Here is a 57,671-nt window from a genome sequence, read left to right as displayed (position 1 = left end):
CGTCCAGATTCGGCTTACTCCAATCTTTAAATTTGTAAACGTATCCAAAAAAATCGTCGGCGTCATAGGTACCGCTTGATCCGTACAGACGGTCCGAGTGCTGGGTGGGATAGTATATCAATAAGTCACGGATGAACATGTTCGTGGATTTATACGTTTTCAATTCCTTGACGGTTCGGTTCAGCGCATATCCATTCTCTTCAATCATAAACGGGGTCAGCACGGGATCGGATGATATCTGCAGGGCCATCCGGTTCATTTCGCTGATCTTGGTATCCATCGTATCTTTAATTCCTGTCAGATTCGCAATGGTATGATCCTGCACTTCAGCACTTAACGTGGTAAAAAAGCCTTTGTATACGATACCGCCGACGATAAGAAGAAGAACGACAATCACAGCAACATAGGATAGAAAATACTTGTAGAAACGGAGCCGCATGGTTCCGCCCAGCCATTTTGCACGCATCGTCTTCCCGCCTTTGCCTTAATAGTCATCGCCATCTCCTTAAGACAGCCAATGCCAAAGAGAAAACGCTCGAAGCGTTTCGTCTTTGGCAGACTGGTAAGGTTGATGTCGGTGTAAAGTTACTTCGTATAACGATTGTAGCCGGCTTTATAAATCTCCATATATTCGTCCAGCCCCATTTTTTTCAGCGTATTCACGTAGGAATCCCATTCATTAAAGGAGGCGCCTCCCGTAATGAACTTGGTGGTCATTTCCTTAACATAGGTCTCTATATCCGCCCGGAGTACCGTCATCCGTTCCGTTTCATCCTTGGTGTATGTGAATGGCGGCCAGATCTCTTTAATGAGATACGGTTCCACTTTCTTCGCGGCATCAACCGAGGCTGGCATCCCTTCGGAACCTTTAAAGTACTGCTGCTTTAGAATGCCCGGATAGCCTACGCCTGGCCAGACCAAATATTGCGATACCGCCTGGTCTTGGGTCAAGCCATTCGGGTTATGCTTAATTTCATCGGTGTAATCCATCTCTCCGCCCGCTTTTTCGGTGAACGTCTTATCTTTCACGCCCATGAAGAAGAGCTTGCTGCCTTCATCGCTGTACAGATAATCAACCCAGCGTACCGTTGCTTCCGGATTCTTGTTTTTGTTCGTAATGACGAATTGGCCCGGATTGCCCACGGAAGAACCGATATACGAATACATTTGATCCCCGTGCGGTCCTTTCAAGGCAGATGCTCCGGCATACCCCTTCAGATTCGAGTAGACGGATTCCGGATTGTAATCGGCAATAACAGCATACACACCTTGGGAACCTTTAGCAATAATCTGATCTGCGTTCGCGGTGAAGAAATCCCTGTCAATTAAGCCCTCGGCATACAGCTTATTCGTGTATTGAAGCAGCTCTTTATAGTTCGGATCGATCGGGAAGAACCGGAGCTCATTTGTCGCTGGATCGATATCCACATACGGGTGCGTGACCCCGCGGTTGCCAAGCCCCCAGGCACCCTGCAGGAAATTGCCGAGGTATGCCCAGCCAGGGCCTCCGCCAAGGGGGATCGTTTTTGGATCTTTCGCTTTGACCGCTTTTAAAAATTCATAGAACTCATCCGTTGTTTTCGGCTCGGATAGGCCCGTTTTTGCGAACCATTCGGGGTTATACCACATAAAGGCGCCGGTCAGCATCGATTTGAAATTGGGATCGGTGATGGTCGGGAACGAATAGATATTACCGTCCGGCATCGTAATCGCTTTTTTGACCTCCGGGTATTCCTCAAGCAGTTTTTTGAAATTAGGCGCATATTTGTCGATATAATCGTTCAGCTTGAGGAAGACGCCCTGTTCGCCGTACATCATCAGATCGGAAGCCGACAGGCCGTTTCCGTACAGCGCATCGGGATAGTCGCCGCCAGCGAGCAGGATATTCCGCTTCTCTACCAGATTATCCCGATCCACCGTGTTCCATTTTACATGGATGTTGGTCATTTTCTCATATTCCTGCCAGATGAGGATGTTGTTCCAGTCGGATGCCGCGAAACGTTTGGGTGCGAAGAACTCCAAGTTGATCGGGTTTTGAACGATAGGCATCCCTTCCATGCTAACCTCGTTTGATGCGGAAGTTTGACCGTCGCCCTGCGGGGCTGAAGTTTCACTTGTGCGGCTGCATGCGGCAAGCAGGGTACTCGCAGCCAGCATAAGGGAAACCAACAACAGCAAAGATTTTTGGCGGTGTTTCATCATTTAAGATCCTCCTCGAAAACGATATTTTTTATCCTTTGATTGCCCCGATGGTCATTCCTTGCACGAAATAACGCTGAAGGAAAGGATAGAGCAGGAACACCGGCAAGTTGGCTACGACAACCACGGCATATTTAATGGCTTGCCCGTACATGATTTGTTCCGAAAGCGAAGTGGCGCCCCCTGACATTTTATCCATCTGGTTCTGAATCAGGATTTCCCGCAGAATGAGCTGCAGCGGGAACTTTGCCCGGTCCGTTAAATAGATCAATGCAGAGAAATAGGAGTTCCAGTGATCGACGCAGTAGAAGAGCGTCATGACCGCGAGAATCGGCATCGACAGAGGCAGCATCACTCGCATAAGAATTCCGGTGTGAGAACATCCGTCGATCATCGCCGCTTCCTGAACCTCGGCCGGCACGCTTTCCTGAAAGAATGTCCGCATAATGATGATGTTCCATACGGCTACCGCATTCGGAATGACGAGCGACCACATCGTGTTCAGCATCCCCAGCTTCTTGATGATAAGGTAGGTGGGAATCATGCCGCCAGAGAAGAACATGGTGAAGACCATGATGAACATGATGATGTTTTTGCCTGCGAACTTCCTGCGGGATAACGGATAGGCCGCCAGTACGGTCATCACAAGATTAATGGATGTACCTACGATGGCGTACAGAAATGTATTACCATATCCAACGAGAATGTCATGGTTCTGGAATACCTTTTGGTAGCCGACCAAGGTAAATTCTTTGGGGAATAACCACATCTTGCCGCTGGAGACGGCCAACTGGTTGGAGATCGAAGCCGAAACAACGAAAATCAACGGATACATAACAATGGCTAAAATAATCAAAAGTACGATGGTATTAACGATGCCGAATAATTTATCGCCGCGTGTATCACCCATAGGGATGCGGCCTCCTTTCTACCAGAGACTGGTCGAGCCGACCCGCTTCGCGATGAAGTTTACGGCTACGATAATGATGAAGTTGACAATGTTCGAGAAAAATCCGACAGCCGCGGAGAAGCTGTACTGAGCCCCTAGAAGTCCGCTACGGTATACATAAGTGGCAAACACGTCCGAGCTCTCGAGGTTCATGTCGTTCTGCATCAGGAATACCTTCTCGAACCCGACACTCAGGATAGAGCCCGTATTAAGAATGAGCAAAATGACGATGGTCGGCAATATGCAAGGAAGATTAATATGCCAAATCCGCTGCATCCGGGAAGCGCCATCCACTCGTGCGGCTTCATGAAGCTGGGGATCGACGCCGGAAAGAGCTGCTAAATAAATAATCGAGCTCCATCCCATCTGCTGCCACACGCCGGAAAATACATAGAGCGATTTGAACCATGATGGTTCCGTCATGAACGAGATCGATTGGCCCCCAAACGCTTTGACGATCTGGTTCATGATCCCTGTATCAGGCGTGAGGAAAATAACCAGAATGCCAACGAGGACCACCGTAGAGAGAAAGTGAGGGGCGTAAGTAACCGTCTGGACGATCTTCTTGAACTTTTTGACGCGAACCTCGTTGATCATGAGCGCGAGCAGAATGGGGACAGGAAATCCGACGACCAGTTGAAACACGCCGATACCCAGCGTATTTTTAATGAGTCGCCAGAAATAATAGCTGTGATAGAACCGCTCGAAGTGTTTGAGCCCTACCCAAGGCGATCCGAGAATTCCTTTGGTCGCGATGAAATCCTTGAAGGCAATTTGGACACCGTACATCGGGATGTAATGGAATATAATGAAATAGGCCACAACGGGCAGAATCAGAGCATAGAGCTCCCAGTTGGATCGAAGCCATTTGATTGACATTGGACAGCCCCCTTGATGGAACGTTATTGAAGGATGCAGCACAGCTTTCCATTCCCATAGATATGGATGAATAAAATGTAAGCGTTTTACAAAGTGAACGGCCGTGAACACAATTTCATTCTAGAGGAGCCGCCCGAAGAGTGTCCATCGGCAGATTTTTCGTGATCGGCTTTTCTGTTCTTGAGGGAGAAAAGGGCTTACATGGCGGGGGGAATTCAAGATCACACATAGGCTAACTCCGGCCGGGGATGATAACAGTGTTGATTATAGTACCCGATGGGATACGATTAAAATGATCCTAAAAAACGCATAGAAGCCGCCATCCCGTTGTGGATGGCGGCTTCCGCATGCTGCCCGCGAAGTTACTTGGCATGCTTCGGCTTCTTCGCCGGCTTCCGCGCTCTGCGCAGGAAGAAGGACAGAAGCAAGGCAATGATGGCAATCCAGGTTGCCACAATGAAGGCATCGTTGATCCCCTCGATGGTGCCTTTTTCGGAGACGATTCCGAATACGCTTTGTAATACCAAGCTGTAGCCTGTTTCTACAGGTACACCCGCCGTCGTGGATATACTCTGGCTCAGTGCTGCCAAATCCTCGCTTATGAAGGGATTATCCGCAGTGTAGTGATTGGCGGCATCAGCGATATGAGTGGTCGAACGGGTCGACATCACGGTAATGAGCAGCGCGGTTCCGATGGACCCGGCCACCTGCCGCATCGTATTGGACATGGCCGTACCGTGGGCGCCGAGGCGCGGCGGCAGCGAATTCAGACCCTCGGTCTGTACGGACATCATGATGAGCGACATGCCAAAACTCCGTATGGTATAGATGATCATCAGATGCGAGAAGGAGGTATCTGAGGTCAGCTTACTGAACTCAAACGTCATCACGGCGGTGATGAACAGTCCGACAATTGCCAGCGGTCTTGCCCCGATCTTATCGAAGATCGCGCCGGAGATCGGCGACATCACACCCATCAGTAAAGCGCCTGGCAGGAGGAGAAGGCCGGACTGAAGGGGTGTGAAGCCACGAATGTTCTGCAGATAGATCGGCAGCAGCAGCATCGCACCGAACATGACCATGTTAACAAGCCCGCCGACAATGGTAGAGACCGTAAAGATATCATATTTGAACACCCTGAACTCCAGCATTGGAACTTCTATTTTTAGTTCACGCAGGACGAACAGCATAATGAAGACAATTCCGACAAACAAGGAACCGAGTACGGTAAAGCTCTCCCAGCCCTTGTCTCCGGCGGAGCTGAAGCCGTATAACAGCATTCCGAAGCCAAGCGTAGAGAAAACCACACCCCAGAAATCGAACTTCGGCTTGGTGAGCTTGTTGACGTTGGTCAGCCATCTGAAGGCAAAAAGGATATCCAGCAGCGCCAGCGGAATGACCATGAGAAACAGGATCCGCCAGGTGTAATGTTCAACAATCCAGCCGGACAGCGTCGGCCCGAGGGCAGGTGCGAACATCATGGCAATCCCCATTGTGCCCATCGCGGTGCCTCTTTTTTCAGGTGGAAAGACCGTTAGGAATACGTTCATTACCACAGGCATAATAATCCCTGCGCCGCTGGCCTGAATAATCCGTCCAACGAGCATGAGCACGAAGGAATTACTAAGCGAGCACAGCACGGCACCGGCGGTAAACAGTCCCATGGCGGACATGAAGAGAGCCCTTGTTCCGTAAGAGTTAATCAAAAACGCCGTAACCGGCACCAGTACGCCGTTCACCAGCATATAGGCCGTGGACAGCCACTGGACGGTCGTAGCCGATACATTGAATTCATTCATCAAATGGGGGATGGCTACGTTCAGCAGCGTCTGGTTCAGAATGGAGATGAACGCTCCAAGCAGCAGCACGGTGAGCGTGCGTCCCATATGAAATTCTTTTTCCATGGCAGGACCTGCCCCCTCGCTAAATGTGAATTCGGACGGTAGCGTTCATGCCAGGGACAATTCCGAGACCTTTGTAGCCCTCAATCGTGATGATAATGGGCACGACCTGCGTCACTTTGGTGTAGTTGGCGTTGGAGTTTGTACTTGGAAACATAGAGAACGTCGAAGCAGTGGCCAGGCCGATCTGATCGATTTTGCCGGTGAGCGTTGTATCCGGAAAAGCATCTACATAGACATCAACCGTTTGACCAACCTTGATTTTATCCAGCTTGGTTTCTTCTATATTGGCTGAAATCCACAGATTATTCAGATTGAAGCCTCTGGCCAGCGAAGTCCCCGGTGCTACATAGGAATGAGGGATTGCCGTTTGTTGAACGATTGTAGAACTGAGCGGAACGGTAATATCAACCCGGGTGCCCTGAGCAGTTATACTCCCAACCACATCACCGGTTTTAAAATATTGACCGACCTGGGCATTCCAGGTGTCGAGCTTTCCAGCAGCTGGAGCAGCGATCGAAACGGCTTGTCCGGTAACCTGGGCATTGTCCGTTTTGACGTAGCTGGATGTCTGATTGTAATAGTAAATCGCCGCTCCGCCCAGTCCGAGCACAATAATGACGACGAGTACATTGACAAGAAGTGCGCGTGAGTTCATAACGTGTTGTCTCCTCCTAAATGGTTGCTATCTTTAGCCAATTACAGAGAGCATCCCCTAAACGGAGAATTCATATTCAGCTTCGTTTCTTTTTCGGATTCGCTAACTAGAGTACTGGATAAACGGAGATCTTCTGGGGATAAATAAGAAATCAAAGCATGGAAAAGGGGACATTCCGCATGAAAATATATGTGATTTATGATAGTGAGAATGGACATACCGAGGCGCTCGCGCGCTCTGTGATGGAGGGTGTAACCGCCGTAGACGGAGCCGAGGCCGAAATTTCCCACGTGAATGATGCTGATATCTACAAGCTGGAGGATATGGATGCGATTATTTGGGGCTGCCCGGGTCATTTCGGTACGATCAGCGCCGGGCTCAAAACCTGGATTGACCGTTTGGGATACCTGTGGGCACAGGGCAAGCTGGTTGGAAAGGTCGGGGGCGTATTTTGCACAACAGCTACCGTTCACGGTGGACTGGAGTCGACCCTGATCAACCTGATTACGCCGATGCTTCATAACGGCATGATTATTGTCGGACTGCCCGGGAATATTCCGGAAAATGCGTTATACGGATCATACTACGGTGTTGGCGTAACCTGCCCTGTAGAGCTGTCGGAGAATGATCCGAAGAACCTGCCAAGTGAAAATGATCTGATCCTCGGTCGTGCGTTAGGCAGACGGGTAGCTGAGGTAACCAAGCAGCTGGTTGCTTCAACTACGACAAGGTAGGGTGGATGCTATATGGTCATTGCTTTTGTTGTACTCGCCATTGTGGCGCTTATTTTTCTTTTTGTATATAACTCCCGTTTAACGAAGAGGTCAGGGAAACGTCCAGATGTCAGGGAGGAACCTGCAGCTTCCTCTGCTCCGCCCGCTGCGCCCTCAACCCCGGCACCTCCGGCTGATATAACTCCTGCTCCTCCAGTCGAGGCCCATGTAACGGTCGAACAAGAACAAAGAGTGATCGCACCGGAAGCTCCGGACAGAATCGCGCTGGAGGAGGCCGAGTCTGAAGCGCATCGGTCGGCCAGCGACGGTGATCGTGCCTATCGTGAAGCTCTTCGGAAGTTCGCAGGTCATACACCAGTGGAAGAAGAGAGCAGTCCGCCGCCTGTGAAGAAGCCTGATCCAAGCTCTGATGATGCCTATCGCGAGGCACTGCGCGCCATGATGAGGGATCAGGGAAAATAGGGAGGGGCTGGCAGGAATCATGAGTAGAGATAAAGCAGCCGTACCGGTCATCAGTCCGGAGGCTGTTTTTTCTTTGGCATTATTGAACATTTCATTGTCACTGGGCTGTAGCGGGTGTTATTTTAAGAGATAAGAAATTCTATATATATGATGCACGCCTCGGCGTGATTCAGCAGGCAGTGGGAGGAAATCATGACGGTAGTAACAACGGTCATCATTTGTCTTATTTTGATTGTGCTCGTGCTTTTAGGAGCCAGTATGTACTTCTATAATGTCGGGATCCGGCGCAGCAAAAAGGATTTTCTGGAGGAGGATCCCTCTCTTATTAAAGTGGATAACCCATGGGAGCATGAAGAGGAATGGTTGAAGAGCCAGCCGCTTGAAACGCTCCATATGCAGGCCGAGGACGGGCTTTCATTAACGGGCTATTACATTCCGTCCGCCGAGCCGTCGGATCGTACGGTAGTCCTGGTTCATGGATATTATAGTCAGGGTAGGGAAATGGGCGCTTTCGCCAAGCTCTATCATGAGATGGGCTTTCATGTGCTTATGCCCGATAATCGGGGCCATGGACAAAGCGGTGGAAGCTACATCGGTTTCGGCTGGCCGGATCGCCGGGACATTATCAAGTGGATCGGTTATGTTGTGAAGCGGAGTGGACCGCAGACGCAGATACTGCTGCATGGGGTCTCGATGGGCGGTGCCACGGTGCTCATGACCAGCGGGGAGAAGCTGCCGGAACAGGTCAAATGCATCGTATCGGACTGCGCCTATACATCGGTTCAAGATATCCTGACGTATCAGCTGAAGCAGATGTACAAGCTGCCGCCGTTTCCGCTGCTCCCCATTACGAGTCTGATGTGCAAGCTCCGTGCGGGCTACTTTTTTGGTGAAGGCTCGGCGCTTAGACAGGTGGCGAAGACAAAACTGCCCATTCTGTTCATTCACGGGGACAAGGATACATTTGTTCCGTTTGAAATGGTGAACCGCCTTGCGGCTGCTGCGGGAGGAGAGAAGGAGCTCTATGTGGTGTCCGGTGCGGTTCATGCGAATGCATATTTTATGGATAAAACGAGCTACCGTGAACGGATCGGCCGCTTTGCGGACCGTTATTTGGGCCTAGCTCGGGGCCAGCTGGATGACCGAGCGGTACCTGGCTATGGTGAGAGTGGAGCTAAGCTTGACGGATTCGGTACTGGAATCATATGAGCGATCGAAAATTAAAAAACCGGCATGCTGCTGTAATAATAAATGAACTAAAGAAAAACAAACTTTAGTTCAATTTATATAGCAGTGCCGGTTTTTTTTGTAGTCTTCAGAAAGGGTCAGATGGCCCGCTGGAACTGGCTGGAGTAAAGCTCATAATAATAACCCTTGGCCTCCAGCAGCTCATGATGGCTGCCCTGCTCGGCAATGCAGCCGTCACGGATAAAGAGAATGCGGTCTGCATCCTGAATCGTGCTCAGGCGGTGGGCAATCACGAAGCTGGTCCGGCCCTTCATCAGCGTCTTCATCGCATCCTGTACATGCATTTCCGTACGGGTATCCACGCTGCTGGTCGCTTCATCCAGAATAAGGATCGCCGGATCGGCCAGGATCGCGCGGGCAATGGTCAGGAGCTGCCGCTGACCGTGGCTGATATTGCTGCCTTCCGCAGCCAAGACGGTATCATAACCCTCTGGAAGACGGGTAATGAATCGGTCCGCATTCGCAAGCCTGGCAGCCGTTTCCACCTCTTGATCGGTTGCATCGAGCCTTCCGAAGCGGATGTTCTCCCGGATGCTGCCGGAGAATACATATGCATCCTGAAGCACAATCCCTACTTTGGAACGCAGGCTATTCTTATCCGTTTCTTTGATGCTCTGTCCATCGATGCAGATATCCCCTTCATCAATCTCGTAAAAGCGGGTCAGCAGATTGACGATGGTCGTCTTGCCCGCACCGGTCGGACCAACGAGCGCGATCATATCACCTGGTGCGGCCTCGAATGATACTTGCTTAAGTATTGGAGTTTCCGGATTGTAGCCGAAGGATACCTGTTGGAATTCAACATGCCCCTGTACGGTGTCGAGCTTCGCAGCATGGGAGCTCTGATCCTCGTATTCGGTTTTCAGATCAAACACCTCAAACACGCGCTCGGCCCCTGCGATTGCTGACTGCATCAGGTTAAACTGGTTGGCCAGCTCCGTAATCGGCCGTCCAAATTGCTTGGAGTAGTTAAGAAAGCTGACGATAATACCCACGCTGGTATGTCCGTTGAACGCCATCCAGCCACCAATGGCGGCAATGAGGGCAAAGCTTAAATTATTCACCATGTTCATAACGGGGCCGACCAAGCCGGAAACAATCTGCGCTTTGATGCCGACACGGTTCAGATTGCGGTTGATGCTTTGGAATTGCTGGATTACAACAGGTTCACGGCGGAAAAGCTTGACGATCTTCTGTCCGCTGATCGTTTCCTCGATATAGCCGTTCAGCTCGCCCAAATGCTGCTGCTGCGATTTGAAATACTTGCGGGTCACACGGGTGATCCGCTTTGTTGCCAGCAGGACGAGGGGAATGCTGATCATGCTCACCAGAGTAAGGGAAAGATTCAGCTTCAGCATAATGACCAGAGAACCAGCCAGCATAATCAGGCTGTTCAGCAGCTGCGTGACGCTTTGGTTGAGGGAATTGGATACATTCTCAATATCATTGGTCGTCCGGCTCATCAGTTCACCTGTATGATGGGTGTCGAAGAACCGCAGCGGCAGCTGCTGATATTTATCGAACAAATCATGCCTGAGCTCTAATACCGTTCGCTGCGAGACGCCTGTCATGACGTACACCTGAACCCAGGAGACAAGGCTTCCCAGCACATAGATGCCGATCATCAGCAGACACAGAGACAGGAAACCCTCATGTTTATTCGGCATAATAAATTGATCAATTGCTTTCCCGATGAGAAAGGGACCGATCAATGCAATGACAGAGCTCAGAATGGTGGAGATATATACCGTAATCAGCCCCCAGCGCTGCCGGTTCAAATAGGACCATAACCGCTTCAGCGTAGCAGATGCCTGCTTGGGCTTTGCTTTATTCATGACTATGGGGCCGGGGCCACCCGGTCCCCTACCCATCATGGGAGGCACACCGCCCCCGGAGGGGCTGGGAATCCCGGATTTAGTTGGCTGTGGCATGTGGATGATCCTCCTTCCGCTGAGACCGGTAAATATCCTGATAAATTTCACTGCTCTGCAGCAGTTCATCATGCGTCCCTTGCGCGGCAATGGATCCGTTCTCCAGTACAAGGATCTGATCGGCTTCCATGACGGAGGAGATCCGCTGGGCAATGATAATGTTCGTACTATCCTTCATCAGGGTTTTAAACGCAAGCTGGATGCGTGATTCTGTCCCTACATCTACAGCACTTGTACTATCGTCAAGTATTAAGATCCGCGGCTTGACCAGCAGCGCGCGGGCGATGGATAAGCGCTGCTTTTGACCGCCGGACAGATTTACGCCCTTCTGTCCCATAATGGTGTCGTATCCATCCGGCGTTTGCATAATAAATTCATGTGCCTGAGCTGCTTTAGCCACTTGAACCACTTCGTCAAACGAGGCATCGGGACGGCCATAGCGGATGTTATCGATGATTTTGCCGCTGAACAGAACCGATTGCTGCAGCGTCATGCCAATCATCCCGCGCAGCTCATCCAGCGGGATATCGCGGACGTCGCAGCCGTCAATCCGGACATGGCCGCCTGTCGCCTCATAGAGACGCGGAATCAGATGGACCAGGGAGGACTTGCCTGAACCGGTTTCACCCAGAATGGCGGTTGTTTGGCCGGGATTCGCCTTGAAACTGATGTGTTTCAGAATAAGCTCCCTTGGATTCTGCTCATGCTGCATCCCATAGCCAAAGGAAACATCATAGAATTCAACCTCTCCGGTCCATGATGTCCGCTGCTCTCGAATGACTTCCGGATCATGAATATCCGGCTCGGTATCGAAGATTTCCTGAATCCGGTCGGCCGATACTTTAGCACGCGAGATGAAAGTCAGCATGTTGGTGATCATCAGCATGGCGAACAGCAGCTGAGTCACATAATTGATAAATGCGATCAACTCTCCCGAGGATAGCGAACCTCCTAAAGTGAGCCTGCCCCCAAACCATAATACAGCGACGATACTCAGGTTAAGGATCAACGTCATCACCGGCATATTCAATGCCAACAGCCGGGTTGCCCTGATGGCGATCCCCGTGTAGGCTTGGTTGGCTTCGGCGAAACGCCCGCGCTCATAATCGGAACGCACAAAGGCTTTCACGACACGAATGCCGGACAGATTTTCCTGAAGCACATTGTTCACGCCATCGAGCATGGCCTGCACCTTCGTAAACAAAGGGAAAGACCGCCGGATGAGCACCAGCAAAAATACAAATAACAGCGGTATCGATATGAGCAGAATCAGCGTCAAACGCGGGCTCATCACGAGGGCCATGATAAAGCTGCCGATAAATAGCAGCGGTGATCGGATGCTGCGCAGCATCATTTGAACAAAAGTCTGCACCTGAACAACGTCATTGGTCAGCCTGGTAATCAGCGAGCCGCTCTTCAGCTCATCGATATGGCGAAAAGAAAAGGTTTGTATCTTGTTAAACAAGCTGTTTCTCAAGTCCATGCTGACATTTTGAGAGGCGTAGCTTGAAAAGACCGTGCAGCCCACACCACCGAGCAGACCGATCAGGGCAACACCAAGCATGAGCAGCCCCGTATGCTGGATATAGGCGAGGTCGCCCGCAATAATTCCTTTATTCACAATGCTTGCCATCAGGGCCGGAAGCAATAAATCCATAGATACCTCCAGCAGCATGAACAGCGGTGCCAAGATTACGGAGGTTTTGTAAGGACGCAGGTATGCTCTCAGTTTCCACATGTTCTCACCTCACTCCGTATCTTGATGATGGGGAGCAGACGGGGCAGAAGTGGACGGGTCTTTTGCAGAAGGATTTTCAATTTCACGAAGTTCAAAGGTATGGATGTATTCCTGCATCATTTGGTCAACAGCCTTCAGTTCACCGGTTATAATGGGGACAATGGATTGGAATTCCGGCTTGCCGAGCTGCTGCATTAACGTATCCCGCTGCACCTGCAGACGTTCCAGAAACATGAGCACACGTCCACGACGGAAGGTCTGGGCACTGTGGAAATTGCGTGCATGTTCGTCCTCAACACCATCCTCTCTTCGTCCCCGCCGGTCATGGTCATGTCTTCCGTGTCCGCCGCGGCGTCCTCCACGTCCACCATGATCTTTAACCTCGTCTGTTCCTTGTCTTGCCTCTGTATGATCTTCCCTCATAATTGTCACTCCTTCAAAGTGTATACAAATGCATACGCTTTTTAACTTGTATACAAATGTATACGCCGATGACTTGTTTTGTCAATGCGGAAGATGAGTAATTTTTCCGGAAAATAAAATAGGCATAACTTGTATAATACCTGTTTTGAATTTGTTATAATGACACCAACAAATTAGTCTAACAAATTCACATCCGAATCACCATAATTTGAGTCGCAAGGAGAGCCTTGGAGATGAAGGAGAACCGGCGTCTGAACCCGCGCTGGCGGCTGAGTGACATGAGTATGGAACGGCGGCTGCTGCTGGTTTTTATTATCATCATTATTCTTCCGTTGTCTGTGATCAGCCTGATTTCTTATAATAGTTATTCACGCTCAATTCAGGAAAATACGGTTCTCTACTCACGGAATATGATCGGCCAGATGATGGAGAGGGTGGATGATTATATCGAGGATATGAAGCGGATTTCGTCCATTCCCGCCTACATTGACGATATCAAGCTCAATCTGGTGCGTTCCAATGAATATCATGAGCAGAGGCAGCAGGTTGTAGGCAAGGACGGCAGTAATACGTACCCGAATGATTTTGATCTGCAGCTGTCCATCCAGCGGGGGATCGAGGGAAATATCGCGTTTATCAACAATATTAAAAGAGGAGCAAATTCGGTCTATATCTTCGATCAATACGGTAACGGATATTATTCCAGCAAGGACGGCGCTGTAAGGCTGGATATAGCAGACAGCTACAAGCTCTGGATGGACAAAGTGGCCGCCACGCATGGTGAAGCGCTTCTGTTCAGCACTCAGGAATACCGGAGTAATCTGAAGAGTACTCGTTATGCTTTTACGGTTGTCCGCAAAATCCTTGACCGTTCCTTGAATCCCATCGGACTGATAGCGGTAGACGCGAATATCAGCGTGATCGTGGATCAAGTGGTGGAGCTCGATAAGGTAACCCGGGGAACCTCGCTGATTATTGATGAACAGGGGGATGTGATATATGACAGCGGCCGTAAAATGCTGGCGATCAACGCATCCGGTAACCCGGTGGTGCTTAAGGCAAAAGGAACCAGCGGCAGCTTCTATGATACAGTGGATGGCAAACGCCAGCTGTACATATACTCCACATCTCCGCTGACGAAGTGGAAGGTGATTATTCAGATTCCGGTCAAGGAGCTCACGAAGGAGGCGGATGTGACCCGCAATGTGACGCTTCTGGCCACACTGTTTATCATAGGTGTTGCACTGCTCGCCTCTATCATTCTGTCCTTTGCATTTACTAAGCCGATGAAGAAAATGATCGGGCTGATGCGGAGAGTGCAGGCAGGGGATTTAAGCGTCAAGTTTAAGGTCAAACACCGTGATGAGATCGGGCAGCTGGGCAACCAGTTCAATCGCATGCTCAGCCGGATTCAGCAATTAATCCACGATATCTACCAAATCGAGAGCCAGAAGAAGGAAGCAGAGATGCAGGCGCTGCAGAGCCAGATCAACCCCCATTTTGTCTACAACACGCTGGAGACGATCCGGATGACGGCTGAGCTGAATGATGACACGGATGCAGCCGACATGATCTCTATTTTGGGCAAAATGCTGCGTTACAGCATCGGTGGCAAAATTCAAGACGAGGTTCCTCTGCGAGAGGAGATCGATCATGTCATTCATTATGTACAGCTGCTGAATTATCGGTATCCGAACCGGTTTGAGCTTCATCTGGATATACCTGAGCCACTCATGAGATACGCAATTATCCGCCTGCTGTTCCAGCCGATCGTGGAAAACGCGGTTTATCATGGATTGGATGATCTCAAGCTTAAGATGAATATATGGATAGAGGCGGAAATGACGCCGCGACTGACGCGTATGACAATCCGTGATGATGGCTGCGGTATGGATGAAGGATCGCTCGAGGCGCTAAATCAGTCGCTGCAGGCTACGGCGGCTCCGCGAAGGGAAGGCAATGGTGGCATTGGCCTGCGGAATGTTCATGAACGAATCCGTCTGCAGTATGGCAGTGCGTACGGGATGAGAGTATTCAGCCGCCTGGGAGCGGGCACTGAGGTTGTGATTGAGCTGCCGCCGCTGGGTACAAAGCCGGTATTGCTCGAAAGCAGCCCGGATGATCACGGGGGGAATGGTCATTGATAAAAAAATGGAACCGCTGGCTGCTCATAGGCGTTCTGCTGTTGTGTCTGCCTGCCGCAGCCGGCTGCAGGGAAACGTCGCAGGCAAACCCGAAGGCTGAACCGGCCAAGGGTATTCCGCATGCGGGCGGACAGATGAGCGGAACGATCCATGTCATGACAAACAGGGTAGATTTGATCGAAAGCGGCGTTCTGGAGAAGTACGCTGAACATTTCGAGCAAAAGTATCCCGGTGCCAAGGTAGAGTTTGAAGGCATTACGGATTACACCAATGATGTCATGGTACGGCTGTCAACGAGGGATATTGGGGATGTGCTTCTGCTTCCGGTCAGTATTGCCAATAAGGACCTGCCCAGCTATTTTGAACCGTTGAACGAATCGATGTTCGAGCATGTACGCTTTCCGGATTTCAAATCCTATAATGGAGTGAGATACGGAATCGCCACGGGAAGCAGCACGATCGGAATTGTGTATAATAAGAAATCCTTTGCCAAGGCTGGTATCCATGAGGTGCCTGGGACCTTGGACGCTTTTTATGAAGCATGCGCCAAGCTGAAAGCGGCTGGGATGATTCCGCTGTATATGAATTATGGTGCCAAATGGCCTCTCCAGCAATGGGGGGAGAACATGGTGAACTACATGACCGGTTCGTCAGACGCGCTGAATAATATGGTGAATGAAGATGAGCCTTTTCAGCTGGATAATCCATGGGGACAGGCGGTGGGCATCGCCAAAACGCTGATTAACCGGGGGTATGTGGAGGATCATTTGTTTTCAAACAGCTGGGAAATCTCCAAGAGCAAAATCGCCTCCGGCGATTCGGCCATGTATTTTCTGGGGAACTGGGCGATCCAGCAGGTTATTGATGCCGGAGCGAATCCGGAGGACATTGGATTTTTTCCGTTTCCCTATGATAATAACAAGCAGCATTACGCGCCTCTGACGCCCGACTGGTTCATTGGCGTAAGCAAATTCAGCACCAATAAAGAGCTGGCCCGCGCTTGGATCGAATTTTATGTCAAAGAATCAGGGTATGTGAATGACTCCGGTTTTTTACCTGTAGATACAACACAAAAAACGACGATGCCGCAGTTTCAGGAGTTTCTGTCCTATAAGCCCGAGCTTGTGGAGAATAAGCAGCAGACGGATGAGTTCATTGAACTGGCGAACAAAGCAGGGATCTCCTTTTGGTCAGGCGACTATATTCAGGAACTGATTGCTTCCCCCGATCTGGGTAAGGCCTTCGAGGATTTGAACCGAAGATGGGAGCAGGCAAGAAGGAATTCAAAAATATAAACAACGGGGCATGGAGAGAAACAAATGGATGTCATCGTGAGGTAAAAACTATTTGAATCCATGCCACTTGAGGTGAGGAAAAAATGGCTAAGAAGATAACTATGCAGCAAATTGCCGACCATCTGGGCGTGTCTAAATTCGTCGTATCCAAAGCGTTGTCCGGCAAAGGCGGTGTCAACGAGATGACGAAGGAGAGGGTGATTCAGGCCGCATCCCAGCTTGGATATTTTTCGCAAAAAAATGCCTATATGAGAACCGTAAAAACGGAGCGGCCTTCACCGAAAACAGGCGGGAAGCAATCCGTCATCGTACTGATGCCTAATATCCGCTTTCAGACGAAGGATTCTCTTTATTGGGGCAAGATTCTAGAGGGGATTTCCAGCAGTCTTGAAGACCTGGGCCTTGGAATGGTAATTATTTCGGAGCAGAGCGTCGATAACTTCGTGAACATCCTGAATCCGGACGGGATCATGGGGCTGATTGGAGTAGGCCAAATTTCAACGCCGTTATTGCTGGAGGTGCACCGGATGGGATTGCCGATTGTTCTGGTAGACATGGAGGATCCGCTTATCCCTTCGGATACGATCTTTGTGAATAACATGGATGCGATGGCGAGACTGACCAATCATCTGATTGGAATCGGGCACAACCGGCTGCAGTTCATTGGCAATGACCGCTTTTCCCGGAGCTTCCGCGACCGTCATATCGGATTTAAGATCACGCTGGACGAGCATGGACTGAGTCCGGCAGTTCAGGAGGGATTCGTGCTGCAGCTGCAGGAGCTGGAGAAGGGCGACGTTGAAAGTGAGATCAGAAGCTGGGTTTCACGAAAGCTCAAGACCAAATCGATGCCTACAGCTCTAGTTTGCGCCAATGACTCTATTGCTGTTACGGCATTAAGGGTGCTTAACGAGCTTGGTGTGAAGGTGCCTGCTGAAGTATCCGTTACCGGCTTTGACAACATTGAGGATTCACCGCAGGGTGGATCGCGTCTCACAACGGTTCATGTCCCCAAGGAAGCATTGGGCCGTCGTGCAGTACAGAAGCTGCTGGAGCGGATTGAGCGTTTTCATGAGCCGATGGAGAAGATTCTGCTCGCAGGGGATATTGTTTACCGTGATTCAACCGCAGCAGCCCCGGGTAGCCAGGCTTCGGCAGAATAGAGGCAGGGCTCGTGGATACCTTGAAGTCTATGATCGTAAAGAAAAGCACCCCTGATTGGCAGGGGTGCTTTTTATTTTAGACAAGGGAATCAATTTCATAATACCTTAAGTCGCTTCAATCAAGGCTATATATAGATCCAAACGGTTTTATTGGTCTATATATAGTTTCAATATTATCGTTTTAGTGAGTTGTGAAATGGATTAAAGTGGAGGTCGTTTGCTTATTTCGTTTCGATGATCAACGGGACAAGCTGCTGCTTGTCTACATCCACCAGACCCAGGTCAGTGATCTTCGCCTGCGGAATGACCGGAAGCGTGACGACGATCATGCGGTGAATCGGATTTTTGCCAGGCATGATTTCGGCCTGAATGATATCGATGAATTCCTTGATCTTCGGAGCAAAGGTTTCGCCTTCCTCCAGGCTCATGATGCCTGCGAGCGGGAGCGGCAGGAATGCGATCACTTCGCCGTCCTTGACGGCAATCATACCGCCGTGACGCTTGCGGAGCTCATTGGCTGCAATAACCATATCTTCCGTGTTCACGCCGAGCACGGTCAGATGATGGCTGTCATGGGCTACGGTTGTTGCCACGGCTCCGGCGATGATTCCGAAGCCTGCGAGAAGCCCGAGTGCCTTGTTGTCGTTCAGTCCATGACGATGCCATACGGCTACGCGATTCAGCGGCCCTTTATGGCCATCATAGCTTTCAGGAACGAGCTGTCCGTCTTTTACAGGCAGCACGGTTTCGATGAATCCGGTTGGAAGACCCGGTGCAAAGTCATATTCGATCACGCGTACACGGGCTTCCGAAGCGTGGGGATCCTCGACATGAAGATGCAGATCCTCTTCATGGATCTCAGGCAAATGCACGGTTTGCAAATATTCCTGAGGAGGCTCCAGATGCTGTTGGCGCTCGGTCAATTTGCCTTCCTTGACGATCGTCTTGCCTCCGATGAATACATCGGATACGTTCATGGACTCAAGTGCATCCACGAGTACGATATCAGCGAGACGTCCAGGAGCGATGGCTCCAATATCCTTGCGGTTCAACCGGTTTGCAGCGTTCAGTGTGGCATAACGGATCGCATCGACTGCCGGAATTCCTTCCTCGATGGCACGTACCACCACATGGTTGATATGACCGCGCTCGATCAGGTCGGATGCCAGCACATCATCCGTACATAGCGTTACGTTAGGCAGATAACCTTTGCCGACAATCGCTTTGGCTACCTCCGCCATATTCAGGGAGAAGGAGCTTTCGCGGATATCGACGATCATGCCGGCGCGAAGCTTCGCAATGGCTTCTTCCATGGTGCGGCATTCATGATCCGAGTCGGGACCAGCCACCAGGTAGGCGGATAAGTCACGCCCAACGACGGTTGGCGCATGACCCTGAGGGATTTTGCCGGCGCGCTTGTTCGCTTCGAGAATGCCCATCATGCGGGGATCCTCGTGGATGACCCCATGATAGTTCATGACCTCGGCTACGCCATCAATTCCATCCCAGGTCAGCATGCGCTCAATCACTTCAGGTGTGAACTCAGCGCCAGCGGTTTCAACTGCAGGTGCTGATGGAACACAGGAAGGTGCAAGCGTCATGACACGCAGATCCAGCACCTTGCTGGCTTCCACCATGTAGCGGACGCCTTCTTCACCAAGGATGTTTCCAATTTCATGCGGATCCGTGACAATTAATGTGGTTCCATGTGGAAGTACCGTTTCGGCATAATGAGCTGGTGTCAGCATGCTGCTCTCAATGTGCAAATGCGTGTCAATGAGACCCGGCACGGCGAATTTGCCTTGTCCATCGATTGACGCTGCAGCTTCAAGCTCGGTTTCACCCGGTGCGGTGACATGGACAATCGTACCGTCCACAATGCCAATGGCTGCCGGATAAATTTCGCCGGTGAATACGTTGACCAACTGGATGTTGTTAATAGCCAGATCTAGTGGATGATCGCCGCGTGCTGCGGCAATAAGTTTGTTGTTCATGATGATCGATCTCCTTTTTCCAGATTATTTTAACCAGAGGTAGTAGACGAGCGGAACACAGAGTATCCATAATCCGATATGGATATCGCGGAATTTACCCAGAAATACTTTGATCACGACATAAGACAAAATACCGAATACAATTCCGTTAGCCAAGCTGAATGTAAGCCCGGCAGCAATAACGGTAAGCAGCGCCGGAAGGGATTCTTCCCATTCATCCATATTAATATTCTTAAGCGTTGCGAGCATGGACAATCCGATGACAATAAGCGCCGGCGCTGTAGCAGCACTTGGAATTAACAGAATGATCGGCGTAATGAAAAGAGCGAGCAGGAATACAATACCGGTGGTTACAGCCGTAAGGCCCGTACGCCCGCCGGCTTCAACGCCGCTGGCCGATTCGATATAGGTGGTAATGGTGGTTTGTCCCATCAGCGCACCACCCACTGTGGCTACCCCGTCAACGATAAACGGTTTTTTGATATCGGGCAGGTTGCCGTCTTTATCCAGCAGATTCGCTTTCGCGCCTACACCCAGGACTGTACCCATCGTAGAGAAGAATTCTCCCGTAAAGAAGGTGAACAATAGCGGGAAGAATGCTAGTTTAAGGGCACCCGGGATGTCCGCCTGAAACATGATGGATGAAGGGTTAGGCGGCAGAGAGAATAAATCTCCGAAAGAATGCGGAAGCTTGGTGATACCCATTGGAATACCGATGATTGAAGTAATCAGGATACCAATGAATACAGCAGCTTTCAATTTGCGGGCCATGAGCCCGATGATGATGACCAGGCCGATGACGGACAGCAGCACCGTTGGTGAATGCAGGCTGCCAAGCGTTAACGTGCCGGTTTTATTTTGAACAATGAGTTTGGCATTGGAGAAGCCGGTACCGATGATGAACAAACCGACGGCAGCCCCGATGGCATGCTTGATATTCTTCGGAATAATGTGGGATATCGTTTCGCGTAATCCCAGGAACGTAAGCAGTAAGAAAAGCACCCCTGAGATGAAAATCATTCCGAGGCCCTGCTGCCAGGTTGCTAGCCCTGCGGCTACGATACTATAGGCAAAAAACGCGTTTCCTCCCATACCTGGCGCTACCGCAAAAGGGCGTTTGGCATAAAGTCCCATGATGATGCTGAAGAGGCCGGATGCAATCAGTACGGTAACCATAACGGCACCTTGATCCATGCCCGCGGCTTTCATGAGGTCAGGTTGAACCACGATGATGTATGCCATCGTAACAAAGGTGGTAAGACCTGCGATAATCTCAGTCTTAACATTCGTATTGTACTGGCTGAGCTTAAAAAACCGATCTAACCAAGATGAATTCGTGTTGTTCATGATTGCTAGAGGACTCCTTTTCATGTTGTGTTTGCGTTCTTGCGCCATGTAACTATAACAGGACTTTTCGGAACCGTCAAAGCAAAAGGCGAACTTTGTGCAAATAAACAAACATAAATGTTCGTATTTACAGATATGACAAATATTGAGGAGGATGAGCGGATGACCCCGGATTATCCATAGAAATTTGTTGGCGGCAGTGATATGGTGTATAGAAGCGAGGATGGTTACATAGGGAATCTGGCACGCCAGAAAAAGATTGGAGCTAAGCGGATATGCAGATGACAGAAGAACTTATAGAGTGGTTGGGCAGGATTGGCTCGGACTCGGATGGCGGGGTAACCCGTCTTTTATATACGCCTTCCTGGAAGGGGGCGCAGGAAGCCTTGGCTGCTAAAATGGAATTACTTGGCCTGCAGGCTTATTTTGACGATGCAGGTAATCTGTGTGGACGGCTGCAGGGGTCAGACGACGATTGTTCGTGTATTTTAACGGGCTCCCATGTCGATACGGTGAAGCGTGGGGGTAAATACGACGGGGCTTATGGCATTGTAGCCGGAATCACGGCTTTGTCGCGTCTTCGCGAGCGTTACGGCACGCCGAAGAAAACCATTGAGGTGGTGGCCTTCTGTGAGGAGGAGGGCAGCCGGTTCCCTTATAATTATTGGGGTTCGACCTTCATGACAGGAGCTGCGTCTTACAAAGATATCGAACAGGCGCGGGATCAGCAGGGAGTTTCCTTCATGACTGCGATGGAGGCGGCCGGGTTCGGTCCGGGAACGAAGGGGAAGGGACCCAGGTCGGATGTCGATACCTTTATCGAGCTTCATGTGGAGCAGGGAGCCATTCTCGAGCAGGAGCAGAAGTCGATCGGCATTGTAGAGCAGATTGTAGGTTTGCAGCGTTATACCGTTCATGTCAAAGGGGAAGCCAATCACGCAGGTACGACGCCGATGGCTTACCGGAAGGATGCCGTCCGGGCTGCAAGCGAGATGGTGGTTGCCATCATGGATAAAACGGAGCAGCTCGGTGCACCGCTGGTTGCGACGGTCGGGCAAATGGAGCTTGTTCCCAACACGCCGAACGTTATCCCGGGACAGGTAAACTTTACGATTGATGTCCGTCATCCGGATGAAAAGGTACTGGATGAGGCGTGTCAGCGTTTGGTAGAGACAATTCGCTCCGCTGCGGCGCAGCGGAACGTGGAAATCGATATTGAGCGCTGGATGAATGTCGCACCGATTGCTATGGATCCGGCTTTGACGGATGCGATCGAGGATATTTGCCTTAAGCAGGAGCTGCCCTACCGCCGGATGCCCAGCGGAGCCGGGCATGACGCGCAGATATTTGCTTCGTACTGCAGAACGGCTATATTGTTCGTACCCAGTCGTAATGGCATCAGCCATTCACCTTTGGAATATACGGAGCCGCAGCAGCTGGAAGATGGCGTTCGTGTACTCACCGATTTGTTGCATCAGCTTGCTTATTAGCCTGAAAAAAGGCAGACCTAATGGGGAAACCCATAGGCCTGCCTTTTTTGTTGCGGTGGTTATTCGGCATGCTGCAGATTGCGTTCAACCAGCTCAAGACGCTGCTGAACACATGCATAGGAACGCAGCGGATCTTCCGGAGTATTCATCACATAATCAAGCAGCTGCTCCACGGTTGTTGTCGCAACATGAACTCTTGTATCCGAAGAGGCGTAGTAAATATAGACTTCGCCATTGTCCCGGGCAATGATCCCGTTACAGAAAACCACATTGGACACGTCGCCGACCCGTTCCTCGCCCTCCGGTGCGATGAAATGTCCGCCTGGTGCATGTGTTACCTTGTAAGGCTCTTGCAGATCAGACAGAAAAGCATACAGCACGTAACGAAGACCTGCTGCGGTGTTGCGTACGCCATGGGCGATATGCAGCCACCCCTTATCAGTCTTGATCGGAGCAGGTCCCTGTCCGTTCTTCACTTCCTTGATCGTATGATAATACCGCTCATCGATAATGATCTCATGCTCGATCACTGCCTGCTCGATCGAATCGGATAGTCCCCAGCCGATTCCGCCGCCGGAGCCTGTATCAATGAAACCATCCTGTGGACGGGTATAGAACGCGTATTTGCCATCCACAAATTCCGGATGCAGCACGACGTTACGCTGCTGCGCCGAACCGGTTTTCAAATCAGCCAGCCGCTCCCAGCTGATCAAATCCTTCGTACGGGCAATACCGCACTGAGCAACCGCGCTGGAGAGGTCGCCACGCGGGGCGTCCGGATCCTTGCGTTCGGTGCAAAAGAGCCCATAGATGAACCCATCTTCATGCTGAATGAGACGCATATCGTAGACGTTAATGTCCGGATTCTCCGTTTCGGGCATCACGACGGGGTGATCCCAGAAGCGGAATCCGTCCACGCCGTTGTCACTCTCCGCCACCGCAAAAAAGGATTTGCGGTCAACTCCTTCTACACGGGCCATCAGGTAGAACTTGCCGCCGAGCTCGATGGCGCCGGGATTGAATACACCGTTGATACCCATCCGCTCCATAAAATAGGGATTATTCTGTTCTGAAAAGTCATATTTCCAAATCAGCGGGGCATGCTCGGCGGTTAGAACCGGATACTCATAACGGTCGTAGATGCCGTTTCCATAAGGTACTTTTGGGTTGGGACGTTTAATAAGGGCCTCGTAACGTTCTGTCAGATGCTTCTTGCGCTCTTCAAAACATGTATTCATGATTCATCTTCCTCTCCGATTAGGATATTCTTCAACCAAGACGTTCAATCATTTCCATACAGGCCCGGCCATTATGATAAGGGCATTTCCAGGCACTGACCTTTGGCTGCTCCCGGTTTGGCCGGCCTTCACGGTCAGCGTTCCAGAACCATTCCCCATGTTCGGGGTCAATGATGCTCCGCTTAATGAACTGCCAGGAGCAGAGGGAGGCATCATAAAATTTACTGACGCCTGTTAACTGATAAGCATTATAAAAACCAACCATTGCTTCTGCTTGCGGCCACCAGTCCTTGCGGGTGTCGATATATCCGCTGGAATCGGCCTCGTTCACCATGCCTCCATCCGGATCAACGCCTTCTGATAGCGCATGATCTGCCATGGCCACAGCCGTTAGCTTTACGCGGTTCAGCAATTCAGCTTCACCAATCACTTCCGCAGCCTCGACCATCAGCCAGCTGCCTTCAATGTCATGTCCATAGGATATATGATTCGATTTCGCCTGCCATGCCTCTTCAAAGAACAGAAGGAAGTGAGTCTGATCCGGATGCACAATATGATCCAGAGTCACCCCGATCAGTTCGGCAAGCTGATGATGGAGTTTCCCGTCCGGCCATACGCGGTATAGATTCGTATAAGCCTCGAGCACATGCAGGTGGGTGTTCATCGATTTCTTTTCGTTCAAATCCTTATCACTCAGGCTAAAATCAGCGGTCTGCTTCCAATCGCGGGACAAGGCTTCGACATACCCTTTATGCACCGGATCATAGCTGTGCTCCTCCAGAATACGGAAGAGATGAACGGCCAGATCAAGAGCTTCCTCCTGCTGTACCGCACGGTAATATTCAGATAAAGCATAGATGGCGAAGGCCTGACCGTATACCTGCTTCTTGTCATTCGATACCGAGCCGTCTGCATGAAGCATCCAGTAGAGGCCGCCGAATTCCTGATCAACGAAATGGCGGAGAATGTATTGATAGGCGCGATCCGCCATTTGGCGGTAAGCCTCATCTCCGTACAGCCGGTAAGCGGCTGCGAATGTCCACAGAATCCGGGTGTTCAGCACCAGGCTCTTATCAGCATCCTGGATCACCTTTAAATCCGGGGTGATCTCCCCCAGAAATCCGCCATGCATCTCATCCGGGGTATGCTTCATCCAAAAGCCAAGGATATGCTCCTGAAGCTCTTGCTTCAATTCAGATTTCCACGTATCGATTTGCTCCTCTGGAAAGTTCATTATGCTTGACCCCCTTCCAGAAGCTGTGTTTTTGCATCGTAATACCCGCGAATCACTTGCGCTGCCTTTTTGGCATAAGGGCAATAATCGTCATTCACTGCTGCGGTCTCCGGTTTATAGAGAACAGCAGGCCAGTCCCACAGCATAAAACCGGATACCCAGTCCTGCCGACCGCAGCTTTGGAACATCTGGTTATAGTACTCGACCTGTTCATCTTCGCTGGGTGTGCCTGGAAGCCCCCAATTGTTCGGGATTTGGCTGGAACCCGTCCGGCTTGGACAGCCTGCCTCCATGAGGAAGAAGGGTTTGCCGTGCTTTTGCACGACAGGTTCGATTCGGCTCAGCTGTTCTTCCCATGTTCCGACAGGGTAGTAGCCGCTCGAAGAGATGATATCTACGGCATCCCACCATTTGATCTGATTTTCCTGATATTTATCGCAGTTATACGTGATTAGACCGGAATAGACCTTGCGTACCTCCTGAATGAGCTGGCGCCACTCCTGCTCCCTGCGGTCCGTCTGTACCATTTCACAACCGATGCACAGCATTTCGCAGCCGGTTTCCTCCGCGATGACAGCATAGTGAAGCATAAACCGGGTATAGGAAGCAAACCAATCGGACCATTTGGGCTCACACGGAACGTCCATATCAAAAAAGTTAATATGCGCTCGCCATGTGCCATCCGCACAGTTCACCACCGGTTTAAGACAGACATGCAGACCCAGTGATTTGGCTTCATGAATGGCCCATCTCACTTCCGCATCCGTAACGGTGGGTTCTTCCTCGAAATGAATTTCCGTAGATTGAGCCGTATCCTGGAGAGCGCCCAGCGCAATAGCCGTCCAGTTTACACCTAGCGAGTTCTTCATCTCCTTCATGGAATGTACTGCCTCTGGCGTGTTCCAGGTTCCGCGAATTCCAGTCCAGCCCCAAGTCATTCCGGCGACATATCCGGGAAGCTTCTTTGCTTGCATAGCATGCACCTCTTTCTTTGTTTGTTATTATAAAACATCAATTTGTTATCATAACTGGATACCTTTTTTATAATATGGATTCATAAATATAGCAACCCTTTAATTTAAATTACATATAAAGCGGTGTATTCCTTGTTTTTTACATCAAGATATCAACTAATTAATACCAAAAAAAATCGGTATTTGAGTATAGAAAACGCTTTATAAAATAAAGTTAGTGTTTTGTTATAAATGACAATTGAAGACTTTAAATAAAAATACAGACCATTTTTTAACTGATTTACTTGATCTATAATCAAATTTGTAAACGCTACCAATTATGAGAAGAGGGGAAAAAGATGAATAAGATACTATCGTTATCATTAATAGTTTGTTTGATGATAACAACCTTAGCGGCGTGCGGCGGAAAAGATAATAGCAGTTCAGGTTCGGGTACGGACACCGGCAGCACTGGCCAAACGGCTGAGACGAAGGATGCAGGGAAAACGGATGCCGGTAAGGATGATGGGCCAAGCGGAAAGCTTGTCTTTCTGACAAACCGTACCGATATGATCGGCAAACAGTACGATGATTACAAAAAGCGTTTTGAAGAAAAGTATCCGAATGTGGATCTGCAGTTCGAAGCGATCACGGACTACGACAAAAACGTGAAAATCCGCATTTCTTCCGGCGAGTATCCGGATGTCGTGTTTATCCCTACGATCCCCAACGCGGATCTTCCGAAATATTTTGAACCGATGGATGACATTCAGTTCTCGGGCGATCTCTACTTTAAGGATGCGAAGGTTTAGGACGGCAAGATGTACGGCATATCCTCCGGGGCTTCTACGGTAGGGATTGTATATAACAAGAAGGCTTTTGAGAAAGCGGGCATTACAGAGATGCCTAAAACTTACGACGAGTTTCTGGCGATTTGCGAAAAGCTGAAGAGTGCAGGCATCGTACATGCTCAGCCATCTTTCGTTTCGCAAGCAGAAGACCATTATCATGATCCTGTTTACGGTCGTGCCCCTCTGCTTTTACTTACTTTTGCCTATTATCCGGCGGTTGAGCTCATCCGCCTAAGCTTCACTAACTGGGATGGATTGAGTCCTGACAAGCAATGGATCGGATGGGAGAACTATAGAGAGGTCTTTTCTAATCCGGAGATTTTCGGCGTATTCAAGCATAACCTCGCCTATTTTGTAGTGGGGATCATCCAGAACATTCTGGCGATCTACTTTGCCGTCCTGCTGAACAGCAAGCTCAGGGGCAAATTGTTTTTCAGGCTTCTGCTGTTTTTGCCATACATTCTGAATGGGGTAGCCGTAGCCTATCTTTTCGGATATGTATTTGATACGACTCAAGGCTCTTTGAATAGGGTTCTTGGGGTGTTTGGCCTCCCGTCAGAGACCAGCTGGCTCGGCAGCGAATCCTTTGTGAACTATACGCTTGCATCGATAGGGCTATGGCGCTTCATGGGCTTCAACATGGTGGTTTACCTGGCTGCATTGCAGTCGATTCCAAAAGACATTTATGAAGCGGCGTCGATTGACGGTGCGAACGGCTGGCAGTCTTTTATCCGGATTACGCTTCCGAATATATATCAGATCATCGAGCTCAATTTGTTCCTGACCGTAACCGGGGCGCTTGAAGTATTCGATATTCCTTTCGTTCTGACCCATGGCGGACCTGCGGGCGCGAGCGAGACCTTTGTCATGAAAATTCTCGAGACGGCATTTCAATTTAACAACTATGGGCTGGCTTCGGCCATGAGTGTTGTCTTGTTGGTTCTTGTCGTTATCGTGTTAGGTGTCCAGCGTTATTTCTTGAACAAGGGGAGGGGTTAGGCTATGGTTACTCAAAAGAACGGCGCCCATGCTGCAATCCAGACGCTGAAGTACATCTCTTTGCTCTTAGCGGTTTTGGTTATCCTGTTTCCTCCGTACATCATTGTGGTCAACTCCTTTAAAACCAAGGAGGAATTCCTGAACAATCCGACATTGTCCCTGCCGGACAACTTCCTGAACTTCAGCAACTTTATGAATGCATTCAAACAAGCGGATATGGGTCTTGCTTTTGGCAATACTCTCATCATTATTGCGCTGACGCTTATTTTGAACATATTCCTGGGCTCTGCGTTCTGTTATGCGGTGGGGCGGTTCGATTTTCGCGGTAAAGGCTTGATTGTGGGGTTATTTCTGTTTGCGACCATTATTCCGCAGATTACCACGCAGGTTGTGAACTTCAAAACCATCCAGGGGATCGGTCTGACGAATAATCTTTTGGGACCCGTGCTGCTCTATATCGGAGCTGATATCATGCAGATCTATATTTATCTTCAATTTATCCGCAACATTCCGAATGAACTCGACGAGAGCGCGATGCTTGAAGGAGCCTCCCTCTTCCGGATCTACCGCTCGATTATATTTCCGCTGCTGGCACCAGCCACGGCGACAATCGTTATTCTGAAAACGATCGCCATTTACAATGATATGTTCACACCGTATCTGTACCTCCCAAGGCAAGAGCATGTGGTTGTTTCCACCTCGCTGATGCGTTTCTTTGGCGTGAACAGCGGTGATTGGCAAATGGTATCCTCAGCGATTATGATTATCATGATCCCGACGGCAATCTTATATCTGTTCCTGCAGCGGTATATATTTGCGGGGTGACGAGCGGCGCTGTGAAGTAGCCCTCAGATTCCCTTGACCCGTTAGGCCTATGCCTTCAGGACTTACACGCAGCATCCAGTGTATGCTACTCTCATGCGCGTAAGGGCATAACAGCGAAAGGGCGTGATAATCCATGAATATCATGATTGTGGACGATGAAGAAGTGATCCGGCTTGGATTGGAGAAGATCATATCCAGAATGGATCTCGACGTAAAAGTCATAGGATCATATGGCAACGGGATGGATGCGCTGAATCAACTGTCTAAAACCGATCCGGGTGAGGTGGACTGTCTCATCACGGATATTAAAATGCCAATGATGGACGGACTCCGTCTTATTGAGCATGTTAGAGACAAAATGGATCGGCTTGCGATCATTGTGCTAAGCGGTTTCAGCGAGTTTGAGTATGCGCGCCAAGCGCTCCGTTTCGGCGTGATGGATTATCTGTTGAAGCCGATCGATAAAATGCAGCTCTATGAGCTGCTTAAGAACTTGAAGAATAAGAATGTAGGCGGTAACGATACCCGGGCTGCAGAAGCAGTAGAGGGTTCCGGAGATCTGTCTGATCATGAGGCCGGCGAGCATTATGTTGTGGATCAGATCAAAGGTTTCCTGGATAAAGAATATGATAAAAATTTTGAACTGGAGCGTCTCGTTGAGACGACCGGCATGAGTCCGAGCTACATTAGCCGCCTGTTCAAGACCAAAACAGGTCATACGATCACGGATTATTTGATTGAGGTACGGATTGAAAAGGCCAAGCAGTTCCTGATTGATCATCCTGATTTGAAAAACTACCAGATCTCGCAGCTTGTCGGTTACAGCGATCCTGTGTATTTCAACAAGCTGTTCAAGCGGATGGTGCAAATGACCCCGAAGGATTACAAGAAACGGAATGCCAAATGAAAACAGGATATGTGCAAAAAAAAGAAGTCTCACCCGGCTCGGGCGAGACTTCTTTAGGTTTGGGAGGGGATACACTCAGCCTCCCATGTAACAGCTACCGTTTTATTTCTTCGGCTGCTGGTTCACATAGCTGTCGGACAGGTTCAGCAGCTTCAGGGCGCGATTGTATTCATCCTCGGTCGTACCTTTACCGACGGAATCTTTACCGCTCAGCGGAAACTGTGATCCGTCCTCATAGCCGCTGCCCGACATGAACATGGCGTTATCGTTCAGGAAGGAGCCGGTCGGGAGGTAATACCGCTCAGGAATCAGGTTATAGGTCTGGTTGAGCAGGTCTTGACCGAAATGGATATGATCCTTCATGGAAATACCCAGAAGATTGGCAACGGTCGGCATAATGTCTGACTGGCCGCCAATCTCATCACGGATCTGCTCGTGCTGAGCGCCGCTGCCGGCAATGATGAGCGGGATGTTGAGCATGTCGGTATACGAGTATTCATGCCCGTAGATTTCCTTCATAAGCTCCTTGTCATCATGATCCAGCGAATAAATCGGGAGCCCCATGTGATCGCCGTACAGGACGATCAGACTGTCGTCCCAGAGTCCCTTTTGCTTGAGATCATCAATCATCTGGCCTAGCGCGTAATCGGCATAGTTTTGGGCGCGGATGTAATCTCCGACAAAAGTACCTTGATACCGTTCAGGAAGATCCATCTTGTATTTACTTTCCGGTATGGTGAATGGATGATGCGCCGACATGGAAATGATCTGGGCATAAAAAGGCTTATCTTCCTGATCCATTTCCTGCAGCTTATCGGTAGACTTCGCGTACAGCACCTCATCAGAAGGCCCGAAGAACACCATGTCATCCTTGCCGAAGAAAGACTGATCATAGTAATGCTGGAAGCCAAGAGACGAGTATAGCTCCTCGCGGTTCCAGAACTGCACGTCATTGGTATGCAAAGTTGCGGTGTTGTAGCCGTTCTGTTCCATCAGCCGGGGCAGACTCGGCAGCTTCTTGTCGACGAACTTCTGAGTTGCCGCGCCATCAGGCGGGACATAAAAGGACGTATTGACCACAAACTCGGCATCCGATGTATTTCCTTGGCCTACCTGTTGGTTAAAATTTGAAAAGTACAGGTTCTCGTTGGCGAGCTTGTTCATATTCGGCGTAATTTCCTTGCCGTCAATTTTCAGGTTAATCAGGAAGTTCTGAAAGGATTCGAGCTGGATGATGATCAGGTTCTTTCCCTTTGCATTGCCATAATACTGGGGATTCTTTGGTGCTGTGATTCCCTTCAGCTTGTCGATGGATGCCTGATTGATGTTCTTCAGCGGAACGAGCTCTTCCTTCTTAAGCGAAAGAATTGTATACGCTTCGTAATTCAAAATTCCCATCTGCTGAGCTTTTTTGATTTCGTTCATGCTGGCACGATTCGGCAGGATGTTGAACAAACAGATCATCAGACAAAGAATGAATACGACGGACACGGTGCTCTTGCTGGGTTTGCGTTTGATGCCGAGTCTCCAAGCTTTAACCTTGCGGCTTTTGAGCAGCAGTACGAACAGCACGATGATGTCAGCAAATACAAGCAGGTAGTAAGGATCCATCAGCGAAAATACGCTGCTCTTCACCTCTGTCACCTGATTGACCTGAGCCAGGGCATGGTAGGTGACGATAACGCCGTAGTATTTGAAATACATAATGACCGCAAAAAAGACCGCGGTGAGAATTAAATTCACGATGGTGTAGTTCATTAATTTCCGTTTGGACGAGAACCATTCAATCAAGCAGAACAACAGCCAGATAAACGGTAGCTCTGTAATCAATACCTTCCATGGCAGCCAGTCGCCGAAGGTTACGGCCCATGCTAAATATCCTTTTAGCAGCAAAATGATCGTAAAAAGAATGAATGGCTTTTTGAAAAAATGAATAATAGATTCACGTGACACGACACAACTTCCCTCCGTTGTGGATAAACAACTTAGCGTATTAGCTTTTACATTAATAAAAACATTATGCCCCGCTAGAGTGAAGAAGTCAAAGCTTGGTAGATACCTATGTGGGTATCAAATGAGGAAAACTTTCTAAAAGCGGTTTAGGTAACAGGCAAAAAAAAGCATCCGGCTGCCGGGAGAGAGTTGATGTATCACTCATTCCGGTTATCCGAATGCTTTTTCGTTTAATTTATAAGAAGAACAAATTAGATCACGCCTTGAGCGATCATTGCGTCAGCCACTTTAACGAAGCCGGCAATGTTAGCACCGACCACCAGGTTACCTGGATAGCCGTACTGTTCGGCTGCTTTGGCGCTGTTATTGTAGATGTTAATCATGATTTGGTGCAGCTTCTCGTCAACCTCTTCGAAAGTCCAGGAGGTACGAATGCTGTTTTGGGACATTTCCAGCGCGGATACAGCTACGCCGCCTGCATTGGCTGCTTTGGCTGGTCCGAAGAGCACGCCATTTTCCAGGAATACGTCGATGGCTGCCAGTGTCGAAGGCATGTTGGCACCTTCTGCTACAGCTACAACGCCATTGGAAACGAGCAGCTTAGCAGCTTCTGCATCGATTTCGTTTTGCGTTGCACAAGGAAGTGCGATGTCACAAGGAATCGTCCAGATATTCGAGCAGCCCTCAAAGTACTGTGCGCTTGGATGCTCAATCACATAATCGCTGATCCGCTTTCTCTCCACTTCTTTAAGCCGCTTCACGGTTTCGAAGTCGATGCCCTCCGGATCATATACATATCCGGCGGAGTCGCTGCATGCGACAACTTTGGCGCCGAATTGGTTGGCCTTTTCGATCGCATAAATCGCCACGTTACCGGAGCCGGATATAACGACCGTTTTGCCGGAAAGGCTGTCGCCTTTATCCTTCAGCATTTCGTTCACGAAGTAAACTGTACCGTATCCGGTGGCTTCAGGACGTGCAAGGCTGCCGCCGTATCCAATGCCTTTACCGGTCAAAACGCCGGCCTCGTTGCCGCTGCGGATGCGTTTGTATTGTCCGAACATGAATCCGATCTCACGGGCGCCTACACCGATGTCGCCGGCCGGAACGTCCGTGTCTGGTCCGATATATCTGTATAGTTCAGTCATGAAGCTTTGCGTAAAGCGCATAACTTCGGCGTCCGATTTTCCTTTTGGATCAAAGTCGGAGCCGCCTTTGCCGCCGCCGATCGGCTGGCCTGTCAGGGAGTTTTTCAAAATCTGTTCGAAACCGAGAAATTTAATGATGCTGGAATTTACAGAGGGATGAAAGCGAAGACCGCCCTTGTATGGGCCAATAGCACTGTTGAATTGAACGCGGAAGCCGCGGTTGACACGCACGATTCCTTGATCGTCTACCCAAGGTACCCGGAAGGTAATCATTCTTTCAGGCTCAACCAGTCTTTCCACGATGCCGTTTTCCAAGTACTTCGGTTCCTTGGCAAGCACGGGGACCAGCGAGTCGAGGATTTCCTTTACGGCCTGATGAAATTCACTTTCATTCGGGTTCCGTTTACATACCGTTTCGAAGACTTCATTGACATAGTTCTTGGCTTTCTTTTCAGCGGGCAACTCTACATGCAAAAATGTCATTGGCTTCTCTCCTTATTCCCTAGATTCAAGATTACAGAATGCTGAAGCATTTAGTTTTCTAAAGGCTCACGCATTCTGTAAGCATGAATCTGTATTTAAACAAGAATTATACACGAGAAGTCTGGAATTCTTCAACCCTTTAATACTTTAAATAGGCATTGAATTTAAATTTTTTTTTATTTTCTGAAACATTTCAGACAATTTTATGGAATATTTACCCTAACCGTATGGGTGGAAGTGGGCTCTCTTTTAAGGTTATGGTATGATGATAAAAAATAAAAGGGGAACGGGTGATCTTATTGTCCGGCAAAGACCTGGAAGCGAATATCGTCCATATTTCAGTAAGGCCGCTCGTGGAATATGTATTCAGAAGCGGAAGCATAGATTCCGGATTCCGGACTGCCGGCGCCATGCATGAGGGTACGAGGATTCACCAGCAGGTGCAGCGGACATATCAGGAAGGGGATCAAAAAGAGGTTTATCTCAAAGCAGAAATCCCCTTCGATGGTGTTATTTTCCGGATTGAAGGAAGATGCGATGGACTCATTCAAACGGAAGAGGGCTGGATGATCGATGAAATTAAATCGACTTCGGCCGGACTGGATATGCTGGAGGGCGGACGAACCGTACATTGGGCGCAGGCGCAGGTCTATGCCTATATCGTGGCTAAGGAACAGGAACTTGACCGGATCGGTGTACAACTGACTTACGTAGATACAGGAACAGGTGAAGAAAAACGCTTCAATCGAGAATTTTCGTTAGCGGAGCTTGAGGATTTCGTAAAAAGTGTAGTGGGACAATACGCTCCATATGCCGCGCTTCGGCTGGAAAATGCGCGAATCAGAGATGAAAGCATTCGAACGCTTCCCTTTCCCTTCGAAACGTACCGGGAAGGCCAGCGGAAACTGGCTGGGGCTGTATATGGCGCCATCAAGGAGAAGAAAAAACTGTTTGCCAAGGCACCTACAGGGATCGGTAAGACGATCTCCACCCTGTTTCCTGCGGTAAAGGCTATCGGTGAAGGCCATCTTCAGCAGATTTTCTATCTGACGGCCAAGACGATTACCCGTACTGCTGCAGAGCAGGCACTGGCGCTGATGGAGGGCAGAGGGCTGCATCTGCAGGCGCTTACGATTACGGCGAAGGATAAAGTATGCTTCCAGGAGGAGACCCACTGCAGCAAAGAGGCCTGCCCTTATGCCGATGGATACTATGACCGGATTAACGGGGCGGTTCTTGATATTCTCTCCCATGAAACGATGATGACGCGGCAGGTACTGGAGCAGTACGCCCGCAAGCACAGGGTATGCCCTTTTGAGTTTTCACTGGATACGGCGTATGCCGTAGATGCGGTCATCTGCGATTATAACTATATATTTGATCCGCGCGTATCGCTTAAACGGCTGATCGAGGAGCAGAAGAAGCGAACGGTGCTGTTAGTAGATGAGGCGCATAATCTGGTGGACAGGGGCCGGGAGATGTTCTCTGCAGCCATCGGCAAGGCTGACTTCCTGCAGCTGAAACGGGATTATAAGTCCGTGAACCCGTCCATTTCCAAGGCGGCGGATGCCGTGAACAAGTACTTTATTGAGCTCAAAAAAGCCTGCGGCGACACCCGTCAGCAGCTGTCCAAGGAAGCGCCGGATGAGCTTGTAAGCCTGCTGGATCTTTTCGCGGGCGAAGCTGAGCGGGTGCTGGCCGCCGGAGGCGAGAACCGGGAGCTGCTGCTGGATACGTATTTTGCCGCCCAGAACTTCATCCGTACGGCGAAGCTGTATGACAGCCGCTATATTACCTACGCAGAGGTCCAGCGCAGCGATGTCACCCTTCGGATGTTCTGTCTTGATCCGTCCTACTTACTCTCGCAGGCGGATAAGGGATTCCGTTCGGCGGTGTTTTTCTCTGCGACGCTGTCGCCTCTGTCCTATTACAGGGACATGCTGGGCGCAGATTCGGAGGATTACAGCATCTCTGTTGCCTCTCCGTTCCATCGTGAACAGCTGGATGTCCGGATTCATCCTCTTTCCACCAGATACCGCGACCGGGAACGGACGCGGGAGCAGCTCGCCGATCTGCTGTATGAGCTCATTGCGGAGCGGACCGGAAATTATATGGTCTTTTTTCCCTCGTATCAGTACTTGCAAAGCGTGTATGAGGATTTTGCAGCGAGGTATTCCGGGGTACAGACGATTGTGCAGGGCTCCGGCATGGCTGAGGAAGAACGCGAGAGATTTTTGGATGCTTTTCAGGCAGATAACCGCGAGACGTTAGTGGGCTTCGCTGTACTTGGCGGCATTTTCTCGGAAGGCATCGATTTACAGGGAGACCGCCTGATCGGTGTCGCTGTTGTCGGCGTTGGACTTCCCCAGCTGGGGCTGGAGCGGAATCTGATTCGGGATTATTTTAACGGCGAGGGTAAAAACGGGTACGATTACGCATATGTGCTGCCCGGGATGAACAAGGTGCTTCAGGCGGGAGGCAGGCTGATCCGCTCGGAGCAGGATGAAGGGGTGCTGCTGTTGATCGATGACCGCTTCATGCAGCCGCATTACCGGGAGCTGCTACCGGAGGAATGGAAGGGCTGAAAGGCATCTAAGCTGCTCCTTAGAACGGTTGAAAAGAGAGATAGCCTGCGCTCCGGGTGTCATGTATAGTGGAGTGTAAATATGCGTAAAAGGTGGGGTATTCATGACGCTTCAGATCGGAATCATCGGAACGGGCTGGTTCAGCCAGGTACATGCCGACATTCTTGCGGGAACCGAAGGCGTGAAGGTGCAGGCTTTTCTTGGAACAAGCAGGGAAAAGGCGGAACAAAAGGCTCGCGCCTATGGGGCAGCCAGCTATGGCGATTTGCATGAAATGCTGGATGCAGAACGACTGGATGCGGTTTATATCTGTGTGCCGCCGATGTCGCATGGAGCCATAGAGGAAGAGCTAATACGCCGCGGTATTCCATTTTTGGTGGAAAAACCGCTGGGGCTGGATACGGAACTTCCACATGCCTTAATGGGTCAGATTGCTGAAGCGAAGCTGCTTACCTCGGTTGGTTATCATTTCCGTTATCAATCCAACATGGACAAGCTGAAGGAGCTGCTGAAACAGCAGAAAACAGGCATGATGCTCGGGCGCTGGATGGACAGCATGCCGGGTGTATCCTGGTGGAGGCGGCAAAATGGATCAGGCGGGCAGTTTATCGAGCAAACAACCCATTTGGTGGACTTGCTGCGTTATTTGGCCGGCGAGGTGGAAGAAGTGTATGCGCTTTACGGAAATCGCATCAAGCATGAGCAGGTGGATGGCGTGGAGGTTGCGGATGTGGGCACCGTCACGCTTAAGCTGGCTAATGGCCTGGCAGCCAACATCTCCAATACCTGCGTTCTGCCGGAAGGAGCAGGCCTCAGCCAGACCGGGCTGACCTTCTATACGGATCAAGGCGTATTGGACTGGAGCCCGCAGCGGCTTCGTGCAGTACGGCCAGGCGAGCAGACGGAATATCTGGAGCAGTCGAATCCCTATGTAAAAGAAACGGAAGCCTTCATCCATGCGCTGCGCACAGGTGATAGCTCCCGTATTCGGTCCAATTATGCGGATGCCTGCAGGACGCAGGCTGTAACCTGCGCCGCACTGGAGTCGGCAGCTTCCGGCAAGCCGGTCCGCATCAGTTATTAATAGAAGGGAAAAGCCTTTAGCGCATCAGCACAGACATCATGAGCGGCGCAGCTCCAAGTGTGAACAGGGCGGCCAGGATCATCGAGATACTGGAAATGGTCCCGGACAATGAGCTGAGCTCAAATGCCTTTGAGGTACCTGTGCCGTGCGAACTGGTACCGAACAGAATGCCGCGCGCGATATCGTTGTCGATTTTGAAAATGCGGAGCACCATCGGTCCGATCATGGAGCCCAGCAGTCCCGTAATAATGACAAAGACAGCCGTTATGTTGGGCACACCTCCGATGACCTGCGATACATTCATGGCGATCGGGGTGGTGATGGAGCGCGGAATCAGGCTGGTCACGAGCGAAGAGCTCAAGTGCAGCCATTTGGCCAGAAATGCAGATGAGATCATCGCAATACATGAACCGGTGAGCACGCTGACGATAATTTCGACGGCGTGCTTTTTGAGTACCTTGAAGTTTTTATACAAAGGGATGGCAAAAGCGATCGTAGCCGGCTGGAGCAGACTGCTCAGCCATTTGCCGCCTGAATTATAAGATTCATAAGGAATCTCGGCCCAGATCAAAATAAAGATAACGATGATGGGGGTAATCAGGAGCGGCGACAGGTAAACCTTGGGCCGCTTGGCATATACGCGTTTGCATACGGCGTAAATGCCGAGTGTAACCAGCAGACAGATCAGGCCGATCATTGGGAAGTCCTCCGTTCCTTTTGTTTGGCAATCCGGGATGCGAGCAGGCCGGAACTGGCCATAACGATAAATGTGCTGAAAATGACCACGATCAAGATGCGTACACCGTCACTTTCCAGCATGGGGATATATTTCATGACACCGACAGCCGCCGGGATGAAGAAGAGCAGCAGCTCTGCAAGCAGCCAATTCGCTCCGAGTTCGATCCATTCCAGGCGGAGAATGCCGGTCTCCAGTAAGATAAATACCACGATAATCCCGAGAATGCTGCCGGGTATCGGCAAATGCAAAAGTTCGGCCAGCTTGTTCATCAGCAGCGAAAAACCCATCAGTGCCGCTACCTGCACCGTACCTTTTACAATATTGTTCAAAGGGATTCTCTCCTTTCATTTATATGAAAATTTTACATCAGTTATTTTCATGGGTAAAATGAATAAAAAGAATGATTATCATTCCATATTTCTATATGTGACGCAGCAGCCAGTGAAAGGGGAGTTGATGGGATGGATATCCGGCATCTGCAATATTTTATGGAAGTGGCCCGTCTTCAGAGCTTCACGAAGGCCGCTGAATCGCTGTATATTACACAGCCAACAATCAGCAAGACGATCCGAAATATTGAAGACGAGCTTGGCGTGACGCTGTTTGACCGCTCGAATAAAAGAATTGAGCTGACAGACGCGGGCAGAATTATATACGAGCAGGCGCAGCCGATCGTCAAATCCTTTCAAAGCTTGTCCGCTGAGCTAGGAGATTTGAAAAACCTGCAAAAGGGGCATATCCGCCTTGGATTGCCGCCCATGGTCGGCTCCAGCTTTTTCCCTGAAGTGATCGGCCAGTTTCACAAAAGGTATCCTCAGGTGACGATGCAGGTGTTTGAAGATGGAGCTAGAAAGGTTGAAAAGGATGTGGAGAGCGGACTGCTGGATGTTGGGGTGGCCGTGCTGCCGACTGAAGATGATCTCTTTCATTATTTCTCTTTTGCCAGGGAAAATCTGATGCTGCTCGTTCATCCTTCGCATCGGTTGTCCGGTCGAGGGGCTGTACCACTCGTTGAGTTAGCGGACGAGAGCTTTGTACTGTTCCGGGAGGATTTTGCACTGCATGACCGTATTATTTCTGAATGTGTCCGGGTCGGCTTTCAGCCGCGCATCGTGTATGAGAGCTCCCAGTGGGATCTGATCAGCGGCATGGTAGCGGCCAATTTGGGTATCGCGCTGCTGCCGGAGACCATCTGCCGCGAGGTGGATCAGGAGCGGATTCGCATTTTACCCCTCATTAATCCGTCGATTCCCTGGCAGCTCGGGATGATTTGGCGTAAGGATCGTTACCTGTCCTTTGCGGCGAGGGAGTGGATTTCATTTGCGAAGAGTATTTTAATGGTGGAAAAGTCGGGGGATTAACACAGGCAATCCCATTTTGATCTTTGAAGGATGAGCAGCCCATATGAATGAATTGACATAGATTTTTATGAAGAGATATAATTAGGTGTGCTAATAAATAGGATAGGTAATTTAGTTTCTTAGCTATTGTCAGGAGTGGATAAAGATGGCCTCGAATCAATCGAACGAAGGGAGATGTTACCTTGAAATGAGTGATAATTCATCGGTCGAAAACAATACGGCGCTGAAGCTTATGCAAGCCACCATGCGTTTTAACAAGGCAGAGTTCCGCCAGCGGAAAATTGAAGGAATTAAGATGAGTGAGCTCGGGCTCTTGTTCAGTATAAAAAAGAGTGTGAAACCAGGTACAATCGGGCTGATGGTTTCGGAAATCAGTCATAAATTGCGAGTCACATCGCCAACAGTAACACAGCTGATCAAGACGATGGAGAAGAAGAACTGGGTCGAGCGCACCATGGATGAGCTGGACCGCAGAGCAGTCCGAATCAGCCTTACGGAGGAGGGGGAGGCAGTCGTACAAAAGGCGATTGATTCTACAATGGAATCCTTTTCGGGACTGATTGATTATTTGGGCCATGATGAGGGTAATCAGCTGGCTGATTTGCTCACAAAGGCGTACACCTATTATGAAGCCAAAGCAGATCCTTCTGGAGGAGGAACGATAGAAACATGCTGAAACTGTTCCGGAATTTAAAACCTTACCGACTGCCGATTTTATTTGTATTTCTGCTCGTGTTTTTCCAGTCCATGTCGGATTTATACCTACCTACATTGATGTCTGACATCGTAGACAAAGGCATCATTAACGGCGACATTCCTTATATTTGGAAAATAGGCGGCTTTATGCTGGCCGTGGCCTTAGTTGGAGCCATTTGCTCGATCGGTGCCAGCTACTTGTCTGCGAAGGTTGCGGGAGGTTTCGGCAAAAACCTGCGCAGTCGGGTTTTCCATCATGTCCAAAATTTCTCGCTGCAGGAATTCGACAAGCTGGGCACTGCTTCGCTGATTACCCGTACGACAAATGATATCACCCAGATACAGCAGGTGCTGACCATGATTCTGCGGATGATGATCAGCGCGCCGATGATGTGCATTGGCGGGATCATTATGGCCGTATCCAAAGACGCGAAGCTGTCCCTGGTTATTGTCGTTGTTGTTCCCGTGCTGGCAGGAGCCATTGCCATTATTGCCGGCAAGGGTATACCGCTGTTCAAGGCGATGCAGGTCAGACTTGATAAACTGAACCGCGTTCTGCGTGAAAACCTGACGGGGATGCGCGTGATCCGCTCCTTTAACCGCATTGAGCATGAACAGAAGCGCTTTAACGAAGCGAACTTTGATCTGACGCAAACGGCGGTGAAGGTGAATAAAATCATGGCGGCGATGATGCCGATCATGATGCTGGTCATGAACTTTTCGACCATTGCCATCGTTTATTTCGGCGGGATGCGCATCAGCAACGGACATATGCAGGTCGGGGATTTGATGGCATTCATCCAGTATGCGATGCAAATCATGTTCTCGCTGATTATGGTTTCTATGATCTTCGTTATGGTACCCCGCGCATCTGCCTCGGCAACGCGTATTAACGAAGTGCTGGATATGAAGCCGCAAATCATTGATCCGGTCCGTACCGGAGAGTCGGCTTCCGTATCCCAGCAGCGGGGTTACCTGGAATTTCAGGATGTGACATTCAGTTACCCGGGCGCTGAGCAGCCGGCTATTCATCATATTTCATTCAGCGCCGCTCCAGGAGAAACGACAGCGATCATTGGAGGCACCGGTTCCGGCAAATCGACACTGCTCAGTCTAATTCCGCGTTTCTATGATGTGGACAGCGGCAGCGTGAAGGTGAATGGTCAGAATGTGACGGATATGACTCAGGAGGAGCTGCGCGCCAAAATCGGCTTTGTACCGCAAAAAGCTGTTCTGTTCACGGGAACGATCGCCGACAATCTGCGCTACGGTAAGACCGAGGCGACCGATGAGGAGCTTCGTCAGGCAGCGGACATCGCACAGGCTACGGAGTTTATTACCAAAATGAAGGATGGCTTTGATTCGGAGATTTCGCAGGGCGGTAATAACGTGTCCGGCGGTCAGAAGCAGCGTCTGTCCATTGCGCGTGCGCTCGTGAGAAGACCTGAAATCTACGTTTTTGATGACAGCTTCTCGGCGCTTGACTTCAAGACGGATGCGAAGCTGCGTGCCGCTCTCAAGGAAGTGACCGCAGATGCCACCGTATTGCTTGTAGCGCAGCGGGCAAGCACCGTTATGGATGCCGACCGGATCATCGTGCTTGATGAAGGCCGGATCGCCGGCATCGGTAAGCATCGCGAGCTGATGGAAACCTGTGATGTATACCGTGAAATTGTATCCTCGCAGCTGTCAGAGGAGGAGATCGCATGAGTGAAGAAAGAAAGCATCCCGGAGGTCGTCCAGCAGGTCCACGCCATCCTGGCGGTCATCCCGGACAAATGATGCCTGCCGAGAAGGCGAAGGATTTCAAAGGTTCATTGAAAAGACTCCTTGGCTATTTGCGGCCGCGCCGGGTCACGCTCGCTGTTATTTTTCTGATGGCCATCCTCAGTACCGTGTTCAGTATTGTGAGCCCGAAAATTCTGGGTAAAGCCACAACCAAGCTGTTTGAAGGCATGATAGCCAAAATGAAGGGCGTACCGGGTGCATCAATCGACTTCAATTATATTACACAAATTCTGTTAATCTTGATCGGCCTGTACCTGTTCAGCGCAGCCTTCAGTTATATTCAGCAGTATTTAATGGCGGGGGTGGCACAGCGGGTCGTTTACGATATGCGCGAGCAGATCAACCGCAAGCTGTCGCGGCTGCCGCTGAAGTATTTTGATTCAAAAACCCATGGCGAGATTCTCAGCCGGGCGACAAATGACGTAGATAATATCAGTACGACACTCCAGCAAAGCTTGACACAGCTCATCACGTCCATTGTCACACTCGTAGGTGTCATCGTGATGATGCTGACGATCAGCCCGTGGTTGACACTGATTCTGATCGTGACATTGCCGCTCAGCTTTATCGTGATCCGGATGATTGCATCGCGCTCGCAGAAGCATTTTGTGGGTCAGCAGCGCTCTCTCGGACAGCTGAACGGACATGTGGAGGAAATGTACACCGGACATAAAATCGTCAAGGCCTTTGGCCGCGAGGATGAGTCTATGGCTGCTTTCAACGAAGTTAACGACAAGCTGTATAATTCAGGCTGGAGAGCCCAGTTTATTTCCGGTATGATCATGCCGATGATGTCCTTTATCGGTAACATCGGTTATGTGCTGGTGTGTGTGGTCGGCGGTGTTTTCGTAACGCACAAGACGATTACGATCGGGGATGTGCAGGCATTCATTCAGTATGCCAGACAGTTTACCCAGCCCATTATGCAGACGGCTAACATTGCCAATATTATTCAGTCTACGATTGCTTCTGCTGAACGTGTATTCGAGCTGCTGGATGAGAAAGAAGAAGTTCCGGAAGCTGCTGAAGCGGTTGTTCTGGAAGAACCTAAGGGCGCAGTGAAATTCGAGCATGTGAAGTTCGGATATAAAGAAGATGAACCGCTGATTGAAGATATGAACATCAATGTATTGCCTGGCCAGACCATTGCGATTGTCGGACCGACCGGTGCCGGTAAAACAACGCTCATTAACCTGCTCATGCGGTTCTATGAGCTGAGTGATGGAGCCATCACGGTTGACGGAGTCAACATTACGGACATGAAGCGCAGCAACTTGCGCAGCATTTTCGGCATGGTGCTTCAGGATACCTGGCTCTTTAACGGCACGATTAAGGAAAATATCGCGTACGGCCGTAGTGGTGTGACGGAGGAAGAGGTTGTTCAAGCAGCCAAAGCGGCACATGCCGATCACTTTATCCGTACCTTGCCGGACGGCTATGAGACGGTATTAAATGAAGAAGCCTCGAATATTTCGCAGGGGCAAAAGCAGCTCCTGACCATCGCCCGCGCCATTTTGGCCGATCCTTCCATTCTGATCCTCGATGAAGCGACAAGCAGCGTCGATACCCGGACGGAGGTTTACATCCAGAGGGCCATGAACGATCTGATGAAGGGCAGAACCAGTTTTGTCATTGCTCATCGCCTGTCCACAATCCGCGACGCCGATCTGATTCTGGTCATGAACAACGGCAGCGTGATCGAAAAAGGCACTCATGAAGAGCTGTTGGCGAAGAACGGGTTTTATGCCGATCTGTACAACAGTCAGTTTACGGGCGGCGGTGCGCGGGAGGTCGGGTGAACTTATCCTGGCTCTTCCTGCAGAAGCCTGCATAGAAACATGGTTACAGAAACAAGGACGTCTCTGATACAGAGATGTCCTTTTTTTGTGCGCTTTATGGTTTACGAATGGCAGAATTTAGATTAAAATGAGCTTTTGCACAGGATTGTTAGCGTTAACAATTGCCAGGAAATTGATTTTGGGTGGAAATGAACAAGTAAGCAAATTGAGTAAAAGGGGAACGAGACTACATGTTAAAAATGAAGGGCAGCTTCAAGAAGCTGACTGGACTGGCTCTTGCCGCCGTGATGACGGTATCCGGAGCTATGGTGCTCCAGCCCGTAAGCGCTAAAGCCGCTGACGACCAGGAAACGCATATTACACTGCTGGCAACCTCCGATGTTCACGGGCGCTTTATGCCATGGGATTATGCCATGGATACAGCGAATACGAACGGGAGCTTTACACAGCTTTACACGCTGATCAAGCAAGTTCGCGCCGAAAACCCGAACACGATCCTGCTGGATGCAGGGGATGTGATTCAGGATAACTCCGCGGAGCTGTTCAATGATCAGCCGAAATCGCCGATGATGGTTGCGATGAACGAAATGGGCTACGATGCATGGGCTATGGGCAATCATGAATTTAATTTTGGTATCGATACCTTTAATAAAGTAACAGGCCAGTTCAATTCTACAAAATTGGCAGGCAACGTGTACAAAGAAAACGGCGAGCGTTTTCTTCCAGCTACGAAAATCGTGGAGAAGGCCGGAATCAAGGTTGGCATCATCGGAATGACGACGCCGCTGATTACCGACTTTGAGAAGGATACGGATCATCTCAAAGGCCTGGTTGTCAAAAACCCGGTTGATGAAACGAAGAAAGCCGTTCAAGAGCTTGAAGGTAAAGCTGACGTGATGATCGGTCTGATGCATATGGGTCTGGACAACGAAAACTCGCTGCCAGGTACCGGTGTATCCGACATTGCGAAGGAAGTACCGCAGCTGACCGCTATTTTTGCCGGCCACATGCACAAGCTCGTGAAAAGCGAGACGGTAAACGGGGTGCTGATCGGTGAACCGGATAAGTACGGCACGCATGTGTCCCGTATTGATCTGACGTTCGTGAAGCAGGACGGAAAAATGGTTCTGAAGGACAAAGTAGCAACCGCTATTCCGGTCAAGGGTGCTGACGGCACGCCTGCTGTTTCCGATCCGGGTCTGGAAAAAGAACTTCAGCCATACCACGAATTTGCCCGTAAAGACGCCAACATTGTTGTAGGCGAGCTGACCGGCAAAAACAATCTGGTACCAGCGAATGAAATCAATGGTATCCCGGCCGTGCAGATTCAGGAAACACTCCTGTCTGATTTCTTCAGTGAAGTCATGCTCCATTACAGTAAAGCCGATGTTGTCGCGCATCAGATCGATAATGACAAGGCCAAGCTGGACGTAGGCCCGATCCGCAAAAAGGATATCGCCTACAATTACCAGTTCGCACTCGGTGAAATCACGAATTACAAAGTAACTGGCAAAGACCTGAAGGATTACATGGAATGGTCTGCGGGCTATTTCAACAGCACCCGTCCGGGTGACGTAACCGTCAGCTTTGACGAAAAACGCAGATCCTCCAAATACAGCACCGATGATTTCTTTGGCGGTGTAAAATACGAGATTGATCTGTCCAAGCCTTATGGCAGCCGGATCACTAACCTGCGTCATATGGATGGAACACCCATTCAAATGAATGACACGCTGACGCTGGGCATGAACGCCTATCGTATGGATGCCCTGCTTGCTAAGGGTGGAGCATTGGAAGGCCGCAAGTTCGAGAAGCTGTGGACATCCAAGGCGGAAAGCGCTTTTGGCGAAACCGGCGGAACCATCCGTAACCGTGCGATTGCTTACCTGACGGATGTGATGAAGGGCAAATACGAGCCGAAAATCCAGGACAACTGGAAAATTACGGGTGTGGATACAACTTCCAAGGAACGTGCTGATGTTGTGGACCTGATGAATGCCGGTATATTAACAGTTCCTACGACCGAAGACGGCAAATATACCAACATCGCTTCCATTAACATTCTGGATCCGGTAAAAGCAGAAGACGTAACCAAGCTGGCTGAAAAGGCGGGCGTGGACGCTGCACTTCTGTCCGATGTAAAAACAACAGGCGAGCTGTACCACAAGCTGAATGAAGCGGTAAAAGCAGCAGCTAAACCGGAGGTAACCGAGCCGGCACCAGCCGAGAAGCCGGAGACTCCTGCAAAGCCTGAAGTTGAGAAGCCTGCTCCTGCCAAGCCGACCAAACCTGTAACGCCTGCAAAACCGGCCCCTACTGAACCGGATTTGAAACAGGCGAAGATCACTGCCGATTACCTGAATATTCGTACAGGTGCTTCTTCCAAAGCCAAGGTTCTGGCATCCGCTCCGAAAGGAACGGTTCTGGAAGTGGCCGGCACTGCGCCTTACGGCTGGGTGAAGGTTGTGTATCAAGGTAAAACAGCATTTGTATACGGAAAATACGTAACGATGCTGCCATAGTTCTTTAATAGTTCATATCTTGAGTGATCAAAAAGGCGCTGTCTCATAAGTGGATTTCCCACGACAGAGACAGCTCCGTTTTATTTTGGGATCCAAAAAAAGGAGCAATTCTCCCGTTATTGGAGAATCGCTCCTTTGCGTTTTTGCTCTACTCCGGCTTGCTTCAGCATATTATGGGCAAGCGAAAGCCATCCGACCTCCAGCGTCACTTTCTTCATGCCGCGAAGCAGAAACCGCCGGAAGCCCCGGTTGTTTTTCAGTTGGCCAAACACACTCTCCGGCTCAATCATTCGCCGTACGGCCAGGGCATAGCCTTCCTCACTTCGGAGGAGGTCCCGGGCCTGACTTTGGTATCGCAGCCTTTCCAGACTTACCGCTACTTCCCGGTTCCCTGCTGCTTTTGTGCACCGATCTTTCAGCGGGCAGCCTTCACAGCTTTGACTTCGGTAATGACGCCTGCGAATCTCATATCCACTTTCTAGTGTTTCCTTGCTTTCTCTGTGGAAATGCAGTGTTTGCGCGGCGGGGCACGTCCAGTTATCCTCGGCTGCGTTGTACGTCCAATTCTCGATTTTACTCACATCTGCTTTCCACGCTTTGCTCTTTTCTTTATGGTAACTGCCGTATTTAACGACTGCTGTGATCTCTTCCTTTTCCAGATAGGCATAGTTCTCTTCACTTCCATAGCCTGCATCTGCAATGATTGTCTGTGGATGTTGCCCCAAGATCCGCCGTGCTATTTCCAGATGAGGCTCTAAACAACGGGTATCCGTGGGTCTTTGGTGGACACTGTAGGCTAAAATGAACTGATTTTCCGTGCCAATCTGCACATTGTATCCCGGTTTTAACTGTCCATTTCGCATGTGGTCTTCTTTCATCCGCATGAAGGTGGCGTCCGTATCGGTTTTGCTGAAGCTGTTTCGATTTCCAAGCAACTTTTGGTAATGTTCGTACTTCACAAGTCTTGGAAGCAAGTCCTTCCGAAGCTTCCGAACGGCTTTCTTTAAGGGGTTATCCTTGGGATGTTTCAGCAGCTGAGCTTCCAGTTGCTGCGTGACTTGTTCGAGCTTGCTGCTATCTAACTCGGAAGCCTCACCGAGTTCGGTCAGGTCTTTGCCGTGATGCTCGCGCTCTTCCTGATGCTCTGCGGCTTCGATGGTGGAGAAAAGTGCATGTACCTTCTCTTGCAGTTTGGTCTTGTGTTTGCTGACCGCTTTACCCCAGACGAAGGTGTAACGATTGGCATTGGCCTCAATCTTGGTACCATCTACGAAATAATGTTCCAAGGAGATGTACTTTTCATCTGCAAGAAATTGAAGTACGGCGGAGAACACGGTTTCGAGGACGTCTTTCATCCGCTCAGAACGGAAGCGGTTAAGCGTGCGGAAATCCGGACGTTGCCGTCCGGCTAGCCACATAAAGGGGATGTGTTCCCGGATGGCTTTGGCGATTTGTCTTGAGGAATAGATGCGCTGTGTGTAGGCGTAGATGATGACTTTGGTGAGCATTTTGGGATGGTAACTGTCACGGCCGCCGCCGGGATAGGCAGCGTCAAAAATGGCGTCGTCCAATCGATTGACGGCAGCATTCACGACACGAACGAGGTGGTTTTCTGGAATATCTTCTTCCAGATCCATTGGCAAACAAAGTTGGTCCATGGTATATTGAATGTACAAAGAAACCTCTCCTTTGAAATGGTTGGTCACACTTCCATTTTACCAAAAGAAAGGTTTCTTTTTTGTGTTTTTTTAAAGATTGAAGATCCATTCCCCGCATAAACAGCGGAGAGGACGGACGGATTGTGGAAAAGCGGCAGCGTTCGCCTTGATCTCCGGATTTTCACCGCTAAGGGGAATGAAAAAAAATCCGGAGAGCACAGCGATTGGAACAATGGTCCGTTCGCGCAGCGTCCACCCAAAAAGTCTAAGTATATCCTACGTAAAAGACAAGGCTGTCCCAAGCAGCCATTTCATGGCTTTTGGGACAGCCCCTTTTGATTTCGGTCTCAGTGATGGCTCATCAAGTACAGGAACCAGACGGCATGATTCTGCTCATCCATGGCGATGCGGCGGAGCTGTTCCTTCAGATAGGGATCCTGTGCCCGGTCGGAGAAGCCTAAATAAAAGTCGACGGTTTCCTGTTCGTCTTTAAATGAAGCAACCAGGCCTGATCTATACTCTTTCGCACAGGTTTCCGTTTGGACAGGCTTATGCGTTTGACTGGTCAGATGTGTATAAACCTGTGAAAAAAACTGCAGATGCTTTACTTCATCCTGGCGGATTTCTAAAATGCGTGTTTTGGCATCCTCTGTGGGAGCGAGCTTTGCCAGCTGCTCATAGCAAATGATCGCACTGTATTCGCCGTTGATGGACTTGATCAAATCCGGTGCCAAGGCGGTATCGGGACTTGCTGAAGGCCGGTAATAGAATCCATATGGAGTCATAAGGTTTCCTCCTTTATGCGTTTCTGGGCTAATATACCCTATGCAATAAGAGATAGAAGGGTGCAGGAGGGAAAGGACTTGCGAAGCCCGAACGTATAAGATACTTTATATAGAACATCAGATAGCCGGTTACAGACAGGTATGAGAAAAGGGAGGTTACAAGGTGAAAAAAAGTATTGCATTGGTGGAGCCTTTTAATGCGGAGCTGGTGATGAGATCCGTGAGAAGCCAGAATCCGCTCTTGATTCATGCGGATCCGCAGCTCCATACGTTTTCCAAGGTGGTGACGGCCGGAAACCGCAAAGTTCCTGTTACGGTAAATTTGATCCAGGGCGGAGAGGGGCAAACGGCAGAGATCGAATTTTTGGAGCCTTGTTCCGAAGCGGAGCAGGAGGCTGCAGTCGTATTTATCAACAAGATGTTATCCAATCATGTGGACTTGATGCCGTTTTACAGACAGCTCTTAGAAGAGCCCGTGATTGGTTCTATTCTTCCGGATCTGCATGGGATGAAAATCCTGCTCGAACCCAATTTGTATCAGAATCTGGTGCGTACGATTATTGGGCAGCAGATGAACCTGAGCTTTGCTGCCGCGCTGGTCAGCCGGATTACGGAGCGATATGGAACCCCGGTCCAAGCAGGTGAGCGCGTATTGTACAGCTTTCCCGAACCGGGCGCACTGGCCCGCCTTGAGCCCGAGGAACTGATGGAGCTTCAATTCAGCCGGCGAAAGGCGGAATATGTGATTGGCCTGTCAAGGCTGGTGGATGAGGGGACGCTGGACCTGCACTCGCTTCCTGCCCTGGAGGACACGGAGATCTTTGAGAAGCTGCTGCCGGTCCGGGGAATTGGCAAGTGGACGGTGGAATGCTTCCTTCTGTTTGGTGTAGGCCGGACGGATTTCTTCCCTGCGGATGATATCGGACTAAAAAATGCCATGAAGCAGCTGTGGGGCTTTGACAGTCAGCCGTCCTCACCGGATATGCTTGCGATCAGCAGCAGCTGGTCGCCTTGGAGAAGCTATGCGGCTTATTATTTATGGGCTTGGCTGGATGAGTGGAAGCTGCAAAAAAAGACCGCTTCCGCGGCCACAAAGAAATAAGGATATTTTCAGATTAGTCCTGGGCTTCCTCAGAGCGGGATTCAGGGCTTAATCCGACACCGTTCCAGAACATATGGATAATGTCATGAGCCAGCTCCGATGGTGAAGGGGCAAATTCCTTGGCTACCTCCCGGTTACCCAGCATGAGCATCGATGCCAGCGTATGTGCCATCAACAGTGGATGCAGCGGGCGAACCTCTCCTTTTTCAATAGCCTCTGTAAAGCTGACCGTCAGCACATCATGGATGCTCTCTTCACTTCGGCGGATGCTTTCCATCTGCTCCTTCGATAACGAATCTGCGGCTTCGCGCAGGATGGTCTCAAAATCTCCATGCGGAAACCGCAGCTTGCGCTCAGCCAGCAAAACAAGCCGGTCATATAGGGGCATGTCCTGCTGCTGCATAATTTGTTGCGATGAGGACTGCGCTTTTTCCATCATAGCGGTCACGGCCGCAGTAAACAGCTGCGCTTTATTTTCAAAGTGATAGTATATGGAAGCCTTGGTTACGCCGCACACCTTGGCAATCTGCTGAAGGGATACCGCTTCGTAGCCGTTCTCCATGAACAGATTGGAGGCGGTTTTCAGTATGAACTCGTTTGTCGATCCTTCCTGTTCCCGCCGTTTAGGCCTGCCAGGAGAGCGCTTGGGTTTGGGTCCTTGCTGGGAAAAATTCATATTTACTCCTCCACTGACAAAAAACTTGTTTGATAATTAACCTTCCGGTATATATAATTATTATAAACCGTTTTGAAGGTCAATACACCTTCTGATTTAGTACTTCAAGGCAATACATATACTATACCATGTACACCTGAATAAGGGTGAGGAGGAGAATCATGCAGCAGGAATCAGGATTTGGACGTTTTGTAGCCGGAAAGCGGAGCAAATGGATCACGCTCGCGGTCTGGATTATCATCGTGGGGGTTCTCAGTGCGCTGTGGCCGATGGTTAACAAGGAAGTCCAGAATAATGCGGCCAATCTGGAGGAAAATACACCGTCCGTTCAGGCTGAGAAGGTAGCCGCAGAGCAGTTCAGCGGAGGCTCCAGCGTACCTGCGCTGCTCGTATGGCACCGCGAGGGTGGACTGAAAGATGAAGATCTGCAGCATGTGCAGAAGCTGTATGCGGAATGGAGCAGTACACCGCTTCCTTATCAGGACAGTGTGCCTCCGTTTGACAAAATGCCTGCGCAGGCGCTGAAAAAGCAGCTGTCCGAGGATCAGAGCACGTTCGTCACACCGGTTCTGTTCAAGAATGATGCGGACAGCGACCAGCTCAAGGAAGGCGTAGTGCAGTTGAAGGAGCAGGCGTCGAAGGAGTTCGGAGCCGATCCGTTTGCGGCGAAACAAAACTCCACCAGCGAGCTGAGCGCTCGCGTGACGGGACCCGTCGGTATCTCGATCGATGCGGTTGGATTGTTCAAAAATGCTGACTTCAAGCTGCTGATGGGTACGGTTATTCTAGTACTGGTCATTTTACTGTTAATATACCGTTCCCCTATTTTGGCGCTAATTCCGCTTATTGCAGTGGGATTCGCATATGGCGCGATCAGCCCGCTGCTCGGCCTCATGGCCAGTAAAGGCTGGATTACCGTGGACTCGCAGGCTGTATCGATTATGACGGTGCTGCTGTTCGGCGCAGGTACGGACTACTGTCTATTCCTCATTTCTCATTTCCGTCATCTGCTGAAAGAGGAAGAGAGCAAGGGCAAAGCGCTGCTGCGGGCGATCACCGAGACCTCTGGCGCCATTGCTATGAGCGGCTTTACCGTTGTACTGTCGCTGCTGGCTTTGATGCTGGCTAAATACGGAGCCTATCACCGGTTTGCCATTCCATTCAGTGTATCCATTCTGGTGATGGTGATTGCGAGTCTGACGCTTGTCCCCGCACTGCTGGCGATTTTCGGACGTGTCTCGTTTTATCCGTTCATCCCGCGTACGCCGGAAATGGAGGAGGAACGTGCCCGCAGTAAGGGCAAGACGGCCCATACGCATAGACGCAAAAAGGAAAGCTTTATCGGCAGACTGGTTGTTACGAAGCCATGGATGATTGTCATTGTGACGCTGGTGGTGCTTGGCGGGCTCGCGTCTTTTTCAAGCCAGGTGAAATTCACTTATGATATTATGTCTTCCTTCCCGAAAGATATGGAGTCCAGAGAAGGCTATGATATGATCGGTAAGCAGTTTTCTCCGGGTGAGCTCGCTCCCGTCAAGGTGATGGTCGATTCTGAAGGCCAGCCGGATGTGCTGGGTAAGGCTCTCACAGGACTTCCTTATGTGGAAAAGGCTGGGCAACAGGTGCAGGGAGAGAAGAACGCAAACATCCTCGCCTACGATATCGAACTGAAGATGAATCCGTATTCGAGTGAGGCAATAGACCTTATTCCGGAACTGCGGAGCACAGCCGTGCAGACCCTGAAGGATGCGGGCGTCACCTCTCCTGAAGACAAGGTATGGATCAGCGGTCAGACGGCTGAGCAGTATGATACAAGAGAAACCGGAGACCGTGATACGATGGTGATCATCCCAGTGGTTATCGGTATGATTACGTTGCTGCTGCTGGTTTACCTGCGTTCGATCACGGCTACCATTTATCTGATACTCACCGTCATCCTATCCTATTTCTCCGCTCTTGGTCTCGGCTGGATTATCATCCACTACGGCCTTGGAGCAGATGCCATTCAAGGGGCGATCCCGCTGTATTCGTTTGTGTTCCTAGTGGCATTAGGTGAAGATTATAATATCTTCATGATCTCGAGCATATGGAAGAAGCGCAAGGTAATGCCGCTCAAACAGGCCATCAAGGAAGGCGTCGGCGAGACCAGCTCCGTCATTACATCTGCCGGTCTGATCCTGGCGGGAACATTCGCTGTGCTGGCTTCATTGCCAATTCAGGTTTTGGTGCAGTTCGGGATCATCACAGCTGTAGGTGTTCTGCTGGATACCTTTATCGTACGTCCATTCCTGGTACCGGCGGTGACAACCCTCCTTGGCCGCTTTGCGTTCTGGCCTTCCAAGCATGTTGAGGTGGAGGAGAAAGCAGCGCGCACAGAAGCCCGAATAGAATTGTAGGGTTCACGAAGATATCAACTTTGACGCGACCATAGGCCTCTATTTATGGCTATAATATTAAAATACGATGTTGGTTGTCCGCCCAGGGCTCACATAATCAACGGACTTTTAGTATTTGGCTTCACAGCATAGATGAGGTGATAGACATGATGGAATGCAGCATTTTGCTTCAGGAAGCAGAAGATTATATAAGAGCATGTTATGCCGAGCTTGGAAAAGCAGAGCAGGAAATTCATAATCGGCTTGCCGATATCAGGAAAGAAATTGATTTGACCGGAACCTACGAGCATACCTTCGAGGAGCTGGAGCATGGGGCGAAAATGGCCTGGCGCAACAGTAACCGCTGTATCGGAAGATTGTTCTGGGATTCCATGGTTGTGCATGATCAGCGGCATTTGGAGCATCCGGATGATATCTGCGCAGCGCTGCTGGATCATATCGGGAAAGCGACGAACAGCGGCAAAGTTATTCCAACCCTGTCGGTATTCAAGCCTGCCGGCCCGGTAAGTAAAGGGGTGCGTATCTGGAACCACCAGTTGGTCCGTTATGCGGGTTATGAGACGGAGAGCGGGATCGTTGGCGATCCCGCTTCTGTGCCGTTTACGGATATTTGCAGAGATATGGGCTGGAGAGGAGAGGGAACGCATTTTGATGTGCTTCCTCTGATTATTCAGTCGGAGGGCCGAGAGCCTGTACTTCTCCCGATCCCTGACCATTTGGTGCTTGAGGTACCGCTGACCCATCCGGATTATCCGGCATTCGGACATCTCGGCCTGCGCTGGTACGCGGTTCCGATCATTTCCGATATGGAAATGGTTATTGGCGGTATTCGTTACGCGGCAGCACCGTTTAATGGCTGGTATATGGCAACAGAGATTGGAGCCCGTAATTTCGCTGACGTGAACCGGTATAATGTTCTGCCGCAGGTTGCCGAGCTGATGGGCTTGTCTACAGCCAGCGAAACCTCGCTTTGGCGGGATCGGGCATTGGTGGAGATGAATATTGCCGTGCTGCATTCCTACAAACAGGCAGGGGTCAGCATGGTGGATCATCATACGGCAGCGGCGCAATTCCAACTGTTTGAGCAGAAGGAAGCCAAATGCGGACGCCCGCTGACGGGCTATTGGAATTGGCTGATTCCGCCGGTATCTCCAGCTACGACCCATATATTTCACCATTCCTATGATAATACGGTTGTGTATCCCAACTTTTTTAAAAGAGAAGAAAGTACAAGCTTCCCTGGACGTTCCTGATTCTCACATGAAAAACTTCGCTTAAATGTGGTTTTAGAAGTTGGAATTGCTTGCTGTCTTGTTGCATTTCTGTCAATTGGCCGTATAATAGCTATAGAATTTTGAATGCAGAGGAGACAAAGAAACAGCGTTGGAGAACTTGAATTTGAATCAGATCGTAGATCAGATGCTGCAGCGTTCGGGCCTTGATATTATAGTAAGATTGGAATCCCGGTTGGAAGGCGGCCGTTTAATCGGCGGTAAATATGGCATGATCTCCAAAACCGTCACGATGTATACGGAGGTCATCGAGGAGCAGTGTCTGCAGATGTTTGGGTCGCTTGAGCAGGTAGAAACTTATTTTGCGGTCGTGCTGGCGCATGAGCTTGGACATGCGGCGGATACCCGTTTGTCGTTCCTCTGCGAAGAGCTGGAAGATGAAGCGATCAGCGCTGAGAGACGGACTAGAGTGGCGCTCCAGATTGAAGAAAATGCCTGGAACTATGCACTGGCTCTGGTTCCTGAAGTCGATGCTGTATTTTTCAGCACGGTCATTGACGAATCGCTGGTTGCTTACCGGATGCAAGCCCAGAAAGCGGCAGCTGTGGCGGCTACGGCATAATCCCTCTGAACCGCCATATGATAAAAATTAAAGGATAGCAAAGCCTATACCGCGATAACCGCGCTGGCTTGTCTATCCCTTTTTGATGCGAACCGGTGCGATCGATCTGCTGAACATCGCAGTCGGCTCATTGCAGGGACTGCGAAGACAAAGAAAAACGTCCCTTCCGGCGGGTATGGCGGTAATGAGGGACGTTTGTTAAGTGTTTTAGAAAATGATGGTGAGTGATGTGCTACTCCGCGGCATTCAGCGGACTGACAATCAGCTCATACTGATTCAGTGTGGAGCCGAGAATGGCATCATTGCCGCCCTGTCCGCGATGAGATTCGCGAAAGGATTCACTGGAGGTCCAGTTGCGGAAGGACGCTTCATCCTGCCAAACCGTGGACACCTTCAATTCTTCGCCTTCAGCTTCCTTGCTTTTGCCGAGCCATACTTCCATCCGGACAAATCCAGGCATTTCATGAACACCTTTCGCATGGGCGAAGCGTTCGGACATCGCCTTTCCGGAGCCTTCTTTGACCCGGATCGTATTCGTAATGACTATCATAAGTTGAATCGCCTCCGCTTGATGAAATGGAATAGACCTTACGTCTTAAAGTCTACTCGTGTCCATCCAGTTTCTCAAGCGGCTCGGTCGCTGGGCCTTCGATCACCGCGCCTTCATAGTTAAACCGTGAGCCATGACATGGACAATCCCAGGTGCGCTCAGCATCATTCCACTCACATTCACAGCCCAGATGGGTACAGGTGGTGTCTACCAGATAGAGGTTGCCCTCCGCATCCTTATAACCTCCGGCCCGTTTACCATCAAGGGTAATGACGCCGCCTTCATCAGGCTGCAGATCCTCGGTACTTCGCTCGACAAGACCGACTTTTCCGGCAACAAGATGTTTGGCCACATCTGCATTTTGAACGACGAAGTTTTTGATGGACGGGTCAGCCTTGAAGCGGGAAGGAGTATAGAGTGTCGTATAAGGATTATCCTTGCCCAGAATCTGATCGGAGAGAATCATACCCGAGAGTGTGCCTTGGGTCATCCCCCATTTGTTAAAGCCTGTCGCGACATAAATGCCTTCATCCCCTGACGTGATTTGCCCGATATATGGGACTTTGTCCAAGGTAACGAGGTCTTGTGCAGACCAGCGGAAAGGAATGCTCTGGATTCCAAACAGCTTGCTTCCAAACTGCTCCAGCTCTTCATAATGGTTATGCGTGCAAATGCCCTGACCGGTTTTATGGTTTTCCCCTCCTGCGAGCACCAGCTCCTCGCCATTCCAAGAGGCCGTACGCAGTGAACGTTTTGGCTTGTCTGCGCTGAGGTAAGTCCCTCCGGCAAACGCGGTTTCCGGCTTGAACGCCACCACATAGGAACGCTCCGCATGAAGACGTGTGAAATACATGCCCCCGCCGTCGAAGAACGGAAAATGGGAAGCGGATACGACATGGCTGCAGCGCACCTTGTGTTTGCCCCGATAGGTGGTGAGCGTGAAGGGCCCGTCTTTTTCCAGTGTGGTAATGGTCGTTTGCTCGAAGATTCGCCCGCCCGCTTTGAGGATCTCATCGACCAGCGGTTTCAGGTAATGCAGCGGATGAAATTGGGCCTGATCCGGCATTTCAATCGCACCGCTGACATTCAGCGGGATGGGCAGCTTGTCTCTCCATTGACCGGGAATACCAAGCTTGATATAGGCATCAAACTCCTTCTGAAGATTTTGAAGCTCATCATCGCTTTCCATATACAAATAAGCACTTTCGGGTTTAAGGTCACAATCGATGTTTAAATCTGACACCGTCTTTTGGATTAAATTCATGGCATCACGGTTCGCCTGGTAATACATTTGTGTCTTTTCCTCGCCGAAATGATTCAGCAGTTCATCGTATAGCATGCCATGCTGAGCGGAAATTTTGGCAGTGGTGTGTCCGGTCGTGCCGTTCAGAATGCTTCCTGCTTCAAGCAAAGCGACCTTGCAGCCTTGGCGTGACAGTAAATAGGCTGTAGTAATGCCGGCAATGCCAGCGCCGACAATCGCGGTATCCACCTGGATATCTTCGTTCAGCCGCGGAAAGGAAAGCAGTTCGGTGGTGGCTCTCCATAAGGACTCGGGAAACTGTGGCAAATGCCGGGAAACGGAATCGGATCGTTGCATCTTGGCGTAGCCTCCTATTAGTATTCATTTTCATTTATTACCATTTATCACCGGAAAGAAACGAAGCCTTTCCATAGAAACCAAGGTTGTTTACAATAATGAAGGAAGAATATTCAAACATGGAGGTTTTGCCTGTGACTATGAATTATCGGAGACTTGGCAAAAGCGGGCTCAAGGTAAGTGAAATCAGCCTTGGCAGCTGGCTTACTTATGGGGGCTACGTTGAACAGGATAACGCGGTCAAGGCCATTCAGACTGCATACGATCTGGGCATCAATTTCTTTGACACGGCCAACGTGTACGAGCGCGGAGCAGCAGAGGAACTTCTGGGAAAAACACTGAAAGCGTATCCACGCGAGTCGTATGTATTGGCAACCAAGGTATTCGGCAAAATGGGTGAAGGTCCCAATGATATGGGGCTGTCACGCAAGCATATTATGGAGCAATGCCATGCGAGCCTGAAGCGGCTTGGACATGATTATATCGATTTGTATTACTGCCACCGTTACCATCCGGAGACACCGATTGAGGAAACGCTGCGTGCGCTGGACGATCTGGTGCGCCAGGGCAAAGTCCTGTATATCGGTGTGAGCATGTGGACCGCAGCCCAGATGGAAGCGTCACTGGGAACGGCTGATCGTTACCTGCTGGACCGGATTGTGGTAAACCAGCCGGTATACAATATGTTCAACCGCAGCATTGAAAAGGAAATTATTCCGCTCGGTGAGGAAAAAGGAATCAGTCAGGTGGTCTATTCACCCTTGGCCCAAGGCCTGCTGACTGGGAAGTATAAGGCGGCGGGAGAAGCACCGGAAGGCAGCCGCGCTGCGAAGCTGAACTGGAAGGAAGGTCAGATCAGTGAAGAGAAAATCGCCAAGGTGCAGGAGCTCAGCGTCATTGCGGACGAGCTCGGCATCAAGATGAGCCAGCTCGCGCTTGCCTGGATTCTGCGCCAGCCGAATGTAGCCAGTGCACTGGTTGGTGCCAGCCGTCCGGAGCAGGTAGCTGAGAATGTGCATGCCTCGGCGGTGGAGCTTTCGGCTGAAGTGCTGGAGCGAATTGAGCAGATTTTGTTATAATAGGTTTCTATGAATTCTAGCCGTCCGTTGATCCGGACGGCTTTTCATGTTCGAAAAATTGGTCCCCCATTGGCGTTATATCGCAGGGAAAGCTATACTTAAAGGTATACCTTTATTACAGGGGGAGAAAGGCATGACATGGCTTAAAATTGACGATGTTGCCAAGGAGACGGGTTTGACGAAGCGGTCGATCCGGTATTACGAGGAAATCGGTCTCATGAAATCACCTGAACGGTCTGATGGAGGCATTC

47 protein-coding genes (2 of these 47 cut by a window edge) are annotated in these 57,671 nt (G+C 50.1%); 24 read left to right on the top strand and 23 right to left on the bottom strand.

The window, feature by feature from the left end; genetic code table 11:
• The 6 genes from E6W40_RS19375 to E6W40_RS19350 form a co-directional block, all read right to left on the bottom strand.
• Positions 1-466 carry the start of a helix-turn-helix domain-containing protein gene (locus E6W40_RS19375; protein WP_136607272.1) on the bottom strand. It extends 1,886 nt beyond the left edge of the window, so the window shows 466 of its 2,352 coding nt (coding positions 1-466); its start codon is at positions 464-466; the stop codon falls past the left edge of the window.
• A gap of 119 nt (positions 467-585) precedes the next feature.
• The gene (locus tag E6W40_RS19370; RefSeq protein WP_342774716.1) at positions 586-2,202 is read right to left on the bottom strand and encodes an extracellular solute-binding protein; all 1,617 of its coding nucleotides are present in this window, start codon (positions 2,200-2,202) and stop codon (positions 586-588) included.
• Positions 2,203-2,230: 28 nt separating this feature from the next.
• Complete coding sequence (locus tag E6W40_RS19365) at positions 2,231-3,109, bottom strand: carbohydrate ABC transporter permease (RefSeq protein WP_136607271.1); 879 nt, start codon at positions 3,107-3,109, stop codon at positions 2,231-2,233.
• Positions 3,110-3,127: 18 nt separating this feature from the next.
• Positions 3,128-4,027, bottom strand: coding sequence for an ABC transporter permease (locus E6W40_RS19360; protein WP_136607270.1), 900 nt, complete (start codon positions 4,025-4,027; stop codon positions 3,128-3,130).
• A gap of 362 nt (positions 4,028-4,389) precedes the next feature.
• Positions 4,390-5,931: a DHA2 family efflux MFS transporter permease subunit gene (locus E6W40_RS19355; RefSeq protein WP_136607269.1), complete on the bottom strand. Its 1,542-nt coding sequence runs from the start codon at positions 5,929-5,931 to the stop codon at positions 4,390-4,392.
• A 19-nt stretch (positions 5,932-5,950) separates the two neighbouring features.
• Positions 5,951-6,586 (bottom strand): HlyD family secretion protein, encoded by a 636-nt coding sequence (locus tag E6W40_RS19350; RefSeq protein ID WP_136607268.1) that lies wholly within the window; start codon positions 6,584-6,586, stop codon positions 5,951-5,953.
• Between the two features lie 179 nt (positions 6,587-6,765).
• On the opposite strand from E6W40_RS19350, the gene E6W40_RS19345 reads away from it, so the two are divergent.
• From E6W40_RS19345 to E6W40_RS19335, 3 genes are all read left to right on the top strand, one after another.
• On the top strand, positions 6,766-7,320 hold the full coding sequence (locus E6W40_RS19345; RefSeq protein ID WP_136607267.1) for an NAD(P)H-dependent oxidoreductase: 555 nt from the start codon (positions 6,766-6,768) through the stop codon (positions 7,318-7,320).
• Positions 7,321-7,332: 12 nt separating this feature from the next.
• Complete coding sequence (locus E6W40_RS19340) at positions 7,333-7,782, top strand: hypothetical protein (RefSeq protein WP_136607266.1); 450 nt, start codon at positions 7,333-7,335, stop codon at positions 7,780-7,782.
• A 192-nt stretch (positions 7,783-7,974) separates the two neighbouring features.
• Positions 7,975-8,991, top strand: a complete 1,017-nt coding sequence (locus tag E6W40_RS19335; protein ID WP_136607265.1) for an alpha/beta hydrolase — start codon at positions 7,975-7,977, stop codon at positions 8,989-8,991.
• Between the two features lie 116 nt (positions 8,992-9,107).
• Here E6W40_RS19335 and E6W40_RS19330 read toward each other — a convergent pair whose 3' ends face one another.
• The 3 genes from E6W40_RS19330 to E6W40_RS29765 are packed head-to-tail and all read right to left on the bottom strand — an operon-like array spanning position 9,108 to position 13,122.
• A complete protein-coding gene (locus E6W40_RS19330; RefSeq protein ID WP_136607264.1) occupies positions 9,108-10,961 on the bottom strand; it encodes an ABC transporter ATP-binding protein in 1,854 nt (617 codons plus the stop codon).
• Positions 10,945-12,699, bottom strand: coding sequence for an ABC transporter ATP-binding protein (locus tag E6W40_RS19325; RefSeq protein ID WP_136607263.1), 1,755 nt, complete (start codon positions 12,697-12,699; stop codon positions 10,945-10,947). The genes E6W40_RS19330 and E6W40_RS19325 overlap by 17 nt, the downstream gene beginning before the upstream one ends.
• Positions 12,700-12,708: 9 nt before the next feature.
• Complete coding sequence (locus tag E6W40_RS29765) at positions 12,709-13,122, bottom strand: hypothetical protein (protein ID WP_211147054.1); 414 nt, start codon at positions 13,120-13,122, stop codon at positions 12,709-12,711.
• A gap of 233 nt (positions 13,123-13,355) precedes the next feature.
• Between E6W40_RS29765 and E6W40_RS19315 the strand changes: the two genes are divergently transcribed.
• The 3 genes from E6W40_RS19315 (at position 13,356) to E6W40_RS19305 (ending at position 17,724) form a co-directional block, all read left to right on the top strand.
• Complete coding sequence (locus tag E6W40_RS19315; protein WP_136607262.1) at positions 13,356-15,266, top strand: cache domain-containing sensor histidine kinase; 1,911 nt, start codon at positions 13,356-13,358, stop codon at positions 15,264-15,266.
• Positions 15,263-16,561 (top strand): ABC transporter substrate-binding protein, encoded by a 1,299-nt coding sequence (locus E6W40_RS19310; protein WP_246073108.1) that lies wholly within the window; start codon positions 15,263-15,265, stop codon positions 16,559-16,561. Before E6W40_RS19315 ends, E6W40_RS19310 begins: the two co-directional genes overlap by 4 nt.
• Before the next feature lie 83 nt (positions 16,562-16,644).
• Positions 16,645-17,724 carry a LacI family DNA-binding transcriptional regulator gene (locus E6W40_RS19305; protein WP_136607261.1) on the top strand — a complete coding sequence of 360 codons (1,080 nt, stop codon included), beginning with the start codon at positions 16,645-16,647 and terminating at the stop codon, positions 17,722-17,724.
• Between the two features lie 221 nt (positions 17,725-17,945).
• On the opposite strand, the gene ade is transcribed toward E6W40_RS19305, so the two are convergent.
• Complete coding sequence (gene ade / locus E6W40_RS19300) at positions 17,946-19,718, bottom strand: adenine deaminase (RefSeq protein ID WP_136607260.1); 1,773 nt, start codon at positions 19,716-19,718, stop codon at positions 17,946-17,948.
• A gap of 24 nt (positions 19,719-19,742) precedes the next feature.
• Positions 19,743-21,065 (bottom strand): NCS2 family permease, encoded by a 1,323-nt coding sequence (locus E6W40_RS19295; RefSeq protein ID WP_136607259.1) that lies wholly within the window; start codon positions 21,063-21,065, stop codon positions 19,743-19,745.
• Positions 21,066-21,340: 275 nt separating this feature from the next.
• Here E6W40_RS19295 and allC point away from each other — a divergent pair, with 275 nt between their 5' ends.
• Positions 21,341-22,555: an allantoate deiminase gene (allC, locus tag E6W40_RS19290; protein WP_136607258.1), complete on the top strand. Its 1,215-nt coding sequence runs from the start codon at positions 21,341-21,343 to the stop codon at positions 22,553-22,555.
• A 59-nt stretch (positions 22,556-22,614) separates the two neighbouring features.
• On the opposite strand, the gene E6W40_RS19285 is transcribed toward allC, so the two are convergent.
• Genes E6W40_RS19285 through E6W40_RS19275 form a run of 3 tightly spaced genes read right to left on the bottom strand, consistent with a single transcriptional unit; the run spans position 22,615 to position 26,001 of the window.
• Positions 22,615-23,793, bottom strand: a complete 1,179-nt coding sequence (locus tag E6W40_RS19285) for a glycoside hydrolase family 130 protein (protein ID WP_136607257.1) — start codon at positions 23,791-23,793, stop codon at positions 22,615-22,617.
• Positions 23,794-23,824: 31 nt separating this feature from the next.
• A complete protein-coding gene (locus E6W40_RS19280; RefSeq protein WP_136607256.1) occupies positions 23,825-25,027 on the bottom strand; it encodes an AGE family epimerase/isomerase in 1,203 nt (400 codons plus the stop codon).
• Positions 25,027-26,001, bottom strand: a complete 975-nt coding sequence (locus tag E6W40_RS19275) for a glycoside hydrolase family 113 (protein ID WP_136607255.1) — start codon at positions 25,999-26,001, stop codon at positions 25,027-25,029. Before E6W40_RS19275 ends, E6W40_RS19280 begins: the two co-directional genes overlap by 1 nt.
• A 338-nt stretch (positions 26,002-26,339) precedes the next feature.
• Between E6W40_RS19275 and E6W40_RS30385 the strand changes: the two genes are divergently transcribed.
• The 4 genes from E6W40_RS30385 (at position 26,340) to E6W40_RS19255 (ending at position 29,562) form a co-directional block, all read left to right on the top strand.
• Positions 26,340-26,792 carry a hypothetical protein gene (locus tag E6W40_RS30385; RefSeq protein ID WP_342774715.1) on the top strand — a complete coding sequence of 151 codons (453 nt, stop codon included), beginning with the start codon at positions 26,340-26,342 and terminating at the stop codon, positions 26,790-26,792.
• Between the two features lie 9 nt (positions 26,793-26,801).
• On the top strand, positions 26,802-27,830 hold the full coding sequence (locus tag E6W40_RS30380) for a carbohydrate ABC transporter permease (protein WP_342774714.1): 1,029 nt from the start codon (positions 26,802-26,804) through the stop codon (positions 27,828-27,830).
• Between the two features lie 3 nt (positions 27,831-27,833).
• On the top strand, positions 27,834-28,655 hold the full coding sequence (locus E6W40_RS19260) for an ABC transporter permease subunit (protein WP_136607254.1): 822 nt from the start codon (positions 27,834-27,836) through the stop codon (positions 28,653-28,655).
• 133 nt (positions 28,656-28,788) lie between these two features.
• Positions 28,789-29,562, top strand: coding sequence for a response regulator transcription factor (locus E6W40_RS19255; protein WP_136607253.1), 774 nt, complete (start codon positions 28,789-28,791; stop codon positions 29,560-29,562).
• Positions 29,563-29,664: 102 nt separating this feature from the next.
• Here the strand turns inward: E6W40_RS19255 and E6W40_RS19250 are convergent, their stop codons facing one another.
• Both E6W40_RS19250 and gdhA read right to left on the bottom strand, forming a co-directional pair.
• Complete coding sequence (locus tag E6W40_RS19250; RefSeq protein WP_136607252.1) at positions 29,665-31,515, bottom strand: LTA synthase family protein; 1,851 nt, start codon at positions 31,513-31,515, stop codon at positions 29,665-29,667.
• Between the two features lie 251 nt (positions 31,516-31,766).
• Positions 31,767-33,146 (bottom strand): NADP-specific glutamate dehydrogenase, encoded by a 1,380-nt coding sequence (gene gdhA, locus E6W40_RS19245; protein ID WP_136607251.1) that lies wholly within the window; start codon positions 33,144-33,146, stop codon positions 31,767-31,769.
• A gap of 290 nt (positions 33,147-33,436) precedes the next feature.
• Between gdhA and E6W40_RS19240 the strand changes: the two genes are divergently transcribed.
• Both E6W40_RS19240 and E6W40_RS19235 read left to right on the top strand, forming a co-directional pair.
• Positions 33,437-35,731, top strand: a complete 2,295-nt coding sequence (locus E6W40_RS19240; RefSeq protein WP_246073107.1) for an ATP-dependent DNA helicase — start codon at positions 33,437-33,439, stop codon at positions 35,729-35,731.
• 103 nt (positions 35,732-35,834) lie between these two features.
• Positions 35,835-36,815, top strand: a complete 981-nt coding sequence (locus E6W40_RS19235) for a Gfo/Idh/MocA family protein (protein ID WP_136607250.1) — start codon at positions 35,835-35,837, stop codon at positions 36,813-36,815.
• 16 nt (positions 36,816-36,831) lie between these two features.
• On the opposite strand, the gene E6W40_RS19230 is transcribed toward E6W40_RS19235, so the two are convergent.
• Both E6W40_RS19230 and E6W40_RS19225 read right to left on the bottom strand, forming a co-directional pair.
• Complete coding sequence (locus E6W40_RS19230; protein ID WP_136607249.1) at positions 36,832-37,512, bottom strand: CidB/LrgB family autolysis modulator; 681 nt, start codon at positions 37,510-37,512, stop codon at positions 36,832-36,834.
• Positions 37,509-37,883, bottom strand: a complete 375-nt coding sequence (locus tag E6W40_RS19225; protein WP_136607248.1) for a CidA/LrgA family holin-like protein — start codon at positions 37,881-37,883, stop codon at positions 37,509-37,511. The genes E6W40_RS19230 and E6W40_RS19225 overlap by 4 nt, the downstream gene beginning before the upstream one ends.
• Before the next feature lie 132 nt (positions 37,884-38,015).
• Between E6W40_RS19225 and cidR the strand changes: the two genes are divergently transcribed.
• The 5 genes from cidR (at position 38,016) to E6W40_RS19200 (ending at position 45,720) form a co-directional block, all read left to right on the top strand.
• A complete protein-coding gene (cidR, locus tag E6W40_RS19220; RefSeq protein WP_136607247.1) occupies positions 38,016-38,915 on the top strand; it encodes a cidABC operon transcriptional activator CidR in 900 nt (299 codons plus the stop codon).
• 187 nt (positions 38,916-39,102) lie between these two features.
• Entirely contained in the window at positions 39,103-39,591 is a 489-nt protein-coding gene (locus E6W40_RS19215) for a MarR family winged helix-turn-helix transcriptional regulator (RefSeq protein WP_136607246.1), read from the top strand.
• Complete coding sequence (locus tag E6W40_RS19210; protein WP_136607245.1) at positions 39,585-41,321, top strand: ABC transporter ATP-binding protein; 1,737 nt, start codon at positions 39,585-39,587, stop codon at positions 41,319-41,321. The genes E6W40_RS19215 and E6W40_RS19210 overlap by 7 nt, the downstream gene beginning before the upstream one ends.
• Complete coding sequence (locus E6W40_RS19205; protein WP_136607244.1) at positions 41,318-43,198, top strand: ABC transporter ATP-binding protein; 1,881 nt, start codon at positions 41,318-41,320, stop codon at positions 43,196-43,198. Before E6W40_RS19210 ends, E6W40_RS19205 begins: the two co-directional genes overlap by 4 nt.
• 239 nt (positions 43,199-43,437) lie before the next feature.
• On the top strand, positions 43,438-45,720 hold the full coding sequence (locus E6W40_RS19200; protein WP_136608150.1) for a 5'-nucleotidase C-terminal domain-containing protein: 2,283 nt from the start codon (positions 43,438-43,440) through the stop codon (positions 45,718-45,720).
• 116 nt (positions 45,721-45,836) lie between these two features.
• On the opposite strand, the gene E6W40_RS19195 is transcribed toward E6W40_RS19200, so the two are convergent.
• The gene (locus tag E6W40_RS19195; RefSeq protein ID WP_136604998.1) at positions 45,837-47,396 is read right to left on the bottom strand and encodes an IS1182 family transposase; all 1,560 of its coding nucleotides are present in this window, start codon (positions 47,394-47,396) and stop codon (positions 45,837-45,839) included.
• Positions 47,397-47,725: 329 nt separating this feature from the next.
• The gene (locus tag E6W40_RS19190) at positions 47,726-48,163 is read right to left on the bottom strand and encodes a ferritin-like domain-containing protein (RefSeq protein WP_136607243.1); all 438 of its coding nucleotides are present in this window, start codon (positions 48,161-48,163) and stop codon (positions 47,726-47,728) included.
• Positions 48,164-48,326: 163 nt separating this feature from the next.
• Here E6W40_RS19190 and E6W40_RS19185 point away from each other — a divergent pair, with 163 nt between their 5' ends.
• Positions 48,327-49,265, top strand: a complete 939-nt coding sequence (locus tag E6W40_RS19185) for a DNA-3-methyladenine glycosylase family protein (RefSeq protein ID WP_136607242.1) — start codon at positions 48,327-48,329, stop codon at positions 49,263-49,265.
• A 13-nt stretch (positions 49,266-49,278) separates the two neighbouring features.
• Here the strand turns inward: E6W40_RS19185 and E6W40_RS19180 are convergent, their stop codons facing one another.
• Complete coding sequence (locus E6W40_RS19180; protein ID WP_136607241.1) at positions 49,279-49,941, bottom strand: TetR/AcrR family transcriptional regulator; 663 nt, start codon at positions 49,939-49,941, stop codon at positions 49,279-49,281.
• A gap of 161 nt (positions 49,942-50,102) precedes the next feature.
• On the opposite strand from E6W40_RS19180, the gene E6W40_RS19175 reads away from it, so the two are divergent.
• The 3 genes from E6W40_RS19175 (at position 50,103) to E6W40_RS19165 (ending at position 54,191) form a co-directional block, all read left to right on the top strand.
• Positions 50,103-52,337 carry an MMPL family transporter gene (locus tag E6W40_RS19175; RefSeq protein ID WP_136607240.1) on the top strand — a complete coding sequence of 745 codons (2,235 nt, stop codon included), beginning with the start codon at positions 50,103-50,105 and terminating at the stop codon, positions 52,335-52,337.
• Positions 52,338-52,483: 146 nt separating this feature from the next.
• Entirely contained in the window at positions 52,484-53,590 is a 1,107-nt protein-coding gene (locus E6W40_RS19170; RefSeq protein WP_136607239.1) for a nitric oxide synthase oxygenase, read from the top strand.
• A gap of 145 nt (positions 53,591-53,735) precedes the next feature.
• Complete coding sequence (locus E6W40_RS19165; RefSeq protein ID WP_246073106.1) at positions 53,736-54,191, top strand: hypothetical protein; 456 nt, start codon at positions 53,736-53,738, stop codon at positions 54,189-54,191.
• A 232-nt stretch (positions 54,192-54,423) separates the two neighbouring features.
• Here the strand turns inward: E6W40_RS19165 and E6W40_RS19160 are convergent, their stop codons facing one another.
• Positions 54,424-54,741, bottom strand: coding sequence for an antibiotic biosynthesis monooxygenase (locus E6W40_RS19160; protein WP_136607238.1), 318 nt, complete (start codon positions 54,739-54,741; stop codon positions 54,424-54,426).
• A 52-nt stretch (positions 54,742-54,793) separates the two neighbouring features.
• Entirely contained in the window at positions 54,794-56,341 is a 1,548-nt protein-coding gene (locus tag E6W40_RS19155) for an FAD-dependent oxidoreductase (RefSeq protein WP_136607237.1), read from the bottom strand.
• A gap of 140 nt (positions 56,342-56,481) precedes the next feature.
• Between E6W40_RS19155 and E6W40_RS19150 the strand changes: the two genes are divergently transcribed.
• Both E6W40_RS19150 and E6W40_RS19145 read left to right on the top strand, forming a co-directional pair.
• A complete protein-coding gene (locus E6W40_RS19150) occupies positions 56,482-57,420 on the top strand; it encodes an aldo/keto reductase family protein (protein WP_136608148.1) in 939 nt (312 codons plus the stop codon).
• A 133-nt stretch (positions 57,421-57,553) separates the two neighbouring features.
• On the top strand, positions 57,554-57,671 hold the 5' end (the start) of the coding sequence (locus tag E6W40_RS19145; RefSeq protein ID WP_136607236.1) for a MerR family transcriptional regulator. Its footprint extends 299 nt past the window's final position; 118 of the gene's 417 nt are visible here — the first part of the coding sequence; its start codon is at positions 57,554-57,556; the stop codon falls past the right edge of the window.

This window comes from Paenibacillus dokdonensis, from assembly GCF_004916975.1.
In the GTDB taxonomy this organism is placed as follows: domain Bacteria; phylum Bacillota; class Bacilli; order Paenibacillales; family Paenibacillaceae; genus Paenibacillus_AQ; species Paenibacillus_AQ dokdonensis.
Note: the sequence above shows the minus strand (reverse complement) of the source record. Positions and strands in the feature narration are given on the sequence as shown.

Excerpts from the sequence above, each read along its gene's own strand:
- E6W40_RS19295 (WP_136607259.1), bottom strand. The coding sequence starts at position 21,065 with ATGAACAACACGAATTCATCTTGGTTAGATCGGTTTTTTAAGCTCAGC.
- E6W40_RS19330 (WP_136607264.1), bottom strand. The coding sequence starts at position 10,961 with ATGCCACAGCCAACTAAATCCGGGATTCCCAGCCCCTCCGGGGGCGGT.
- E6W40_RS19365 (WP_136607271.1), bottom strand. The coding sequence starts at position 3,109 with ATGGGTGATACACGCGGCGATAAATTATTCGGCATCGTTAATACCATC.
- gdhA (WP_136607251.1), bottom strand. The coding sequence starts at position 33,146 with ATGACATTTTTGCATGTAGAGTTGCCCGCTGAAAAGAAAGCCAAGAAC.
- ade (WP_136607260.1), bottom strand. The coding sequence starts at position 19,718 with ATGAACAACAAACTTATTGCCGCAGCACGCGGCGATCATCCACTAGAT.
- E6W40_RS30385 (WP_342774715.1), top strand. The coding sequence starts at position 26,340 with ATGAATAAGATACTATCGTTATCATTAATAGTTTGTTTGATGATAACA.
- E6W40_RS19235 (WP_136607250.1), top strand. The coding sequence starts at position 35,835 with ATGACGCTTCAGATCGGAATCATCGGAACGGGCTGGTTCAGCCAGGTA.
- E6W40_RS19315 (WP_136607262.1), top strand. The coding sequence starts at position 13,356 with ATGAAGGAGAACCGGCGTCTGAACCCGCGCTGGCGGCTGAGTGACATG.
- E6W40_RS19210 (WP_136607245.1), top strand. The coding sequence starts at position 39,585 with ATGCTGAAACTGTTCCGGAATTTAAAACCTTACCGACTGCCGATTTTA.
- E6W40_RS19335 (WP_136607265.1), top strand. The coding sequence starts at position 7,975 with ATGACGGTAGTAACAACGGTCATCATTTGTCTTATTTTGATTGTGCTC.
- E6W40_RS19160 (WP_136607238.1), bottom strand. The coding sequence starts at position 54,741 with ATGATAGTCATTACGAATACGATCCGGGTCAAAGAAGGCTCCGGAAAG.
- E6W40_RS19200 (WP_136608150.1), top strand. The coding sequence starts at position 43,438 with ATGAAGGGCAGCTTCAAGAAGCTGACTGGACTGGCTCTTGCCGCCGTG.
- E6W40_RS19150 (WP_136608148.1), top strand. The coding sequence starts at position 56,482 with ATGAATTATCGGAGACTTGGCAAAAGCGGGCTCAAGGTAAGTGAAATC.
- E6W40_RS19305 (WP_136607261.1), top strand. The coding sequence starts at position 16,645 with ATGGCTAAGAAGATAACTATGCAGCAAATTGCCGACCATCTGGGCGTG.
- E6W40_RS30380 (WP_342774714.1), top strand. The coding sequence starts at position 26,802 with ATGTACGGCATATCCTCCGGGGCTTCTACGGTAGGGATTGTATATAAC.
- allC (WP_136607258.1), top strand. The coding sequence starts at position 21,341 with ATGCAGATGACAGAAGAACTTATAGAGTGGTTGGGCAGGATTGGCTCG.
- E6W40_RS19180 (WP_136607241.1), bottom strand. The coding sequence starts at position 49,941 with ATGAATTTTTCCCAGCAAGGACCCAAACCCAAGCGCTCTCCTGGCAGG.
- E6W40_RS19345 (WP_136607267.1), top strand. The coding sequence starts at position 6,766 with ATGAAAATATATGTGATTTATGATAGTGAGAATGGACATACCGAGGCG.
- E6W40_RS19255 (WP_136607253.1), top strand. The coding sequence starts at position 28,789 with ATGAATATCATGATTGTGGACGATGAAGAAGTGATCCGGCTTGGATTG.
- E6W40_RS19170 (WP_136607239.1), top strand. The coding sequence starts at position 52,484 with ATGATGGAATGCAGCATTTTGCTTCAGGAAGCAGAAGATTATATAAGA.
- E6W40_RS19370 (WP_342774716.1), bottom strand. The coding sequence starts at position 2,202 with ATGATGAAACACCGCCAAAAATCTTTGCTGTTGTTGGTTTCCCTTATG.
- E6W40_RS19205 (WP_136607244.1), top strand. The coding sequence starts at position 41,318 with ATGAGTGAAGAAAGAAAGCATCCCGGAGGTCGTCCAGCAGGTCCACGC.
- E6W40_RS19285 (WP_136607257.1), bottom strand. The coding sequence starts at position 23,793 with ATGAATACATGTTTTGAAGAGCGCAAGAAGCATCTGACAGAACGTTAC.
- E6W40_RS19350 (WP_136607268.1), bottom strand. The coding sequence starts at position 6,586 with ATGAACTCACGCGCACTTCTTGTCAATGTACTCGTCGTCATTATTGTG.
- cidR (WP_136607247.1), top strand. The coding sequence starts at position 38,016 with ATGGATATCCGGCATCTGCAATATTTTATGGAAGTGGCCCGTCTTCAG.
- E6W40_RS19155 (WP_136607237.1), bottom strand. The coding sequence starts at position 56,341 with ATGCAACGATCCGATTCCGTTTCCCGGCATTTGCCACAGTTTCCCGAG.
- E6W40_RS29765 (WP_211147054.1), bottom strand. The coding sequence starts at position 13,122 with ATGAGGGAAGATCATACAGAGGCAAGACAAGGAACAGACGAGGTTAAA.
- E6W40_RS19215 (WP_136607246.1), top strand. The coding sequence starts at position 39,103 with ATGAGTGATAATTCATCGGTCGAAAACAATACGGCGCTGAAGCTTATG.
- E6W40_RS19190 (WP_136607243.1), bottom strand. The coding sequence starts at position 48,163 with ATGACTCCATATGGATTCTATTACCGGCCTTCAGCAAGTCCCGATACC.
- E6W40_RS19355 (WP_136607269.1), bottom strand. The coding sequence starts at position 5,931 with ATGGAAAAAGAATTTCATATGGGACGCACGCTCACCGTGCTGCTGCTT.
- E6W40_RS19340 (WP_136607266.1), top strand. The coding sequence starts at position 7,333 with ATGGTCATTGCTTTTGTTGTACTCGCCATTGTGGCGCTTATTTTTCTT.
- E6W40_RS19325 (WP_136607263.1), bottom strand. The coding sequence starts at position 12,699 with ATGTGGAAACTGAGAGCATACCTGCGTCCTTACAAAACCTCCGTAATC.
- E6W40_RS19360 (WP_136607270.1), bottom strand. The coding sequence starts at position 4,027 with ATGTCAATCAAATGGCTTCGATCCAACTGGGAGCTCTATGCTCTGATT.
- E6W40_RS19260 (WP_136607254.1), top strand. The coding sequence starts at position 27,834 with ATGGTTACTCAAAAGAACGGCGCCCATGCTGCAATCCAGACGCTGAAG.
- E6W40_RS19280 (WP_136607256.1), bottom strand. The coding sequence starts at position 25,027 with ATGAACTTTCCAGAGGAGCAAATCGATACGTGGAAATCTGAATTGAAG.
- E6W40_RS19275 (WP_136607255.1), bottom strand. The coding sequence starts at position 26,001 with ATGCAAGCAAAGAAGCTTCCCGGATATGTCGCCGGAATGACTTGGGGC.
- E6W40_RS19175 (WP_136607240.1), top strand. The coding sequence starts at position 50,103 with ATGCAGCAGGAATCAGGATTTGGACGTTTTGTAGCCGGAAAGCGGAGC.
- E6W40_RS19230 (WP_136607249.1), bottom strand. The coding sequence starts at position 37,512 with ATGATCGGCCTGATCTGTCTGCTGGTTACACTCGGCATTTACGCCGTA.